This is a genomic window from Actinomycetes bacterium, assembly GCA_035506535.1.
Lineage (GTDB): Bacteria > Actinomycetota > Actinomycetes > DATJPE01 > DATJPE01 > DATJPE01.
In genome coordinates this window covers 57,672-115,217 of record DATJPE010000083.1, presented here as the reverse complement: position 1 = coordinate 115,217, position 57,546 = coordinate 57,672, and the positions used below count along the sequence as shown (strand labels likewise).

Here is a 57,546-nt window from a genome sequence, read left to right as displayed (position 1 = left end):
GCGAGCTCGCACGAATGCGAGCCGAGGTCAGCTGACGCGGAAGGATTCGAACCTTCACTGCCCGGAGTAACAGTCGGTGCCCTGCCTGTTGGGCCACGCGTCATCGATGTCCTGCGACATCACAGCAGTGCGCCGCCGGGGACTCGAACCCGCACGGCCCTCGGGCCACCGGAGTCTGAGTCCGGCGCGTCTACCAAGTTCCACCACCTGGGCGTGGCCGTCGACGTTGTCGGCGCGACGGATCGAGGACCGCTGGGAGTCGAACCTGCGCAGTCCTTTCGTTGCGTACCCCGGACCGGACTCGAACCGGCGTCTTCACCTTGAGGGGGTGGTGTCCTCGCCGTTGGACGACCGGGGCAAGGAGCAGGCGGCGGGAGTCGAACCCGCTCCTCCTGGGTGGAAGCCAGGCACCCATCCGGATGGGCCTCGCCTGCGTGAGACGTACGTCGATCAGCACGAGCCAGAGGATTCGAACCCCCACTCGCTGCGTTGGAAACAGCTGTCCTGGCCGTTACACCAGGCTCGCTCGTTGTGGCTGCGCCCCGAGAGTCTCTCCGACGAGAGTCGAACTCGGGTCTCGAGCTTCGGATGCTCGCGTCGTGTCCCCTTGACTACGGAGAGAGGTGCCGTGCGTGGGTCAGGGCGAGGTGTTCGCGCTCCCCTGCCAGGATTCGAACCCAAGTGACTTCTCGGTTCAGAGCCGAGCGTGCTGCCGTTACACCACAGGGGAATGACTGGCGGTCCTCCCGAAACGCTCGAGGACGCTCCGGGAGGACCGCCGGGCGGTGCACGGGCGGGCGTACGCCTAGCCCTTGACCACCATGACCTGTCGTAGCCGGGCGACGATCTCGACCAGGTCGGCCTGGTTCGCCATGACCTGGTCGATGTCCTTGTAGGCGGCGGGGAGCTCGTCGAGCACCCCGGCGTCCTTGCGGGACTCGATACCGGCGGTCTGCGCCTCGAGGTCGGCGACGGTGAAGCGCCGCCGGGCCTCGTTGCGGCTCATCCGGCGGCCGGCGCCGTGCGACGCGGATTCGAAGGACTCGGGGTTCCCGAGCCCCCGGACGATGAAGCTCGAGGTCCCCATCGAGCCCGGGATGATGCCGAGGTCCCCGACACCGGCCCGGATGGCGCCCTTGCGGGTCACCAGTACGTCGGTGCCGTAGTGGTGCTCCTGCGCCACGTAGTTGTGATGACAGGAGATCGGCTCGTCGAACACGACCTGAGGCAGGTGCCGGCGGACGACGTCCATGTAGAGCCGCAGCATCGTGGCCCGGTTGAGCCGCGCGTACTCCTGCGCCCACATGAGGTCGTTGCGGTAGGCAGTCATCTCCGGGGTGTTCGCCACGAAGACCGCCAGGTCGCGGTCGGGCAGGTCCGCGTTGTGCGGCAGCTGCTTGGCGATGCCGATGTGCACCTCAGCCAGCTCCTTCCCGATGTTCCGGGAGCCGGAGTGCAGCATGATCCACACACGGTCCTCGCCGTCCAGGCACAGCTCGATGAAGTGGTTGCCTCCACCAAGCGATCCCATCTGCCGCATCGCCTTGCCGAGCCGGTCCTGCACCTTCGGGCTCAGCCCGGCGAAGCCGCCCCACAGCCCGTAGCCGTCGACCTCACGGCTGATGTCCTCGTGCTGCGCGAAGCCCACGGGGATGGCTGCCTCGACGTCCGTACGGAGTCCCTTGAGGTCCTCCGGCAGGTCTGCCGCGGTGAGGTTGGTCGCCACCGCGGCCATGCCGCAGCCGATGTCCACGCCGACCGCGGACGGCGAGAGGGCATCCCGCATCGCGATGACCGACCCGACCGTGGCGCCCTTGCCGAGGTGGACGTCGGGCATGACCGCGATGTGGCTGAACGTCCACGGCAGGGCCGCGATCCGCTTCAGCTGGTCGAGCGCCGCGGGCTCGACCTCCTCGGGGCGTGCCCACATGGTGATGGGCACGTTCGCGCCCTGGAGCGTTGCGAGAGCCATGACGTGCCTCCTCTCTTCGGGTTCGTCAAGCGGCGGAGCCGCCTCGATAGGACCGACCGAGACCCTTCAGCGGTTGGGCCGGCCGGCGTGGGTGTTGCTGGGTGGGCAGGCGGTCCCAGGGGACGTTCCGGTCCCGGGTCTGGTTCGGCGCCCCGACGCTCGGCACGCGTCGGTCCGCCCACCCGCACGCAGGTGGGCGCTGCTCGTTCCTCTGTTCAGGTGCCAGCGCCTGGCCTCAGGGGCGACGTTCATGTGACCTGCCGTGTCCCCCGGCCGCCCCGGGAACGGGCGGGCCGGGCTCTTCCCCAGCAGCGACTGGCTATGTATCAAGGCGTGTTTCAGTAACTCAGGAACAATGCCGTTCCCGAATTGCCGGAATTCACTCATTCAGTGGATCTGCTCGCTTTGGTCGATGGGTCTCAGGTGGCTTCCCCCAGTGGTCGGTGTGCCGTGCGGTCGGTCGTGAGCGGTTGGTGTCGAGCTACCGGGCCTCGCAGCGATCTAGGCTTCTGCGGTGAGCCCTCACAGCGGCTGCGGTCGGCCCAAAGCAGAAGGGCCGCTCCCCTCGCTCGGGAGCGGCCCTTCGTCGAAGGCCTGTGTTCTCAACAGGTTCTACGACGAAGGCGCCCCCAGGAGATTCGGGGACAGCGCCCCTTCGACACCACGCGCGTCGAGGTGCGACGGCACGGCGACGCCGCGCTGGGTCGGCTTGCTCGGCCAGCTCTGGACGGAGCCGTCCAGCGCTGACAGCAAGCCGAGGCAGCGCTCTTGGCGCTTCGTCGACGTACCGGCGGTGCTCACGGACTGACTCCTTCTTCAGTACCAGGCAGTTCCTGGCCCGACCGAGAACTGTACCTTGGTCGCGCAATATTTCAAGGCTTTTTCCCGGCTGGATGTTTCCGGAATTTCTCGCAACGGTGGCCTCGTCGACCGTACCGACCTGACATGCTGGCGGCCTGGTCATGCGCAACGAGGGATGCGGAGGCAGACGTGAAAGAGAGCTTCGACCGTGCCATGACACCAGTCACGTGGCCCGCGCACGACCCGCAGACCTGGCGCAACGTTCCAGCGTCCTCGGCGCCGCTCGACGAGGAGCGGGTGAAGTCCCTGTTGGCGGCGGAGTGGGAGCGCTTCGAGCAGGTGACGCCCGGCTCAGGAGCCCACCACGCCCGCGCGCTCGGCAGCCTGCCGTTGGGGGTGCCGTCGTCGTTCCAGCACTGGGACCCGTACCCGGTCGCCATCACCTCGGCGAAGGGTGCGTGGCTCACCGACGTCGACGGCCGGAGGGTCCTGGACCTGTCCATGGGCTTCGGCGCCATGCTCGCCGGGCACCTGAACCCGACAGTCATCGCGGCGGTCTCGCGCGCACTCGAGACCGGGACGCTCTTCGTGACGCCATCGCCGATGGCAACCGAGGCGGCCGAACGCTTCCAGCGGCGCTTCTCCCTCGACCGGCTGCGTTTCGCCAACTCCGGGACCGAGGCGACGATGTACGCCTTGCGTACCGCCCGTGCCTTCACCAACCGCAAGGCGATCATCAAGATCGAGGGCGGATACCACGGCGGCTACGACGCACTCCAGGTGTCGGTGAAGCCGGGCGTCGCGGAGGCGGGACCGGAGGAGGCGCCGACGCCGGTGACCCCGTTCGAGGTCGAGGCCGGCACGGTGTACGTCGTCCCGTACAACGACCTCGACCGGCTCGAGCAGATCTTCGACGAGCACGGCACCGAGGTGGCGTGCGTGTTCATGGAACCGGTCCTCGAGAACATCGGCATCGTCGTGCCCGACGACGGCTACCTCGCCGGCGTCCGCGAACTGTGCGACTCGCACGGCGCGCTGTTGGTGTTCGACGAGGTGAAGACCGGCCTCACGGCTGGTCCGGCGGGCGCGTCGCAGCGACTCGGAGTCATCCCCGACCTCATCTCCCTGGCCAAGAGCATCGGGGGCGGTCTGCCGCTCGCGGCGTTCGGTGGACGCGAGGAGGTCATGGCGTGCGTCACGGACGGCCGGATGGCGCACTTCGGCACGTACAACGGGAACCCGCTCGTCGTCGCCGCCGCCATCGCCGTGGACGAGATCGCCACGCCGGAGGCGCTCGCGACCGCCGAGGCGCTCAACGACCAGGCGCTCGCCGCGATGGACGCGATCATCGACGAGCACGCCCTGCCGGCGCACACGGTCGGGTTCGGGGTCAAGGGTGCGGTCACCTGGTCGGCGACGCCCGTACGCAACTACCGCGACTACAAGCGCACCGACTTCACCGCAGCCGAGCTCTCCTGGCTGTGGGGCGTCAACCGCGGCATCCTCACCCCGCCCGGGCTGGACGAGCAGTGGCTGGTGTCGTTGGCGCACACCGCCGGCGACATGAACCTGCTCGTCGAGGAGTTCCGCGACCTCGCCGAAGCCCTGCGGGGGTGATCGGCCAGTCCGACCCGCGATCTTGAGAGATGCCGGGCGACACGCCGACCGCGACCCTGCATCTCTCAAGATCGGCGGCGATCGCGACACCTCCGCAGCCGCTCACCCGTCCAACCGGAGCCACATGACCTGCCGGCGTGAGCCAGCCATCCCGACGTGCTCGAACCCTGCAGCTTCGAAAGCGGGCGCCGGCGCCGGGTCATGCCGGCCGCAACCGATAGTGCAAGCGACGTTCTAGGTTGGCCTCTTCCGCATCACGGACCCATCGCCGGGCAGGGTCCCTTCGGCAAGGGCCCTCTGCAGCTCGGCATGGTCGAGGGCATTGCGATCGGCGTACGTGCGCGCGAAGCGCGTCATCGCATCGGTGAAGCTGTCGTTGCGGCCGAGATAGGCGCTGATGGCGACGGGGTCACCTGAGCGCGCATGGGCCTTGGCCAGGGCGACTCCGCAGGCGGCGGCGAACTCCGCGAGGACCCCACGGATTGCGACGGTGTCCGGGATGACCTTCATGTCCCGCAGCTGACGTACGTAGAAGTCGCGGTCGTCGCAGTGGGTCCAGCCCGCGAAGATGTCGGTTGCGCTCTGGATGAGGAACTGCCCGTTCACCACGCGTTGCGCGTGGTTCGGGTAGTGGCTGGGCGCGAGGTGCTCCTCGTACACCGATGCGCCGGACTGCTTCACCTGGAGGAACAGTGGTTCGGCGCGCGGGCCGAGGAGCAGGACGAGGTGGACGAGCATGCCGACGCTGCCGACGCCGACGACCTGACGGACGACGTCGGCGACCTGGAAGCGCTCGAGCAGGACGCGGCGGTCGTCTCGCAGGCTCGAGCGGTATCTGTCGAGCACCTGGCGCGTGACCGCCAGCCGGCGCTCCTCGTCGAGGTGGGTGACCGCGGGCGGGTTCTCGCGGATCCGCGGACCGTCATCGGTGAGCTCGACGAGCCGGGCGAAGGCGCCCTCGTTGCCGCGCCTGCGGGCACGCTTGGTGATGCGGCGCCGGACCGCGTCGCGTGCCTCGACCTCGTCGAGGTGGGACAGCAGCTCCTCGACGTGGATCGCGTCGTACCAGATCGCGAGCTGATCCATGTCGGCGTAGCGGCGCACCCGTTCGCGGTAGGCGCGTACGCAGGACCGCACGGCGTCGAGCCCAACTCCGTCTGGGAGCTGGTTCTCGCGACTGACGACGACGAGGCTGGTGACCAGTCGCTTGACGTCCCACTCGAACGGTCCGGGCAGCGTCTCGTCGAAGTCGCGCAGGGCGAACGTGAGCGAACGCTCGGGGGTCGCCCACAGCCCGAAGTTCAGGACGTGCGCGTCGCCGCACAGCTGCACCATCAGCCCGGAATGCGGGCTGTTCGCGAGGTCAGCCGCCATCACGGCGGCTGCGCCCCGCAGGAACGTCCACGGGCTCGCGGCCATCCGCTCGTAACGCAGCGGGAGGAGGTCCGGGACCCGGATCGCCTCCTGCGCCCGCAGCCGGTCCAGCGGGTCGATGCCCTCCGGGCGCGTCCACGCCGCCTGGTCCGAGCGGGAGACCCGTTCCCGCGCCGCGCGCCCGTACGCCTGCCGCTCGTGGATCGCCTCGCTCACGCCGGCCATTCTCTCTGGCCCACCGTGAACTGACCCAGCCACCGTCGTCGCCCCGTGCCCAGGAGGGCTACGGGGCGGCGACGGGACCGAGGGAAGTATCAGCTGCAGCCGCTGGTGCTGCCGCAGCCCTCGCAGACGTAGCAGGAACCGGCGGGGCGCATCTTGACGCCACACGTCATGCAGATCGGGGCGTCGGCAGACGTACCGAGCATCGTCTCCATGAGCTCCGCCGAGGAGTGCACCTGCGCCGGGGCCGGCTTGGCGACCGCCGTCGTCGCGCCCAGGTCCGGAGCCGCGGTGTCCACGTGCTCCTCGAGGTCCTCACCGTGGACGACGACCGGACGCTCGTCGGTCGGCACGCCCTGGGCCAGCCCCTCGAGGTCGGGCTCGGCCGCCACTGGCTCGTACGATCCGGTCTCCAGCGCGCGCGCCCGCTCCGCCGCGGTGTAGATCCCCAGCGCCGAGCGCTCCTCGAAGGACAGGTAGTCCAGCGCGAGGCGGCGGAAGATGTAGTCCATCACCGACTGCGCCATCCGGATGTCCGGGTCGTCGGTCATGCCGGCCGGCTCGAAGCGCATGTTGACGAACTTGCGGACGTAGGTCTCCAGCGGCACACCGTGCTGCAGCGCGATCGAGATCGCGATCGAGAAGGCGTCCATCACGCCAGCCAGCGTCGAGCCCTGCTTGCCGAGCTTGAGGAACACCTCGCCGAGGCCGTCGTCCGGGTAGGAGCCGGCGGTCATGTACCCCTCGGCCCCGGCGACCGAGAACGACGTCGTCACGCTCGGACGCGACTTGGGCAGCCGCTTGCGGATCGGGCGCTGCTCGGGCCCGCCGGTCGGCGCTGGCGTCTCCTCGGTCACGGCAGCAGTCTTCGCCTTCGCGTCCGAGAGCGGCTGGCCGACCTTGCAGTTGTCGCGGTAGATGGCCAGCGCCTTCAGGCCCAGCTTCCAGCCTTCGTAGTAGATCTCCTCGACGTCCTCGACGCTCGCCGACTCCGGCATGTTCACGGTGTTGTGGTTCACGATGCCGTTGGCGACGAAGGCGTGGGTCGTCGGCACCGAGATGTCGAACACCTCGCGCGCCCCGGCATCCTCCACCCACGCCACCGGCGAGAAGTGGAGGTTGTCCTGGAGCACCGACCGCAACCACTGCGGCAGCTGCACGCCGGGAACGGCCGCGACACGCTCGAGCGAGCGCCGTGACACATGCTGAGTCCGCGCGTCCAGCAGGAAGCTGAACCTCGCCCGCCCAAGCCCCTGCCCGCGGGTCGACGCCCCCTTGGGCAGCAGGCTGTAGAGCTCACGCCCAGTGATCCCTGGGATGACGTCAGCCGTGCTCTGTGCCCGCGTCGAGTAGCTCGCGAGGAACTGGGCGGCGCGCTCAGCCTTGTCCGACTCCAGGAACGGCGCTAGCTCCAGCAGTCTGGCCGCATGCTCGCCGCACGCGTACACCTCGTCGAAGGCCTTCTCGTACTCAGGGTTGAACTTCGTGATCCGGCTGTGGACGACGCCGAGGTTGGTCAGCACGGCCTGCAGGTCGTCCAGCATCTCCACGCTGTCGAGGCAGATCCCCCACTTCGCTGTCGGGCCGTTGTGGATATAGGCGTCGAGAGCGAGGCCCTGCAAGAACGCAAGGACCATGTGCCGCGGCGAGCGAAGGACGGCGTCCGGGATGCGCTTGTCACGAGCGCGCGCTCCGCTCCCGAGGGCCTCCAGGAACTCGACCACGGTCTTGCTCGCCACGATCACGCCAGGGCACTTGCCCGGCTCTTCGATGATCCGCGCCTCGAGACCGAAGACGGTCATCCATGCGTCGCGGACCTTCTCGAGCACGTCGCGCTGCGAGTTGGTGATGATGACGGTCCACGTGCTGCGGGTCGTGTGCCCTTCGGATGCGTAAGCCCCGAGCAGGAACGCCAGGTCTTCGCCCATCTCCTGCGGGAGCACGACGGGCTTCTGGCTCCCGTATGGCGCGGAGACCCGGATGTGACGAAGGCTCGCCGGGGTGTCGGACCAAAGATCGGCGCCATAGCTGGTCGCCACGTAGTCACCGGGCTCGATGTCGTCAAGACTGCGCCAGTCGAGTCCACCGTCCATGGCCACCAGCAGTCGGTGGTTCGGCGTGCCGGTCACGGTGTGCCCGGAGCGGAGCACGACGCGACGCGTCGGGCGCAGCCCGCCGTAGTAGAAGGCGTCGGACTTGGTGGGGCCGCCGAGAGAGGCCACCTCGACGACATGGTCGCGGAAGGAGTCAGCGGCCTCGTTCTCGTGCAAGGAGCCGATCCGGACGAGACCGTCGGCCGTTGCAACCAGAGTCTCCCCCGTCACGCACTTCGAGATTGCCCCGGACAGGAACGGCTGCACGGAGGCCATCATCCGGACGTGTCCCATGGGCGCGATCGAGCGCTCCCCCACGGCGCAGTCGAAGATCTCGTAGTGCTCGAGCCGCAGGCCGGGCGCGTCGACGACGTGGCCGTGCTCGGCGATGTACTCCACGATCGCCTCGATGGTCTCCTCGGGGTAGCCGAGCTTGCGCAGCGCCCGCGGGATCGTCTGGTTGACGATCTGCATCGACCCGCCACCAACCAGCTTCTTGAACTTCACCAAGGAGAAGTCCGGCTCGATGCCCGTGGTGTCGCAGTCCATCATGAAGCCGATGGTCCCGGTGGGGGCGAGCAGGCTGGCCTGCGCGTTGCGCCAGCCGTTGACCTCGCCGATCTTGTTGCCCTCGGCCCACGCCTTGGTCGCCAGCCGGAGCACATCGCCGTCGAGGCTGGTGATGCTGCGCAGGTTGTCGTTGGCCGCGGCGTGCTTGCGCATGACGCGTGCGTGCGCCTCGGCGTTGCGGGCGAAGCCCTCGTACGGACCCACGATCCCGGCCAGCTCGGCCGAGCGCTTGTACGCCGTCCCGGTCATCAGCGACGTGATCGCCGCCGCCAGAGCGCGCCCGCCCTCGGAGTCGTACGCCAGCCCGCTCGCCATGAGCAGTGCGCCCAAATTGGCGTAGCCGATCCCGAGCTGACGATAGGCCCGCGTCGTTTCGGCGATCTTCTCGGTCGGGAAGTCGGCGAAGGAGATCGAGATGTCCATCGCGGTGATGACCAGCTCGACGACCTTGGCGAAGGTCTCCCCGTCGAAGGTGTCGTCCTCGCGCAGGAACTTCAGCAAGTTCAACGAAGCCAGATTGCACGACGAGTTGTCGAGCGACATGTACTCACTACATGGGTTAGATGCAGTAATTCGTCCAGTTTCTGGATTGGTGTGCCAGTCGTTGATGGTCCCGTCGTACTGCACGCCCGGGTCGGCGCAGGCCCACGCCGCCTCGGCGATGGTCCGCCACAGCTGGCGTGCGTCGACGGTCTCGATGACCTCGCCGGTGGTGCGGGCGCGAAGCCCGTACGTCGTGCCGTCCTCCACCGCGTGCATGAACTCGTCGTTCACGCGCACCGAGTTGTTGGCGTTCTGGTACTGCACGGACGTGATGTCCTTGCCACCCAGGTCCATGTCGTAGCCGGCGTCACGCAGCGCGCGGATCTTGTCCTCCTCGCGCCACTTCGTCTCGACGAACTCCGCGATGTCCGGGTGGTCGACGTCGAGGACGACCATCTTCGCCGCGCGCCGGGTCGCCCCGCCGGACTTGATGGTGCCCGCGCTGGCGTCCGCGCCGCGCATGAACGAGACCGGGCCGGAGGCCGTACCGCCGCTGGACAGCAGCTCCTTGCTGGACCGGATCCGCGACAGGTTGAGGCCGGCGCCGGAGCCGCCCTTGAAGATCAGCCCCTCCTCGCGATACCAGTTGAGGATCGAGTCCATGGTGTCGTCGACGGACAGGATGAAACAGGCGCTGACCTGCTGGGACGAGGCCGTCCCGACGTTGAACCAGACGGGGGAGTTGAAGCTGAACACCTGGTGCAGCAGGGCCCAGGTGAGCTCGTGCTCGAAGACCTCGGCGTCGAGGTCGGTGGCGAAGTAGCCGTACTGCCGGCCCGCCTGCGTGTAGGTCAGGACCACCCGGTCGATCAGCTGCTTGAGGCTGCGCTCGCGCTGCTCGGTGCCGAGCGCGCCGCGGAAGTACTTCGTCGTGACGATCGTCGAGGCGTTGACGCTCCAGAAGTCGGGGAACTCCACGCCGCGCTGCTCGAAGACCGTCTCGCCGGTCTTCCAGTTCGTCTGGACGACGTCGCGCAGCTCCCAGGTGACCTCGTCGTAGGGGTGCACCCCCGGCGTGGTGTAGATCCGCTCGATGGTCAGCCCGCTGCGGTGCACCGACGGCCGGTCGCTGCCGACGCTGCCGACGCTGCCGCTCGGGGCGCCGTGCGCGCCGCCGTTCGTGCTACCCGTGCCGCCCGCGTCGTACGCCGACTCGTTGCTGATCTCGGTCATCCGTCCTCCATGCCTCTACGTCAACGTCTCGCGGCGCTGCGGGCTTCCGGTCAAGTCTGGTTCAGGGGTCCGACAGTTCTGGGTGCTCGTTGGTGCGGTCGTGCGGGTCGTGCTGGCGCTCTCTTTGGGGTGTCGTCAGGTCAGTACGTGCTCCGCCCGCAGCAGCGCGATCTCGGCCTCGAAGTCCTCGAGGGAGTCGTAGCTGCGGTAGACGGAGGCGAAGCGCAGGTAGGCCACCTCGTCGAGCTGGCGCAGCGGGGTGAGCACCGCGAGCCCGACCTCGTGGGCGTCGATCTCGGCCTGCCCGGTGGCCCGGACGGCCTCCTCGACGCGCTGGGTCAGCAGGGCGAGCTGGTCCTCGGTGACCGGCCGGCCCTGGCAGGCCTTGCGGACCCCGGCGAGGACCTTCTCCCGGCTGAACGGCTCGCTCGCCCCGGACCGCTTGGTCACGGTGAGGCTGGCGGTCTCCGTCGTGGTGAACCGCCGGTCGCAGGCCGGGCACTGCCGGCGACGGCGTACCGACGTCCCGTCCTCGGCCGTCCGGGAGTCCACGACGCGGCTGTCGGGGTGGCGGCAGTACGGGCAGTGCACCCTCGGCCTCCCTCGACGAGCCGCGCCTGTGGACGTCCCTGGGGGTCACCGGTGGGTAACCGGTGCACAACCCGGGGACAACCTGGGCACTACATGTGGATGAATCACAGCGATGTAAGTACTACATGTGGGGGGAGAACGTACGTCGTCTCGAGGCCCGACGGCAAGGGTTTGCGTGCAACCCGCGTGCCCCCGGCGTGTCGCGCATCACACCGCCCGGCGAGACCACCCTGGTGGTGGTTCACCTACCCGCCGGCGGCGTGAGCAACCGCCACCAGGGTGGTCCCGCGCTCTTCGGCGGGCGGTCTCACACCTGGCGGCCGCCACCCCGGGGACGCCGATAGCCTCCCGAGCGTGGCGAACCCGGGCAGCGGCCAGCCCGAGCCCGGCAGTGGCCGGGCCGGGCCGGTTGGTGCCGAGCCCAGTGGCGGGCCCGGCGGCCAGCGCGAGCCCGCTGGGCAGCGGCGTAACGGGCGGCGAAAGCCCGTACGTGCGCTCCTGCACGGCGTCCACTACGGGGTCCGCAGCCTGTGGCAGATCCTCGGGTCGCTGATCGTCGGCACGCTTGCCCTCGGGATCGTCATCGCGCTGATGCCGGGCATCGGCGCCGACAGCGGCTGGGCGGTGCTCGGCGCGGTCGTCCTGGTCTCGATCACCGGTGCGCTGCTGCTGCCGGTGCTCGCCGTCCTGGCCGACGCGCTGGGCTGGTTCGGGGTCTTCGTCATCGGGCTGCTCAGCCAGGGCATCGTCGTCTACATCGGGCTCATGCTGGCGCGCGGGATCCACGTCGACGGCTTCTGGCCGGCGTTCTGGGCCTCGTGGGCGTACGCGCTCATCGCCGCGATCCTGTCCTGGCTCCTGCTCGTCGACGACGACGAGGCGTTCCTCTCCCACGTCATGCGGCAGGCCACCCGCGGGCATCGCAGCCAGACGATCGCCGACCCCGACGTCGAGGGTGTCGTCATGGTGCAGATCGACGGGCTGCCGTGGCCGTTGCTGCAGCTCATGGTCAGCGCGGGGAACCTGCCGACGATCTCACGCTGGGTGCGTTCCGGCAGCCACGTCATGCGCGAGTGGACCGCTCGCGTGCCGTGCACCACGCCGGTCTCGCAGGCCGGGATCCTGCACGGGTCGACCGAGGGGATGCCCGCGTTTCGCTGGTACGAGAAGGATTCCGGCAAGCTGCTCGTCGCCAACCGCCCGGCCGACGCGGCGGTGATCCAGGCTCGCTTGAGCGACGGGTGCGGACTGCTGGCCGACGATGGCGCGAGCATCAGCAACCTGTTCTCCGGCGACGCGACCGTGTCGCTGCTGTCGATGAGCGGGATGGCCGCGGGGACGCCTGGCCTCGGCCCGTCGAAGAGCTACTCGAGCTTCTTCATGCACCCGTACGGCTTCCCGCGCGCCCTCTTCCTCACCATCGGCGAGATCCTCAAGGAGCGCCACCAGGCGCGCGCCCAGGTGCGCGCGGGCATCGAGCCGCGCATCGACCGCCATGGGTCGTACCAGCTGCTGCGCGGCGTCACGAACGTGCTGCTGCGCGACCTCAACCTGGCACTGATCGCCGAGCAGATGGTGATCGGGCGCAAGGCGATCTACGTGGACTTCGTGGACTACGACGAGATCGCGCACCACGCGGGGCCGGTGCGCCCGGAGTCGCTGCGCTCGCTGACCGGGCTCGACGAGGTGCTGGCCCAGCTCGAGCGGATCGCCGAGCAGGTGCAGCGCCGCTACCACCTCGTGGTGGTCTCCGACCACGGGCAGAGCCAGGGCTCGACGTTTCGCCAGCGCTATGGCGTGGGGCTCGAGGACGTCGTGCGCGAGCTCATGGGCGGCGGCGACCTCGCGGCGGTGACGTCCTCCGTCGAGGACTGGGGGCCGGTGAACACGTTCCTGTCGCAGATGGGTGCCCAGGGGTCGGTGTCCGGCGGGATGCTGCGGCGGGCGTTGCGCCGGCGTACCGATGCCGAGGGCTCGGTCGCGTTGGGCCCCTCGTCTGGGGACGCGGCCGCGGTCGGGGGGCATGACCTGGTGGTCGTGGGCTCGGGCAACCTCGGGCTGGTGTGGTTCGCGCACGTGCCGGGGCGGCTGACGCTGGAGGCGCTGGAGGCGCTGCACCCGGGCCTGGTCGGTGCGCTGGCCAACCACCCGGGAGTGGGCTGGGTACTCGTGCAGACCGACGCGGACGACCCCGTCGTGCTCGGCCGGCAGGGGTTGCGCCGCCTGGCCTCGGGTGAGGTCGAGGGCCTCGACCCGCTGCACGCGTTCCCTCAGGAGGCCGCCGCCGACCTGCTGCGGGTGGCTCGCTTCGCCAACGCGCCCGACGTGTACGTCGGCTCGCTGTACGAACCCTCGACGCTGGACGTCGCCGCCTTCGAGGAGCTCGTCGGCAGCCACGGCGGGTTGGGCGGGTGGCAGACGGAGGCCGTCCTCGTCCACCCCGCCGGCTGGCCGCTGGACGTCCTCGAGGATTCGGCCGTGGCCGGGCTGCCCGATTCCGCGCAATCGGCGGGGTCAGGCCACCCCGGCACCCCCGATTCCGCGCAATCGGCTGCCGTCGAGGGGGCAGCCAGCTTGGCGGGCGCAGCCGGGACGCCGTACGTCGCCATCGCGACGACGTACGGCCGGACCCCGGCGGACCTGGCCGCCGAACGCCAGGCCGAGGTCGTCCTCCACGGCGCTGAGATGGTCCACCGCCAGCTGGTGCGCTGGCTCGAGGCACTCGGCCACCGTCGCAACATCCCCACGCACTCACGGTCGGCCGATTGAGCGGAATCCGGCGGCCGGAGGCAATCGCGGATCGCCGCCCGTCCGGGGCCATCCCGGCACCGCCGGCGGGTCGACGACGATCCTCGGCGATCAGCTGGCTCGGTGGAGGCGCCCGATTCCGCACAATCGGCGGGGTCTGGCCCGCCACAACCCCCGATTCCGCGCAATCGGCATGATCCAGCCCGGTCCACCGGCCCGATTCCGAGCATTCCGCGGGAGTGTCCATCGGCCGGTCGGCCACTCGTCGCGGCGAGCGATCAAGATCGCCAGACGATAGGGTCAGCCACGCAGCGTGTCGTCACGCGGGCGGCGCGCTGGTGGACCCGTACGACCGAGAGGAAGCAGCCATGTCCTTCGGGGACGTCCTGTGGTCGATCATCGTGGCGGCGGCGTTCGTCGGCTACCTGATCATCGTCTTCTTCATCATCACGGACCTGATCCGCGACCCGGACACCAGTGGCTGGGCCAAGGCCGCGTGGGCGATCTTCCTGTTCATCTTCCCGCTGCTCACGGCACTCGTGTACTTCATCGCCCGCGGCAGCGGGATGGCCGAGCGCGCCCACCGGGCCGACCGCGCCGAGGCCATGCAGGTCGCGCAGCTGTCCCAGCTCAGCAGCGGGGCCGGGGCCAGCGCAGCGGAACAGATCGTGCATGCCAAGAGCCTGCTCGACTCCGGGGCGATCACGCAGCAGGAGTACGACACCCTCAAGGCGAAGGCCCTCGCCTCCTAGGCTCTCGCCTCCTCGATCGACACCGCCATCTGACCCACACCGCCTGCTCTCCCATCCACACCGCCTCCTCGATCCACCCAGGGTCGGGCGGGTCAGACCGCCCCATGGACGCGCAGTGGGGTCCGGCGGGGGTCAGCGGCTGGGGACGTACAGGCGCTCGCCAGCCGGGACGGCGGCGCTGGTGAGGTTGTTCAGCTCCTCGATGCGGTGCACGGTGACCCGGGGGTCGGTCTGCGGCGCGACGCGACGCGCGATCTGCCACAGCGTCTCCCCCGGGTGCACGACCACGCTGGCTCGCGGCGTGACATCGGTCGGGCGGTCGCTTGCCTGGGTCGGCGCGCCGTGCAGCAGCCCCGCGACGCCGGTCGCGACGAGCGCGAGCACGACGACGATCACGACCCGCCCACGCCGGGTCAGGCGCAACGGCTCGCGCCCGCCGTACGTCCGCTCGAAGCCCCCCGGCCCGCGATCGGCGTACGTTCGTTCTGAGTGGGCCCGCGTATCCGCCGCGCGACCCCGCGGCTGCCGACCACCCACGGAACGCTCCGCGCGCCGAACCTCCGAGCTGCTCACCGTCATCGTGGCCATCGCCGCCTCCTCCTGCGCCGTACACGCGTTCGATCGAACGCACGTACGGTTCTATCACCGCGCTCCGACAGCGGTCCCCGACACGCCGACACGCGATCGAACAGGTGTTTGAGGATCGTCGGGCCGAGCGCCTATCGTCAGGGGTGTCGATCACCGGGCACCGGTGGTCCGAGCCCCGAGGAGGCGACCGAGCATGGCCGAGACCCACGAGCCCGACGCTCAGACGGTCCACGAGCTGCCCGACGGCCCGCCCGACGGCGCCGGCCTGACCGCCCGCCAGCGGATGATGCTCGAGGCGATCCGCGACTCGGTGAACAAGCGGGGCTATCCCCCCTCGGTGCGCGAGCTCGGCGAGCTGGTCGGGCTGGCCTCGCCGTCGAGCGTGGCGCACCAGTTGCGCCAGCTGGAGAAGCGCGGCTACATCCGCCGCGACCCGCGCCTGGGCCGCGCGATCGACATCCGGATGCCCGAGGTGCCCGGGGTCGGCGGCTCGCTGGAGGACGAGGCGGTGCTGGCGGACGCGGCGGCGTCGGGAGCGGGAGTACCGAGGCCGGCGTACGTCCCTGTCGTCGGACGCATCGCGGCGGGCGGGCCGATCCTGGCCGAGCAGGCGGTCGAGGACGTGTTCCCGCTCCCCCGTCAGATCGTGGGCGACCCGGAAGAGTCGGGGCGGCCGCTGTACCTGCTCGAGGTCCACGGCGACTCGATGGTCGACGCCGCGATCTGTGACGGCGACTGGGTCGTGGTGCGCCAGACGCCGACGGCGGAGAACGGCGAGATCGTCGCGGCGATGATCGACGGCGAGGCGACCGTGAAGACGTTCAAGCGCAAGGACGGGCATGTCTGGCTGATGCCGCACAACTCGGCGTACGAGCCGATCGACGGCGACCAGGCCCAGATCCTCGGCCGCGTGGTCGCCGTCCTCCGCAAGCTCTGACGGCGCCGCCTCGTACCGTCTCTTTTCTTGGCTCTTGTCTTGGCGATGAACGTGGCGTTCATCGCAACGGGATTGGAATGAACGCGGCGTTCAGTCGGACCTATTGGAAGAACGCCGCGTTCATTCGGAGCACAAGGCGGGGTCAGGCTCGGGGCAGCAGGACGCGGAAGGTTGCGCCGTGGCCTGGCGCTCCCTCGACCTCGACGCGGCCGCGGTGGGCCTCGACCACCTCGCGCACCAGGGCGAGCCCGAGCCCGAATCGGCGCTTCGATCCGTCGACCTGGGTGTCGCTGGCCCCTCGGGCGAAGCGGGCGAACAGCCGCTCCGCCTGCGCCGGGTCCAGGCCCGCGCCGTCGTCGGCGACGGACAGCTCCACCCAGTCCGACCCGCGCGGCGCGACGCCCACGGCGACATGCCCGCCCTTCGGGGTGTGCCCGAGCGCGTTGTCCACCAACGCGTCGACGACCCGGCGCAACGGGCGCTCGGCACCCGGTACGACCGCCGGGGCGGCGTCCTCGGGCGGCCCCGCCAGGTCGACGCCGAGCTGGCCGGCGTGTGGCGCCATCGCACGTACCGACGTACGGGCCAGAGCCACCAGGTCGATGTCCTCCCGCGTCGAGGGCCGGGCCTCGAGGGAGGCGGAGACCAGCAGGTCGTCGACGACGTCGGCCATCCGCTTGGCGTCGGACACCAGCGCCTGCGCCTCGGCGTGCGTGATGGTCTCGGTCTCGTTCGGGCGCAGGGCGCGTTCGAGCATCTGGGCCCGGGTGGTGAGCACCGTGAGCGGCGTACGCAGCTCGTGCGAGGCGTCGGCCACGAACCGGCGCTGCCGCTCCATCGCCTGCCCGAGCGGGGCGATGGCCCGGCGGGCGACGAACCAGCCGACCACCACGGCGGCCAGCAGGCCGAGGATCTCGGCGATGGCCAGCGCCGAGAGGAGCCGCTCGCGCTCGTCGCTCTCGTCCTCGCGGGACACCACCGCCTGGACCACGCGGTCGCCCTGCACCTCGGTGAGCACCCGCAGCTGGGTACGACCAAGGGTCACGTTGCGTTCGTCGCTGCCCTTGACCCGCGCGGCCGCGATCCCGGCCTGCACGGGCAGCCCGGCCGGTGAGTCGGGCGAGACCTGGGTACCGCTCGGGGTGACGACGGCGACCTTGACGTCGTCGGAGTACGCCGAGGACACCCGCGGCCCGAACTCCACCGCCGACTGCAGCGCCGCGTGCAGGTCGTGGTCCTGCTCGCGGCTGACGTAGAACAGCGCCACCCCGCCCACCGCCATGAGGACGACCGTGATCGCCGCCCAGGTGAGAAGGGTCAGCTGCAGCCGGGCGCGTCGAAGCAGGCGGTCCTCGCTGCGCGTCATCCCCTGCCCAGCCGGTATCCGGTGCCGCGGACGGTGAGGACGACGTCAGGGCCGAGCTTGCGACGCACGTACGACACGTAAGTGTCCACGATCGACTCGCCCTTCGCGCCGTCGAAGACCTTCTCGAGCAGCTCCCCCCGGCTGAAGACCCGCTGCGGCAGGCGAGCCAGGGTCAGCAGCAGGTCGCACTCACGGGCGGACAGCGGGACCTCCTCGCCGTCGGGCTGGACGACGGTGCGCGAGGAGAGGACCAGCCGCCGCGACCCGACGGCGACCACGTCGGCGCCGACGTCGAGCTCGTCGGGGCGGCGCAGCAGGGCACGTACCCGGGCCAGGAACTCGTCGATGTCGAACGGCTTGGTCAGGTAGTCCTGCGCGCCCGCGTCCAGCCCCTCGACGCGATCGGCGACCGCCGAGCGCGCGGTCAGCATCATCGCGGGCGCCCGTACGCCCTTGCGGCGCAGCCGGCCCAGCAGGTCGAGCCCCTCGATCGCCGGCAGCCCGCGGTCGATGATCAGCCCGTCGTAGGCGCGCGTCAGCCCGAGGTGCAGGCCGGCCTGCCCGTCCGGGGCGATGTCGACGTCGTAGCCCTCAGAGGTCAGCAGCCGGTGCAGCATCGACGCCAGGTCGCGCTCGTCCTCGACGAGCAGCAGCCTCCCGCCCACGTCCACCTCGTCCCACCCCGGGGGCTCGTCCATCACCGCGCTCATGCGACGAGGGACCCCGAGACACGCACCGCACCGGCTCCCGAGCGAGCGGTGCGCCTGCGATCAACGGTACGCGCAGCCACATCGAGCCGACGAACCACGGGCCGGGTGGAGCGGGTGACGCTGGCCAGCATCCGCAAAGGATCGGCCCCCGCCGTAAGAGCTTTCTGAGAGCCCCCCCCCCGCCCCCTCACCCGCCTCCCCCTCCGTCCCCCTGCTTCGAATGAACGCGACATTCCTCCAATAGGTCCGAAGCAACGTCGCGTTCATTCGAAAGGGACGGGCGGGACGAGGGTTGACGGGACGGCGCGGCCCGGGTCACGCCCCGGCCTCTTCGACAGCGCACTTGTGGCGGGCTACACGTCACTCGCAGCCCGGGTAGTGACGGAGAACCCGCCACAAGACGGGGGAAGTGGTCAGGTCCAGGCGTTGAAGGAGCGGGGTTCGACGGTACGGGCGCCGGCGTGGGGCGAGGCCAGCACGAGCTGGTCGGCGGTGGTGGCGGTGAGGGTCGAGGACAGGGTGAGGTCGCTGCTGCTGATCTGGTCGGTCCCGCTCATCACGACGGCCAGCAGGACGATCGCGGTCGACAGGGCCGAGAAGTCGACGGAGAAGGTGACGGCGACGGGACGACGTACGTCGATGTCGGCGACCGGGCTCTGCCACAGCGCCGACGACGCCGAAGTCCAGCCGTCGGGCAGCGTCACCGGCGGCGTGCCCGAGCCGGCCGCGCTCACCAGGACCGGCCAGAGCGCTGAGATCGGGACGACGCCGTCGTCCGGCAGGTCGTGGCGCAGCAGCGCGACCCGAACCTGCCCGGCGGCGACAGCCGACCCCGCCCGGTGGTGGACCAGCACGTGCACGGCCGCCGTGTCCCCGGGGACCTCGACGCTGGCGCGAGCCCCGCGCTCACCCGGGCTGGGCAGCATCCCGAGCAGCGCCGCCTCCGACGGCGGGGCGGACCACGTCGTGCCCGAGGTGTCCACCACGACGTCGGGGCTCTCGTCCCAGTGCGCCGAGCCGGGCTCGCCGCTCAGCAGGTCCCCGTTGACCACGCTCGGCAGCACGCGACGGGTGTCCGAGGGATACAGCCGCAGGTACGTCAGCGGCACCGCCGGCCCGCTCAGGTCCAGCTCGTAGATACCGCGCGCCTGCAGCGCCGCCCGCAGCAGGCGCACCCCACCGGAGGCGAACACCGACAGGTCCTGCACCGCGCACTCGGGCAGGCCGTTGGTGATCCGCTCCCAGGCCCATGAGTACGTCGGGTTCCCGCCGCTCGACCCGATCGTGAGCCGCCCGCGCAGCACGCCGACGCTGGTGCCGACATAGACCGTCGAGCTGTCCGTGGGGTCGACCTCGACGGCCAGCGCCGGCGCGCTCGACGGCGAGCCCGTCCACGACGTACGGCCGGCGATCACCCTCGTCACCCCGCAGGCCCACCACGTGCCGTCGCCGTCGAAGAACCACAACGTGTCGTGCGCGGCGTCGGCGCCCCCGGTCGTCGCCACATAGCAGGAGCCGAGCGCCCCGCGCCCGGCGTCGTGCACGGCGAGGTCGCTCACCCCGTTGCCCGGCGGCAGCGACGTCAGCGGGCCACCGGCCGCCATCGCGGCGGCGTCGGCCGCCGCCGGCTCGCGGAACACCTGCTGGATCAGCGGCGTGGACGGAGAGGGCTTGGCCCACGAGAACGCACCCGTCGCCGATGTCGCCCGTGTCCCCGTGTACCAGCCCAGCCCCTGGGGATAGAGCGCCAGCACCCGCAGCGTGTGCGTCCCGCCGCTGTCCGGCGGCGTCGCGAACCGCACCGCCAGCAGGCCGGTCCCGGTGTAGGCGTCGCCGGTGTACGTGCTGCTGCACGAGTCGGTCGATCCGACGGTGTCGGCGTACGTCGGCGCCGGGGCCTTGTTGGCGTCCAACGGGACGCTGGGGTTGTACACGTCCTGCTTGAGGTCCGGGCGGTCGTGGGCCCGTGGGTCGGTCGCGCTCGGCAGCGTCACCCACGACCCGCCCCAGTCGGTGGTGTACCAGACCCGGTCGGTACCCATCGCGAAGTGGGTGAGACCACCGTGAACGACGCTGTCCGCGCCCGAGTAGAACTGCGACGCCCCGTCCTCCAGCGACTCCGACGTCACCAGCGTGGACCCCGTCTTCGTCCACGCGCCGCGGCGCAGCACCGGGGCGACCGCGCCCTTCGTGCTGCTGCTCCAGTCGGCGTGGATGTACTGCCGCATGTAGCGAGTGCCGGCCGGGTCCCACGTGACGCCGCCGCCGTCGCCGCGGAACGTCTGCCGCCACACAGTGTCGCCCACCCGCAGCGCGGTGCCGTTGTCCTGGAAGCCCGCCACGACGATGCCCGGGTTGGTCGGGTGGCTCGCCACGAATCCCGGCTCCAGCACGGCCAGCCCGTCGTTGACCGCGGTGAAGGAGTCCGCGTCGCCGTCGGCGTCGGAGCGGAACAGCCCGCCGTCGCACCCGACCCAGACCGAGCGCTTCGTGCCGGGCGTCACCACCTCGCCGAGGCGGATCGCGTGCACGTCGGCGTGGACGCCGGACCCGATACGCGTCGGCGTCGCCGTGGTTCCGGAGATCTCGCAGCGATACAGCGCGGCGTTCCACTGCCCCGAGTACGTCGCGCCCGACCCGCCGACGTACACCCGGCTGGCCTCGTCCGGGTGCACGGCGATCGCCATGTCATAGCCGGACTGGTCCCCGTCGCGGCTGGCCCCGAACAGGTCGCTCGGCAACCCGGACACAGCGGTCGCCGCGCTCCCCAGCTTGTCCGTCGCCGCCGTCGCGTCCACCGACCACAGCTGCGCGGGGTCCATCTTGTCGGCGTCCTTGCCGGTACGTGCGAAGCGCCGCGCGAGCACGTACAGCACCTTCCCGTCCGCCGACGCGGCGAGCTGGACGTTGCCGAGCGGGATGGTCTGCCCGGCGGAGGTGCCGGTGGGCGCGGGGGTCGGCCCGGGCAGCGGGACCGGCGTGAACGTCAGCGACCCGCTGATCGGCGTCCCAGGGGCGCCGGAGAACTCCGCGACATAGAGGCCACCCGCCACCGCGACCCAGATCCGCAGGGTGTTCGCGCTCGCCCGGGTGAGGACCACGTCGAGCGGCGTGCCCGCGGTCCAGCCGGCCTGCTGGGTCCAGGAACCACCGGCCGGCAGGACGTACAGGCCGTTGCTGGTCGCCGCCGCCAGCTGCAGCGGCTTGCTCAGGTCGGAGTTCGCCGGGTCGCCGCTGATCCGCAGGATCACTTGGCCGCTCAACGGGTTCGGCGAGATGTCGACGACGCCGTCGAGGACGTGCGTCCAGGCCGAACCGGTCGCGGGTCCGGTCGCGGGTCCGGTCGCGTGCAGGAAGCCGATACCGCGGACCTCGCCGCCCGGCAGCGCGCCGCCGTTGTTCGGGTACAAGGCCGACGGCCTGCCGTCTCGCCAGAGGCCTCCCTCGCCGGTGCCGACCCACACCTCGTCGGCACTGCCGTCGGCCGCCGCGCCGAAACGCACGTAGAGCGCGCCGGTGGCCATCGCGTTGGCGAGCCGGCCCGTGACGCCGGTCGAGGTCGCCCACTCGTCCAGCGGCCGCCACGACGCGCCCGCGTCGCCGGTGAACCACACGCCGCCCGACCCGCTGCCGGCGTACGCCCGCAGGCCGTGGCCGGGCTCCACCGCGAGGTCGCGGATGCGGCCGGCGACGTTGGGGTCGCCGCTGGCCTGCCCCCGCACCATCACCGACGGCCCGATCGGCAGCCAGAGGTCGGTCGTGCCGGCGGGGGCGAGACCGGCCGGGCCGACCGACGCGGCTCCCGCGGCCGGCGGCGGAGCGGGCGGTGCGGTCCGGGTCGGGTCGGCGGACGGGAGGAACCGCGAGGTGAAACGCGCCCGGCCGGCCTGGTCGTCGCGGCTCCTGGGCGGCGCCGGCCAGTCGTAGCGGCTCATCGGCCTGCCCTCTCGTCGTTCGGTCCGGCCGGCGAAGCCCATCCATCACATCGACTCGCTCCGCACGCGTCGCTCATGAGCCGCTCCCCTGCGCGGGCGGGTTCGGGTCGATGCGCACCCAGCCCTCCTGCACGACCGGCTCCTGGTCGGGCAGCAGCGCGTTCTGGGTGGCGGCGAGGATCGGGTCGTCCTTCCACGTCGTCGGGGTGTCCCGACGGGTGAACAGCTGCGCGACCGGGAAGGACGCGACCTTCGGCAGCCGGACCTTGTCCGCGTCGATGAGCAGCGGCCCGACCCGCAGCGACGGGGCGAGGACCGACAGGCCGGGGTTGACCCAGTCGCGCGCGAGCGCCTTCGCGGTGCGCGGCAGGATCCCGGTGGTGAGGTAGACCTTCCCGCCCGGGTGCATGAGCAGGGTGAGCCGCACGGTCTGCCCCGGGTGGACCACGATCGAGCCGGTCGGGTCGACGTAGGGGTGGGTGATCGGGTCGGCAGCGGTCGGGTCCGGGTCGGCGAGGTCGAGCACGCCGCGGCAGCGCCCGCTCGCCAGCGCCTCCTCGGCGACCACCCGGTCGACCAGGTGGAAGCGGCTGAAGTCGTCGTCGACGAAGTAGCCGAGCAGGGAGTCGTCGGCGCGGGTGACGTCGCCGAGCTTGACCTGGATCGCCAGCTGCGCCAACGCGTCGTACGCCGCCTGGCGGTCCTGGGCCGTCACGCCGTCGACATAGACCAGCTCGTCGACGTCGGAGTGGACGTCGAGGGCCAGGCGCGCGGTGACCACCGCGATCGGGCGCCCGACGAGGCCGGCGATGTGCTCGGTGCCCAGCGAGCCGAACGGGTCGACGGTCCACAGCGTCGTGTCGATCGCGCGCAGCATCGCCGACAGCGCGGACTCGGTCTCCGGCCGGTCGGGCGTCCCCTGCCGCTCGGCGGCGTCGGCGGCGACGAGCCCGGCGGCGATCCAGCCGACCCGGTGGTGGGTGGCGTCGGGGTCGTCGGTCGGTCCGGCGCCGGGGGCGACGTCCTCGCGCCCCGGCGCGATCTCCCACTGCACCGCGTCGGAGAACGGGTCGTGCGACAGCTCGCCGAGCGGCTTGCCGTCACCGGAGAACACCTCGAGCGACTCGTCCATGTGGTCGGGCAGCAGGTAGCCGGCGATCGGGCTCACCTGGCGCGAGGCGTCGGCCTGGTCCACGCAGGCCAGCGCGGCGTCCACCGACGTCGAGGTCGCGTCGACGAGGTCGAAGCGCCAGCGGGCGGGCGCGGTCAGCCGCGGCCGCAGCCGCATCTCGCCCAGCGCGTCCTCGCTCACCCGGGCGGGCACCAGCAGAGCGTCGAGCGGGAGGTCGAGGGTACGTCCGAAGGCGTCGACCAGGCGTGCGGAGCTCAGCGTCAGCCGGCCGGCCTCGAGCAGGCGCGGGAGCGCGACCGCGCTCGCCCGGCGGGTCCCGTCGTCGGAGGTGTCGCTGTCGAGACGGACCAGGCCCCGGTCGTAGGCCAGCCCGAGCAGCTGCTCGCGGATCCCGTCCATCGCGACGGAGAGGAGGTCGAGATGGGCCAGGGTGTCCGAGAGCGCCGCGAGCGCGGCCTCGGTCTGCGGGTCGGCGAGGCCGTGGCCGCCGAGGTCGCGGGCCCGCTCGTCGTCCAGCCAGCGGTTGATCCCGTTGGCGAGGGTGCCGGCGGCGCCGGTGACGAGCGGGCTGCGCCCGCAGAAGACCACGGTGTCGGGGGTGGTCGGCGACGGGTCCCCGGTCGGGTCGTTGTCGGTGCCGACCAGCTGCCAGCCGGTCAGTCCCCCGAGGTCGAGGCGGGCCTCCCAGTCGCAGAAGAGCGGTCGCCACGGCTGGCCCCAGAGGCTGACCCCCTCGGGGTGGGCCCAGGTCCCGTCCGAGAGCGACAGGCGAAGCAGCCCCTCGGTCGCCCGCTGGCGGGCGTACGCCGAGGAGACGGGGGCACCGCTCCAGCGCTGCAGGCGGGCGTCGTCCGCGGCGTAGTAGGCGTAGGAGACCGCCGCCTCGGCGACGAAGCGCGACCGGGCCAGGCCCGACGCGAACCCCTTGCCGGCGGCGAGCCTGGCCCGCCACGCGGACAGGTACGGGTCCTCGGCCAGCGCCTCACGGGCAAGGTCGAGCACCTCCGGGGGGACGGCGGCGCTGCCGATGGTGGCGAGCAGCTCCTGCGCCGCGAGCACGCCGAGGTGGCCCTTGGAGGTCTGGTCGGCGAGGCGGCACACGAGGGCCCCGTCGGCTTCCTCGCGCTCCACCGCCGAGAGCGTGCGCCCGCCCCCGGCGACGCCGAGCACCGGCGAGGCGGGGTAGCTCCACCGGGGGGCGGGCCGCACGACCTCGCGCACCTGCGCCGGAGCAGGCGGCGGGACCGAGCCGAGCCGCCCGTCGAGGGAGGGTGCGCGCCGGGCGTCGACGAGGGAGGACGTCGCCGGGCGCTGGGTCGCGCTCCAGAGCACGCTGGACTCGGGCACGAAGACCCGACGCGCGCGCACCGCGTCACCCTCGGGTGCGGGCGCCGTACCGGCCCGGAAGCCCGACCCCGGGTCGACCGGCGGGCCCGCCTTGTCGACGTAGCGGTCGACGCCCTCCGTGCCGCCAGGCAGCGACCCGAAGCCGTGCGCGTGCTCGTAGTCGTCGATGTCCGCCCACACCGTGCTGTCGCCGAGGTTCATCAGCTGACCGGCGGCGAAGGCCTCGAGCAGACGCTCGGCCGCGCGCCGGGCGTCCTCGTCGGCCCCGCCCAGGCCCGCGCCGGCGACCGACAGCACCGCGGCCAGATCCGGCGTGGTGGAGCCGAGCACCACGCGCAGGCCCTGCGCGGCCGGCCGGCTGTCCGGCGCCACGGCACCGGACAGCGGCACGCCGTGCAGGCGGCCGTGCAGCAGCGTCTGGCGGGTGGGCGCCGACGGGAAGGACGCGGCCGTGACGGCGTCGTGCAGGAAGCCGCTGAACTCCGGCCGTACGGCGCGCGCGGCGGGCGCGACGTAGCCCGAGCCAGTACCCGGCGCGACGCCCGCCTGACCGGCCGCCGCCCCGGCCGGGGCCGGCTCCGCCGCCGGCTGGGTGAAGCGGGTGGCGTCGGTGTAGCCGAAGGCGCGGGCGGCGCGGTGGCGTTCAGCCGCATCCGCGACCTGCGCGGCGTTCGTGCTGGGGTGGTCGGGGTCGGCCCAGCCGAGCGAGGCGAGGCGCGCGACGTACGCCGCCTCGGTGCCGACCCCGTCCAGCGGGTCGGCGGCGCTGGCCGACCACCAGCCGGCGACGACGTAGCTGATCGCGTCGCCCTCGAGGCTGACCCCGGCCAGGTCGTCGAGCGGGTCGTGCAGGGACAGCCGCCCGGCGGCCGCGTCGTAGCACTGCGCCCAGCCGGTGCCGCCGGTGTGGGCGGTCAGCTGGGCGGGGTCGACGGCCGTGCCGAGGCTGACCGTGCTGGTCGTGACGCTGGGCCAGTCCGCGAGCGGGGTGACGGTGGCGGCGTCGGCCTCGACGACCCACCCACGGACCAGCGGGTCCCCGGCGCCGGCGGGGACCGCCAGGCGCAGCACCACCCACCTGTCCGGCAGCGCCGGGAGCACCAGGCGCCGGCGCGTGGCGTCACCCGGCGCGGCGGGGTCGTCCTCCAGGGTGCCCTGGCCGAGCGCGGACGGCACCGACCAGAGCAGGTGGACGCCGGCCTCGCGCGGGAGCCCCGCGTCGTGCACGTCCAGTGGCGGGAAGGAGTCGGCGTCGTCGCGGAAGGGCAGGCGCAGCATCGGGTCCTGGTCGTTGACACCTGCGCGCACGACGAGCGCCTGGACGTCGACCGGGACGAGCAGCCGCGGCTCGCGGACCAGCCCCGGGTCGAAGTTCGCCAGGTCGGCGGAGCCGCCGCCGATCTGGGACAGGGCGGCCCAGCGCGGGGTCAGGGCGGCCTTGAGGATCTGGTCGCTGGTCACGTCCACGGCGGCCTCACTCCCCCAGCACGCGGTCGGCGAGGTCGAAACGCCGGCGCAGCTGCGTGACGTCGAGGGTGGGGGTGAAGGCGTCCGAGCCTGGTGCGACCGCGGTGTCGCCGAAGACCTGGCGCAACGGGAAGCGCAGCATCTCGATCGCGAACTCGGCCGCGTCCACCGTCGCGCCCATGTGGGCGGTCGGGATCGCAACCAGGGCGTCGTTGAGCGCCCGCATGTTGATGACACCCGGGGATCCGGCGCGGAACGGCACCGGCACCGTCTGGGCCGGGGGCGGGTTGTTGGGAGCGGTGACGTCGCGCACGGTCACGACGGCGGTCTGCTGGGTCGGGTCAGTGAGCTCGACGAGCCGGACGCCGAACTGGATGCCCGAGCGCGGCTCCTCGATGTGCACGACGGCGGGCACCCCGTCGAAGAGCACGAGCAGCACGGCGGGGGCGAGCCGCTCCATCCGCAGCAGCCGTACCCGGTCCGGACTGGTGTCCATGTCCGGGGTGGTCTCGTCGTCGGGCCGGGTGTCGGTGGAGTACGCGCGTACGTGCAGGCCGGGCCAGCCCGAGACCAGGCGCGAGCGCAGCAGGAAGCCGGTGATCAGGCCGCCGGCGCCGATCGGGCGGCCGAGCGCGTCGACCTCGGGGGCGTCGGAGTCCTTCATCCGGACCAGGCGCTCGGCGGCGTCCACCTCGTCGCGGACGACCGCGTACAGCTCGGCCAGCTGCGCCCGGTCGGCGGCGTTGACCGTCCCGACGCTGAGCGCTCCCTCGACGAGGGCGTCGGTGGCGTTGCGGTCGAGGTAGAAGAAGCGAATGGTCTCGGTCGGCAGCAGCTCGGCGTCCGGGACGAGGTAGGAGAACGGCAGCCCCTCGAGCAGGCGCAGGTGGGCGAGCGCCCGCACGATGTCCGCCGGCACGACGCCGTCCGGGCGCACGTGGTCCTCGACGCCGCCGTCGGGCGGCAGCTGACCGATGGTCTGCACGAGCGTGCCCGCGCTGGCGCGCAGGGCCTGGAAGTAGACCTCCGCCTGGATCTCCATCACGCCTCCCGGCGGGCCGCGGCCGCGGCGACGAGCCGGTCCAAGGTGTCGCGCCGCCGGCTGGGCGGCCGCTGCCCGGCGGGGTCGAGCTTGAGCGCGTCGACGGTCAGCTGCTGGACCCGGTCGACCAGCGCGCGCTGCAGCGACGCCATGGCTCGCTGGTCCTGCGACACCGCAACCGTGGGCACCTGGGTGACGGGAACGCCGACGCCGCCGAGCCCCTCGGCGCCGTACGTCCTCGTCGCCAGCAACGTCTGCTTGGGGTCGGCGCCGAGGCCGGTGAGGACGGCGGCCGCCTGGAGCTGGGCGAGCTCCTCCGGCACCCGCGGAGCCGTCACGTCGAGCGCGCGCGGTGCGAGCTGCGGCGCCTGGGCGAGGGCGTCGACAACGTGGGTGCGGATCAGCCCCTCGAGGCTGGCCCGGCCGCCCACCGCCTGCACGCCGACCGTCGCGACGACGCTGCCCGCCAGGAGGTCGGCGAGCTCGCGCGCCCGCGCGGCGCCGAACAGCTCGCTGCGCCACGCCATGAGGGCCGCGACGAGGGTGGGCTTGGAGAGGGTGAGCAGCCGGCCGATCTCGAAGAGCGCGGCGCGGGAGAGGTCCTCGCGCCCGTCGGGGACGACCGTGCGCAGCTGGTCGCCGACGTGGGCGAGCGGCAGGACGCCGTCGGTGGGCATGACCCGCTGGGTCGGCTGCGGGCTGAACGGGCCGCGGTACCACGCCCGGTCGGGCTCGCCGCGGCGCGAGACGTGGTCGAGGCCGACGTGGCCGGTGGGGGCGACCTCGGGCAGCGGCGCGGGCTGGTCGGGGTCGAGCGTGCCGAGCAGGCCGACCGTCAGCGCGTTCATCAGCCGCTCGAAGCCGCCGGTCGCTGTGCACGTGAACTCCCACGAGACCAGCACCGGATAGCGGTACGTCGGGTCGAGCAGGGTGACGTTGCGGTAGGCGTCGCCGGACTTGATCGACACGGCGACCTCGAGGTCGGAGGAGCGCTGGACGCCCTTGGCGGTTGGCCCGGTGGCCCAGGAGGACGCGGCGACCTCGAGGCCGCGGGCGGTGGCGTACGGCGCCAGCGACGTGCCCGTCTCCGGTCGCTCGACCCGCTCCGCCCGCGCGGTCGCCTCGAAGGACACCGGCTGCGACATCTCCTGCGCCGGGCCCAGGCCCATCGCGATCTGGTCGACGGTGGCCTCGGGGGCCGGCGGCTGCAGCGCGGTCTCGACGTAGGACAGGACCTGGGTGCGGTCGAAGGAGGGGGCAGGCGTGGGCTCGGTGGGCAGCAGGGTGTCCAGCTGGTGCTCGAGGTTGACCAGGCAGGCGGTGTACTTCACCGGGACCCAGTCGTCGCCCTGCTTGGCCGGCAAGCCCGGCTGCGGGAGCCGGCTGGAGAGCACGACGGCCAGGTACCCGTCGTCGTCGCCGAGCGCGAGCTCGGTGTCGCTGAGGTCGACCTTGCGGACGTGGCAGAGCAGGTCCAGCTCGTCGCGGCAGGGGAACACCGCGTGCACCACGCTCTGCCGGACCTCGAGGTAGACGCCCTGAGCCGCGTCGGCGTCGTCGCCGAGGTCGACCCCCGGGGTCACGCACTGCGCGACGTCGACGGGCTGGCTCAGCTGCGCCTCGCCGTCAGCGAGCACGACGAGGGCGAGCCACGGCGGTGCGGTCGCGGGGTCCGCGCTCGGGTCGGGGTTGCGCTCCCAGGGCAGCGTGCGGCGCTTGAGCACGATCTGCGGCAGCCGCTCGCGCCAGTCGCCGGCCGAGGTGGCCGGCGGGAACGTCGAGAGGATCTCCTCGGGCGGCATGACGTAGCGCGGGGAGACGAGGTGGACGAAGAACTGCGTGTCGTCGACGGGGATGGCCACCTGCGTGCTGTGCGGCGGCGTGGCCTCGAGGTCGGAGTGGCTCGAGGCGGCGTACAGCCCCGCGGGCAGCGGCGGCCGCGCGGCCGGGTAGATCTCGAAGTAGCCGGGAGTGCTCACCGTGACCTCCTCGCGGTACGCCGGCGCGCACGGGGGACCGCCGTCCGGGGCGTGGCGTCCTCGACCGGTCCGTCGCCGAGGACGACGCCGACCTGGCGCTGCCCGGGGCCGCCGACGAGCGGCTGGCGCACCGCCGCCTCCACGCCGGTGACCGCGAGCAGCGCGGCGAGGGCGGCGACGCCCCCGGTGTCCCCCAGCACGCCGGCCAGCTGGCCGCCCCCGCAGCCGGTGACGACGACGGCCGGTTCGGGGCCGGTCGTCTCGACGGCGTACAGCAGGATCGAGCGCACGCCGTCGACCGCGACCTGCGGCGGCAGGGGGGCGCCGCTGGCGTCGCTCGCGCGTCGGCCGTCGAGGAGCGAGACGTCGATGCGCGACGCGGCGTCGCCGCCGAGGGTGTCGTCGACGACGACCGCGACGACGTCGACCGGGTCGGTGAAGGCCGTGACGACGCGGGCGGCGCTGGCGAGCACCTCGCTGCGCACCCACCCGCCGTCGGCGCGCTCCCGGGTCCGCGGCACGCGGGTCCCCTGCGCGCTCAGGACCGCGCCGCCCGCAAGCGCGGTGCCCCACCCGACCGAGGGGAGGGACTGTCCGGCGCACCAGCCGGCCACGGACCCGCCGGCGCCGGCCTGGGTCCCCTCGGCCACGACGACGACCCGCTCGGTGACCGTGGGGAGGGCGACGCTCGCCGACGCGGCGCCGTCGGCACCGACGTAGGCGTCGGCCACCGCCCGACCGCCCGCCGCCAGGCACAGCACCCGGGTCAGGCCGCCCGCGACGACGACCTGGTCGGCGACGTCGCCCGTCGGGCGCTGCGCGATGGTGAGCACGGCGAGCTCGCCCTCGTGGAGCACCGCTCCCCCAGCGCCGGCCGCGGCGGCGGCGCCCCGGGCGCCCGGCCCGGCCGGCGTGGGTGACGCGGGGAGCAGCGCGTCGGACATCGCCGCCAGCCGGCCCGCGGCCTGCGGGACCGGCCGCGCGTTGGCGACCGCGCCCACGTTGCCGCTCGCCAGCCTGGTCAGCGGGCTGGAGCCGGTGGCGGCCAGGGTGCGCCCGGACGCGCTCGCCGAGCGCGGGATGACCGTGAGGCTCGCCTGGGTCGAGCTCGCGTTCGCCGCCCGGACGTCGGACAGGGTCGGGACGACGCGCGAGACGGCGGACCCCGAGTCGGCCACGGTCGTCGCAGCCGGCGCGGCCACGGAGTACGACAGCGGCTGGCCGAGCACTGCCTTGACGAGGGGGTTGTAGCGCTGGGGCGGCAGCGGCGAGCGGTCGACCACCACGGGGGTGGTCGCCGTGGCCACCGCGTCCGGGCTGTCCACCAGGTCGTCGGCGAGCGAGCCGAAGGTGGGGGCCGAGGCCCGCGCGCCGCGCAGGGAGGCGACCGTGGTCAGGCCGCTGCCCCCGGCCGCGAGGACGAGCGCGGCGCGGCTGAACCGCTCGGCGGTGTCCGGGTCGCCCGCGTCCAGCACCTGCGCGGCCGCCTTGAGGGCCAGCGCGGCGGCGACCCGCGCATCGGTGTTGCCGCGGTTGGTGATGAACGGCAGCGGCTTGCGCCCCGCCAGCGGCAGCTCGATCTGGTGGTAGTCGATCGGTGGGGCGCCGGTGAAGACGCTGTCCGGGATGACCGTGTCGATGGTCAGCCCGTCGCTCGCCTGGATGGTCTCCCCCGCGGGGACGGTCGGGGACCCCGAGTTCGGCGGCTGGCCCCAGACCCCCTTGGGGAAGGAGGACGCGAGGCGGGCCGACAGGCCGACGTCGGTGAGGTCGAAGGTCTGCGGCGTCTGGTCGGCGGAGGTCAGCGTCAGGGTCAGCGTCGTGCCGAGGGTCGCGCTGTACATCGGGGCGACGCCCAGCTCGGGCGCGGGCGAGGACACGGACTTGGTGGCGCCGCCCCCCTCGAGGACCAGGGTGGTCGTCGGGGCGGTCGACACGAAGGTGAGCTGGAACTCCGGGGCGACCCGGAACGGCCGGTCGGGGCTGCCGTCCGGCGGCTTCGCGACGCCGCCCGACCCCGGGTCGCTGGACTTGCCGGCGACCTGCGCCCCGGCGAGCACCGCGGCCTGGACGACCTGCGCGTCGCTGCCGGCGCGCAGGTACTTCTGCGCGAACGTCGGGGCGTCGAGGGCGTTGTCCGCCGGGTCGCCCTGGTCGCCGAACTCGAAGGGCACGGCGAACCCGCAGACGCTGAAGTGCCCGGTGACGTAGATCGGCGGGCCGCTGACCTCGACGTCGACCCCGAAGGACATCTCGACGTCGATGGTGCCGAACAGCACGTCGATCCTGATCCCGACGTCGACCTCGGCGTAGGCGTCGACGGAGAACCAGAACGGGTCGAAGAAGACGATCGCGTCGCCGCCGAAGGCGAGCCGGGCGTGGGCCGGGCCGAAGTGCGCGGCCACCTCCATCGCGGCGCCGGCCATGATCGCCTCGGAGCAGAGGGCGAAGTACACCCCGCCGGTGACGCTGATGTTGTCGATCGGCGACCAGTTCAGCCCCACCCGCGGCACCACCGGGTAGCCGTCGTGGTGGAAGCGCGGGTGGTAGCCGCCCACGGTGACGACGAACTGGCCGGCGTTCGGGCCCTTCCACCACGTCTCGAACGCGAAGCCCCCGGTCAGGTGGACCGACTTGTCCAGCAGCCAGGAGTTCTCGGTCAGCTGGGCCTGGACGAGGAGAAGGCCCTCCTTGCTGGAGAAGCGGGCCAGCAGGGCGAGCTCGATGGAGACCAGGGTGAGGACCGGGGTCGGCAGCTGCGCGCGGGCCAGGCCGAGGACCGCGATGTCCAGCCCGTCGCCGAACTGGACGGTGACGAGCACCTCGCCGGTGATGAGCACGAAGCTGGTGAACGAGATCCCGGCGGCGACCCAGTAGTCCCCCTGCGCCGGCGGGACCTCCAGGCGCATGTCCTGCAGCTGCTGCATCGGGTCCGGCGTCGGGCCGAGGGCCCGCAGCGCGAGCATGAACGGGTTGGTGTCCAGGGTCGCGACGTCGGGTGGGGCGAGCTCGCGGTTGATGCCGAAGCCGATCCCGATGCCGGTGATGAAGAAGGCGGGCGGCCCGCCGATCGGCGCGTGCAGGACGCCGAAGGCGAAGAACGAGGCGAACTGGGCTCCCGACGGTGTGGTCGGGTGGGCGTACCCGCCGAACAGCGCGATGCCGTAGCTGCCGTACCCGACCTTGAGCATGCCGAGGTACTCGACCCCCGACAGCGGGGCGTCGAGCGTGAACTTCCGCAGCCCACCGGCGAGGGTGAGGCCGGCGACGTTGCTCGCGATCGCGAAGCCGTCGACATCGACCTCCCACGAGCCGGCGTCGAAGAAGGGCCGCGTCACGTGATAGGTCAGGCGCAGCTTGTCGACGCTCGCGGAAAGCCCGAGCAGCGAGACCGAGCCGTCGAGGTAGAGGCTGATCAGCTCGAGCTGGCGGGGGCTGACCCCTTGCTGGTAGTCGACGCCCAGGCCGACCTGCTCGAGGTAGACCGGGCCGAACGCCCGCTGGATCGGCATGAACCACGGCCCGTCTCCCGACCCCGCGGCCAGGGAGACCTCGATCCCGCTGCCGTGGTCCTGGACGGCCAGGCTCGGGCTGAACGCCGGCCGCGGCGGTGCGCCGGACCCGCCGGCGTCGTGGACGATGCCCTGGGCGACGGCGTTGTCGCCGCCACCACCACCGAGCGGTACGGCGAGCCCGCCCAGCTCGACCTGCAGGCCGCCGCCGAACTGCGGGTGGTCGCCGGTGCCGAGCTGCACGCTGCCGAAGAGGTGGACGGCGACCGAGTCGAGGATCAGGCCGGCGTCGATGAGGTGGTCGCTCGACTTGTGCAGCCGGACCCCGACCCCGCTCACGATCAGTCCCGGCGCCGGCACGAGGTTGCCCCCGTCGAGCCGCAGCAGGTTGAGGGTCACGCCCGGCGACTCCGACGAGTCGATCCAGGTGGCGTCGACCTCGAGGGTCACGATCGTGTCGCTGCCGGGGTTGAGGTCGATGCCGTCGGCGGTCAACGGGGTCAGCGTGACACCGAGGAAGCCGACGTTGTCGGCGAGCCCGATCGTGAACGGCCCGACCGTGACCGACGGCCCCGCCCCGGCCACCTTGCCGGCGAGGACGAGCAGCTTCCCCGGCCAGCCGTCCAGCGGGTCGCTGACCAGCCGGGGGGCGTTGACCGGCGCCGCGGGATCGAGGATCGATCCCTGCAGCAGCTCCTCGACGGTCTGACCCTTCACCTCCGTCTGCAGCTGGGTCTTGACCTCGTCGACGCCGAGCACCCAGGTGCCGACGAGCTCGAGGACGGCGTCCACGGCGGCGGCCGCGACCCCCTCTGGGCTGGTGTCCTCGGTGGCGCTGCCACCGCTGTCCTCGGTCGCGACGATGGTTAGGGCCGCGTCGGCGGAGCGCCAGCGGGCCAGCAGCTCGCGGTGGCCGTCGGCGCCGGGGGCGAGGCCGTCGAGGCCGAGGCCGAGCTGGACCTCCCAGCCCGAGGACGCCGACCAGCTGCCGCGCAGCACCGGGCGCACGACGGGTCCGCCGAGGTCGATCGTGGCCGGCCCGACCGCGAAGGACCAGCCGGCCGGGCCGCCCTGGTCCGCGTCCAGGCTGAGGCCCACGGCGTCGATGACCGGCAGCCCCGTGGCGCTCGCGGCGGCGTGGACGGCGAGCGGGCTGGGGTGGAGCGCGACGTCGACGGTGCGGAAGTCGACGCTCAGCACACCGGCGCCCGACAGCGTCGCCACGTGCTGCGTCGGCGCGAGGGACAGCAGGCTCTGCAGCAGCGGGTCGAGCGCGGCCACGGCCTGGGTGAGCAGTCCGGCGAGCTGGGCGCGAAGCCAACCGACCGGGTCGGCGGCCAGGCTCTTGAGAGCGGTCGCGTCGAACACCGCCGGGGTGCCGCTCGCCACGGCGAGCCCCCGCCCGACCGAGCCGACCAGCTCGGCGATCGCGGTGCGGGTGGCGTCGCCGTCCATGCCGGCGACCTCGTCGAGGACCTTGGGCAGCAGCTGGGTGACGTTGTCGAGGAGCGCGCCGAGGCCGGACAGGGTGGGGAACACCTCGACGTCCGACCCGGATGCCGGGCGCAGCAGCACCCGGATCCCGGAGGCGTCGACGACGAGGTGGGCGGCGCTTCGGTGCTGCGGGGTCGACGTCCCGTCCGGCCCGTCGGGGACGCCCAGCCAGGCGTCGACGCTCGGCCGCGGCGCTGCGCTGGGGGCCAGCTCCAGGCCGAGGCTCGCCCCCGCGCTGAAGGGCGCGCGCCCGGCGGCACCGGCGAGCCAGGTCGTCGCGTCGACCGCGAGGGAGACCGTGGGACCGAGCGACCCGGACGCCACGAGCACCGAGACGCCATCGGTGACCGGCCAGCTCCCGCGCGGGGTCCCGGCCAGCCCGACGAAGGGCTTCAGCCCCTCGAGCAGGTCGACCAGCCGCCCGGTGTCGTACGGCCCGCCGTCGACGAGCGAGAGCACGCTGCCGCGCATCCAGCGCACGGGGTCGGCGAAGAGCAGGTAGGGCGCGCGGACCCTTCGCCAGCCATCCCCGTCCGGGGCGCTCAGCAGGCCCAGCGCGGCCATGAGGTCGTCGAGGGCGCCGCCGAGCTGGTTGTCGATGCTGCGCAGCCCTTCGAGCACCACGCGCAGGGCCTCGGCGGGGACGGCGGAGACGGCCACCTGGGCCAGCCCGTCGACGTCGGGATCCGGCCAGAGCGGGACCGGCGAGGCGCCGGCGCGCAGCAGCTGCGCGCCGGACGTACCCAGCCGCAGGGCCAGGGCGTCGGCCGCTGGGTCGCCGACCGTGACGGCGACGCTCGGTGCCGCCGTCGGACTCAGGGCCACGTCGGCCTGCCAGTGCAGCAGGCCGTCGGTGCCGGTGGCGGTCGCGGTGACGGCACCGACGGCCGCGTCCGCGTGAAGGGCGAGCGGGCCAGCCGAGACGGCCACGGTGTCGCCGTCGACCGTGACCGCATCGGTGAGCCGGGCCAGCGCGGCGAGCAGGGCGCCGCGCGTGGCGGGGTCGCCGACGAGCGCGCGCAGGTGGGCCGCCGGGTCGTTGACGAGATGGGTGAGGGCGTCAGGGACGACCGCGCCGTCGCTGCGGCTGACCCCCGCCGCGCGCAACAGGTCGAGCAGCACGCCGGCCGGGCTGGCGTCGACGACGGACGTGAGCCGGTCGACCAGCGCCACGAGCAGCGCCTGCGCCTCGGGCAGCAGCGGGGTGGCCTCGATCGCGCCGCTCACCGCGGCGGGGGTGATGACCGGCAGGGCGGGCCAGTCCGCGCCGAGCGCGGAGCCCTCCTGCAGGGTGATCTCGGTGCTGGCCGCTCCGCCGCGCAGGTCGGCCTCGACCCGTACGTCGAGGCGGCGCAGCTCGAGCGGGAGGGCGCCCGCGACCGGAGTCGTGCCCGGGCCGCCGACGAGCCAGCCGTCGGTGTCGGCGACGGCCAGGTCGAGGCGCAGGGCCGGAGTGGCGTGCACGCTCGGCCCGCTCGCGCTGGCGGTGGCGAGGGTGAGCAGGAGCAGCCCGGACACCGTCGTGCCGTGACCGCCCGGCGGGGTCAGCAGCGCGAAGGGCAGGCGCAGGCCGACGTACGCCGTGTCCGGCGGCGCGAACGCCGCGGCGGCCCGGGCCTGGGCGCGGGCCGACAGGCCCGCGGCCACGACCGCGGTGACCGCGCGTGCGATGGCCGCCGGGTCGAGGGCGCCGAAGACCGCGACCGCGGTGAGCCCGTCGCGGACCGGCGTCGTCGGTCGGGGCGCCTCGAGGTCGGCGATGGCGGGCTGGCCACGTACCGCCCCCATCGCCGAGGAGACCAGGCTGCGCCCGAGGGCCAGGTCGGGGTCGTCGGGCTCCTCCGGGTCGACCGCGGGCAGGAGGACGCGCAGCAGCCGCAGGGCGTCCGCGGAGGCTCCGGTGCGGAAGGTGTCGAAGGCCACCGCGCTCCACGGCGTCCCCAGCGTGACGAGGTACGTCACCCCGGCGACGGAGTCCGCGGCGAGGCGGGCGGCGTGCCCCGCGCCGCCCAGCGCGACCAGCACGACCGGGCCGGCGGCGGCGAGCGGGCCGAGGACCTGCTGCAGCCGTGCGGACTGGCCGAGGACCCCCGAGGGGTCGCTCGCACCCAGCGTCGCGTCGGCGCGCGGCGCGAGCGCCACGACCCACTCCCCGCTCGCGGGGGTCGCGACGCTGAAGGAGCCGGGTGCAAGCCCGGGGGGCGTGAGGTCGATGAGGCGCCCGACGTCGGCGGTCCACGGGGACGACGCCACCGGGCCGACTGCGACCCGCACGACCACGGCGCCCGCGGGCAGCCCGCCGGGCACGAGGGAGGCGAGGTCCAGGGCGGCGAGCCCGGCGGCGTCGACGCCGAGGCGGGTCAGGGTGCGCAGGCCGGTGATCGCGGTCGGTGGCGCGGCGACGAGCCCGTCGGTCCCGGCCCACCGGTCCGCGAGGGTCTGCAGCCCGGTGCCGAGCTGGTCGCGCCCGGCGGCGAGGGCGGCGACGTCCGGGCCGGCGTACGCCTCGTCGGCGAGCACCTGGGCGAGGCCGGGCCCGTCGAGGCCGGGCGTGCCCGGCCGCCAGCCGGCGAGGGAGTCGCCGGCCATGGTGGCCGCGCGGACCGGTCCGTCCGGGCCGAGCCAGACCGCGAGCCCGGGCAGGGCGAGGGAGGTACCGAGGGAGGCGACCCACGGGTCGTCGCGCGTCCCCGACCCGGTGAACGCGCCGGCCAGGCCGTCCGGGCTGCCACCGGTCAGGTGGGCCACCGCGCTGGTGAGCGTGCCGACCAGGTCGCCGTCGCTGAGCAGGGCGGCGAGCCAGCCGGTGAGCGCCGTCCCGGGATCGGCGACCAGGTCGGCGAGGGAGAGCAGCGGGTCGTCGGTGCCCCACCCGGTGAGGTCGACGAGGTCGGCCGGCCAGCCGCGCGGCCCGATCGAGGCGAGCACCGCGACGAGGCGTTCCACCGACGCCCAGGCCGCGGTCGGTACGTCTACGTGGCCGTGCGCGTCGACGCTCGGCAGCACGAGCGGGACCTGCTCGGACCCGAGGTCGAGGGCGAGGTTCGGCGCAAGGAAGGCCACGTCCAGCCCGGCGGCCGGGGTCCAGCCCGCGTGCGCCCCGAGGAAGTCGGCGACGATCGCGACCGGGCCGAGGGACAGGCGCGCCTGGGTCCCGCCCCGGGCCCGCAGGCGCGCGGTGAGGTCGACGCCGCCCAGGAACTGCGCGTGCCCCGCGGCGAGGTCGATGCTCGCGAGCTGCACGGTGATGGACGTGAGGACGACGGTGCAGCCACCGGCCAGGTCGTCGACGCGAAGGGACAGCGCGGGGGCGACGAGGAGCCGGTCGCCGTCCAGCCAGCAGGTCAGCGTCAGGCGGTTGATGACCGGGACGACCCAGGGGTCGTCGGCGGTCCCGGTCCCGGTCACGGCCTGGAGCACCTGGGTCGGCCCGGCGACGAGGTCGCGCAGGTGCGCGAGGACGTCGGGGACCGCGGTGGGGTGCTGGGTGAGCAGGTCGTGCCACCAGCCGGCCACCGTCCCGAGCGGGTCCGCGAGCAGGTGCGCGCCGTCGAGGGCGCTGACCCCCGCCGGCGGGTCCAGCCCGAGCAGCCCCTTCAGCGCCGTGCCGGCGTCGCCGAGGGCGTCGAGCGCCGCGGCGAGCAGGTCGTCGGCGAGGTGGCCGGCGGCGGCCGCCACGGCGTCGGGGCTGGACAGGTCGAGCACGTCCTGGTGCTGGCCCTCGACGTCGACGTCGAGCAGCTCGATGAGCGCCTGCGCGTGGCCGGCGTTCAGGGCGAGCCCGAGCCGCAGCGAGGCGACGTCGACGGTTCCGGTGTGCAGCAGCTTCGCGGCGTCACCGGCCCCGGTGCCGGTGGCGGTGACGACGAGGTCGGCGTACGGCAGCGCCTGCAGCCCGCCGGTGCCGACGTCGATGGTCAGCAGGTCGGCGGTGGCCTCGGCGCCCAGACGTACGGCGCCGGCCACGTCCGCGTGCAGCGAAAGGCCGAGCCGCGGCGTCACCTGCAGGTGCCCGCCAGGCCCCTGGGCGGCCTGCAATCCGACCGTCGCGGTGACGCCGCCGCCGCCGACGGGCACGGCGAGGACGCCGTCGCTCACCGTCCCGCCGAGCACGTCGCCGAGCGCGGCGAGCCACGCGTCGCGCGCGGCGGGCGTACCGACGACGTCGACGGCCCACGCGCGCAGCGCGGCTACGCCGTCGGCGAGCACCTGCTCCACCGGCAGCGCGGGGATGTCGGTGGCGGTGCCCATCCCGAGCAGGTCGAGCAGCGCGCCCACCTCGTCGGCGGCCGATCCGGAGAGCCCCTCGACGCCCTGGCGGACCAGGCCAAGGACGAGGGAGAGGAGGGTCTGGTCGAGCGACTGCCCGCCGCCGCCGATGGCCAGGTCGCCGGTCTCCTGCGCGCCTGGCAGGTGCAGCCCCTTGAGGGTGAGCGCGAAGACCGGGTCGGGCCCGCCGGACAGGGCGACCGCGACCGATGCGGAGACGCCGGCCAGGCCGAACTCCTCCACCGGGACGGGATCGGGGGCGAGGGTGAGCTCGGTCGAGAGCGTGACGATGCCGCCGCCGAGCAGCGCGAAGGGCTGGGCGACGGACTTTCCGGTCTTCGCCGCGCGGTAGATCGGGATCTCGACCTGGGTGACGCTGGCCGGTGACGTCGTCGTGAGCGTCGCGGCCAGGCCCACCTCGACCCAGTCGCTGGGAGTGGCGTCGAGCGTCGCGAGGACGACGATGTCGGGAAGGCTGGTGTCGTTCGCGAGCGCCCGGATGTCGAGGAGGGGTATCCGCGAGCGGCCGTTCGTGCCGGTGTCCTGCCCACCCGACCCCAGGACGGCGTCGGCGAAGCGGACCAGGGCGTCGCGGCGGCCGTCGTCGGCGAGGGTGCCCGACAGGCGTCCCCCCGGGTCGTCGAACCAGGTGCTGTCGAGCTCGACGCCGCTGTCGGAGGGGCTGAGGAGCCCGATCGCCAGGCCGAGGTCGGCGATCTCCGGGTCGAGCGTCGGCAGGCCGCTCATGGGCCGACCGGTGTCTGGACGAAGGCGTGCCGCCCGATCGGCACGACGGTGAGTCCGTTGGGCGCGAAGGTGACGGCCGCGGGCACGAGCGCCCGGCCGGAGGTGTCCACCCCGACGGCTCCGGAAAGGGCGCTCGTGGCCCCGACCAGGGTGGCCCAGGCGAAGGCGACCAGAGGCTCGGGCCAGCGCTCGACGACGACCTCCGGTCCGCGCGGGTGGTCCTCGGTGGTCATGACCCCGCCGGCGGGCCGCGCGGCGGAGCCGCCGACGAAGGTGACGGTGACCTCGGTGGGTCCGGTCTGGTCGCAGGTGACGGGGATGACGATGTCGACGTACCCGTCGCCGAGCCGGGCACGTACGCCGGCGACCTGGACGAGCAGGGCGCTGCCGTCCTGCTCCCAGAGCACCGGGGGCGGGGGGCTCGGCGTGCGCGCCGGGCCCAGGCCGGCGGCGGCGATGGCAGCCGCCGGGACGAGCCGTTCGAGGTCGTCCGGGCCGATGGTCATCGGCGCCGCGGTGGCGCCCGCCTTGACCGCGACCGCCGGCAGGACGGCCTGCAGCTGCTTTTGGACCAGCGCGCGCTCGCGCGGATCCTTGATCGCGGACAGGTCCAGTGACTGCGCACGGAGCTGACCGGCGATCGACCCCCCGCCTTGGATCAGGCTGATACTCGGCGTGACGGGTCGCTCGGCCACGAGCGGCCTACCGGAGCCTTGTTCTCATCGTCATGGCTCCTCCCCGTGATCGTCTGGGAGCCGAGAGTCAACCTAGCGACGTCCATCCCGCCCTGCCAATGGTCCGGTCAGGTGACACCCGCGCACCGCTCGCCGCCCCCGCCGCTCCCCGCCGCTTGTGTCGCCCCGCTCTCGACTTGTGGCGGGTTGTCCGTCGCTACGACGACGTCGAGCGACGGACAACCCGCCACAAGAGGGCCTGAGTCAGCCGGGCGGGGTCAGGCCCGGGCGGCGGGTGCGACGGCCAGGCGGCGCAGGGCGGCTCGGGCCACCTCGCCGTCGGTGGTCCGCCAGAACGGGGGGAGCGAGCGGGTCAGGAAGTCCCCGTAGCGGGCCGTCACCAGCCTGGGGTCCAGCACGGCGACGACCCCGCGGTCGGTCTGGGAGCGGATGAGCCGCCCCGCGCCCTGGGCCAGCAGCAGCGCCGCGGTCGTGGCCGACACCGCCAGGAAGCCGTTGCCCCCGGCCTTGGCCACTGCCCGTGCCCGCGCCGACGCGAGCGGGTCGTCCGGGCGCGGGAAGGGGATCCGGTCGATGACGACCAGCGTGCACGCCTCGCCCGGGACGTCGACGCCCTGCCAGAGCGACAACGTCCCGACCAGGCAGGTGGCGGGGTCCTCCGCGAAGTCGCGGACCAGTTGCGCGGTCGCGTCGTCGCCCTGGCACAGGACCGGTACGTCGACGCGCTCCCGCAGGTACTCCGCCGCACGCTCCGCCCCCCGCATGGAGGAGAACAAGCCCAACGTCCGTCCGCCGGCGGCCTCGACGAGCGAGGCCAGCTCGGCCATCGCCTCCTCGGGCAGGCCGTCTCGTCCGGGGGGCGGGAGGTGCCGGGCGACGTACAGGATCCCCTGCCGCGCGTAGTCGAACGGCGAGCCGACGTCGAGGCCCTCCCACGCGGGCGCGTCCGCACCGAGCAGGCCGAGCCCGCCGGCGACCGGTTCGAAGGACCCGCCGAGGGTCAGCGTCGCGGAGGTGAGCACGGCGGTACGTTCGCTGAACAGCGACTCGCGCAGCAGGCCGGCGACCGTCAGAGGCGCGCGCCACAGGGCCGGGCCGCGCCGCTCCGAGCGGGTGACCCACACGACGTCGAGCTCGGTCGCGGCGACGACCCGGCCGGCCATCTCGTGGACCTCGTCGACGAGGGCCTTGGCGCGTACCTTCGCCGCCTGCTCGCCATCGCCCGACTGCTCGGACGCACCGTCCAGGGTCAGCTCGCGAGCCGCGGAGGAGGCCTTGCCGAAGCCCGACAGCGCGGCGTGGCAGGCGTCGCGCACAGCCACGAGCGCGTCGAACAGCGCGCCGCCCAGCTGCTCCACGCGCCCCTCGGGGGCCTGGTCGAGGGCGTCCTCGAGGTAGCCGGCCGCGGTGAGGAGCAGGTCGTGCAGCTCGGCGGAGACGTACGGCTTGGCCCGGCGCGCCGCCCGCTCCGCGACCGCCGCGGTCAATTCGTCGGTGATCGCGTCGGTCACCCGGTCGAGCAGCTCGTGGCCCTCGTCGACGACGACGACCTCGTGCTCGGGCAGCAGGGGGATCCCGCTGACCGCGTCGATGGCGAGCATGGCGTGGTTGGTCACCACGACGTCGGCGCGGCGGGCGTGCTCGCGCGCCAGCTCGGAGAAGCACTCGTCGGAGTAGCGGCACCGCGCCGCGCCCAGGCACTCGTGCGAGGTCACCGACAGGGCGCGCCAGGCCCGTTCCGCCGGCGCGGGGACGAGCTCGTCCCGGTCTCCCGTCTCGGTCCTCTCGGCCCAGGCGCGGATGCGTCGTACGTCCTTGCCGAGGGGCGTCGACGGCGCCGGGTCGAACAGCGTGTCGTTGTCGTCGTCGGGCTGCGGACCCTCCTCGAGGCGGTGCCGGCACAGGTAGTGGTGGCGGCCCTTGAGGATCGCGTACGTCGGCGGCCGGCGGGTCAGCGGCGCCAACGCCGCGGCGACCACCGGCAGGTCCCGCTCGACGAGTTGGCGCTGCAGCGCGATGGTGGCCGTGGCCACGATGACGTGGTCGCCCGTGCGCAGGGCGTGCAGCACCGCGGGCACGAGGTAGGCCAGGGACTTGCCGGTGCCGGTCCCGGCCTGGACCAGCAGGTGGGTTCCTGCCCGCCGCCCGTCGTCGCTGCCGCCGTCGCGCTCGGACCGCGGCGGCTCAGGTACGTCTGCCGGCCCCCGCTCGCCGCCGTCCAGGCGCCAGCCGTCTTCGGGGCTGGCCGACGGCCCGTGGTCGCCTACGTCGGACGGTTCGTCGCCGGCCGGCACTGTCGGCTCGTCGCCGGCCGGCTCTGTCGGCTCGCCATCGTCGTGGTCGGCCGGCGTGTGGTCGCTCGCGCGCGCCGGACCCGGGCGTGGGGCGCCGGGTGACCCAGCGACACGCCCACCGTCCCCCTCGCTGGAGGACATCGCGCGCGCCACGGCCTCGGCCATCCGGACCTGACCCTCTCGCGTCGATCCGCCGATCGCCGCGACCGCCGCCGCGAGGGCCTCACGAAGCGTTGGCTCAGCCACGCCGTCCATCCTCACGAAGCGCCGGCTCAGCCACGCCGTCCATCCTCACGAAGCGCCGGCTCGGCCACGGCGTCCATCCTCACGAAGCGCTCGGCTCGGCCACGGCGTCCATCCTCACGAAGCGTCGGCTCGGGCACGGCGTCCATCCTCGCTCACCCGGTGGCACGCGACGTCCTCGCAAACCGCCCTGTGGACCTCCCCGGCCGACGTACCCGGGCCGACGTACCCCGCCCTCCGCCTTCTCACCGCTCTTTGGAATGAACGCGGCGTTCAGTCACACCTATTGGAACAACGCCGCGTTCATTCGAGAAAAGAGAGGGGTCACGGCCGGGGTCAGGGGGCCGGGGTCAGGGGGCCGGGGTCAGGGGGCGGGGGTGGGGGTGGGGGTGGGCCTAGGCATGGGGGTGGCGGCGTAGGGGGCCAGGTCGGCAGCCAGGCGGGGGCCGACGCGGGCGCGCAGCGACGTACCGTCGGCCGTGTGCTCCTCGGCGAGCACCTCGCCCTCGTCGTGGACGCGGGCCACGAGGCGGCCCTGGGCGTAGGGCACCAGCACGTCGACCTCGACCCGCGGCCGGGGCAGGTCGTGCTCGATCGCGGCCAGCAGGTCCTCGACGCCGGCTCCGGTCCGCGCGGACACCGTCACGCTGTGCGGCTCGCGGCGACGCAGCCGGGCCAGGGTCTCCGTCGGGGCCACGTCGGCCTTGTTGAGCACGACGAGCTCGGGTACGTGCGCCGCGCCGATCTCGGCCAGCACCTCGCGTACCGCCGCGATCTGCGACTCCGGGTCGGCGTCACTGGCGTCGACGACGTGCAGGACGAGGTCGGCTTGCGCCACCTCCTCCAGGGTCGAGCGGAACGCGTCGACCAGCGTGTGCGGCAGGTGGCGGACGAAACCGACGGTGTCGGTCAGCGTGAACGTCCGCCCGTCGGGGGTCTCCGCGCGCCGCACCGTCGGGTCCAGCGTCGCGAACAGCGCGTTCTCGACGAGCACGTTCGCGCCAGTGATCCGGTTGAGCAGGCTGGACTTGCCGGCGTTGGTGTAGCCGGTGATCGCGACCGACGGTACGTCGTTGCGGCGACGCTCGGCCCGCTGCGTCTGACGCGCCTTGCCCATCTCCTTGATCTCGCGGCGCACCCTCGCCATGGACGTACGGATCCGCCGACGGTCCGTCTCGATCTTGGTCTCGCCGGGTCCTCGGCCGCCGATCCCGGCGCCGCCGGCGACGCGACCGCCCGCCTGCCGGGACATCGACTCACCCCAGCCGCGCAGCCGCGGGAGCATGTACTCCATCTGCGCCAGGCTGACCTGCGCCTTGCCCTCCCGGCTGCGCGCGTGCTGGGCGAAGATGTCGAGGATCAGCGCCGTCCGGTCGACGACCTTGACCTTGACGATGTTCTCCAGGTGGTTGAGCTGGCCCGGGGTCAGCTCGCCGTCGCAGATCACCGTGTCGGCGCCGGTCGCGACGACGACGTCGCGCAACTGCTTGGCCTTGCCGGAGCCGATGTAGGTCGCCGCGTCCGGCTTGTCCCGGCGCTGGACCAGCCCCTCGAGGACCTCCGAGCCGGCCGTCTCGGCCAGGGCCGCCAGCTCGCGCAGGCTGTTCTCGGCGTCCGCCGGCGTGCCCTCGGTCCACACACCGACGAGCACGACTCGCTCGAGACGTACCTGGCGGTACTCGACCTCGGTGATGTCCTCGAGCTCGGTCGACAGACCCGCGACCCGGCGAAGCGCCTGGCGCTCCTCGAGCTCGAAGGATCCGTCGTCGTCCGGGTCCATGAGGTCGGCCCGGTCCAGGGCGTGCTCGGGTGCGGCGTCAGTCATCGTCCCTCCAGGGTCGCACGCCGCCGCGGCGGGCAGCGACCCAGTTGCGCCGACGCCCGTCCGCCCCGCACTCGTGGCCCGGGTTTCGCACCGTGACCACCCCGGTGGCGGTTCACCGCCCTGGCTCCGGGTGGTCAACCACCACCAGGGTGGTCTCGGGGCGGGTCGGGGCGGCAGCGGTCAGCCGAGGGCGTCGAGGTCCAGGGAGCCGCGGGCGACGAGTACGGCCGGCCCGGCCAGCTCGACCGAGCCGCCGAGGTCGCGCTCCGTCGAGAACTCGAACCATCCCGCCTCGCCCGCGTGCTCAGGCCGCTCCCGCCTCGCGGAGCCGGGCTCACCGCGCTGGGTCACCCGCAGCACGCCGCCCGGCACGCTGACCTGCCACTGCTCCGGGGCCCCCGCGCCGAGGCGGTCTCGAGCGGCGACGACCGCGGCGCACGCGCCCGTACCGCAGGACCTCGTCTCACCGACCCCGCGCTCGAAGACGCGCATCGCCAGGTGACCGGGCTCGTCGATGCGCACGAACTCGACATTGACGCCATCAGGGAACAGGCGGCCCGGGATGTGGACGCCCGGGTAGGGGTCGCCGGGGCGCGCCTCGGCCGCTGCCAGCAGCGCCCCCGCTTCGGCGAGGTCGTCGACGACGACGACCGCGTGCGGATTGGGGATGTCGAGGGCGGTGGCGGCCCACGACGTCTCACCGATGCGCACCTCGGTCAGGCCTCCCCGACGCGCCACCGGCGCGCCCATGTCGACGGCGATGGTGGAGTCTGGCTCGACGCGGGCACGCCGTACGCCGCCTCGGGTCGCCACCGGAATGCTCGAGCCGGACGCCCAGCCCTCGTCGAGCAGGAACCGGATGAAGACGCGTACGCCGTTGCCGCACATCTCCGACAGCGAGCCGTCGGCGTTGCGGTAGTCCATGAACCACTCCGCCTCGTCGGCCAGCGGCTCGACGTCGGGCTCGAGCGACTTCGCCGTCCGGACGACGCGCAGCACACCGTCGGCGCCGATGCCGCGGTGCCGGTCGCAGATCGCCCGGACCTGCTCCGCGGTGAGCACGAGCGTGCCGTCGGGGTCGGGCAGCAGCACGAAGTCGTTCTCCGTTCCGTGCCCCTTGACGAACTCGACGGCGTCCCCCCTGACGACCTCCACGCCGTGCCCCTCGACGGGCTCCCCGCCGTGCCCCTCGACGACCTCGGCCACGCCACCAGCCTAGGTCCGCCCGCCGACCGCCGTCCCGGCCGCTCCGACAGGGCACTTGCGGCGGGTTACACGTCACTCGCAGCCCGCGCAGTGACGTACCAGCCGCCACCGGACGGGGGAACGGGCGGCGTCGACCGGGCCGCGTGACGCATCGTCCCCGCTGCCGCGGGCTCGGCGCACCCCCCGCCGCGCCCCGATGGCGCGGAATCGCGCAGCGCACCGCACGCCCACCCCCCGATTGCGCGGAATCAGCGCGGGTGGCAGGCCCGGCCCGGCTAGGAGACCTTGACGGTGTCGGTCGCGCTGGTCGCGGCAGCGACGTACGTCGACCCGGTGTAGACGGCCCGGAAGCTGTACGTGCCCTTCTTGGACGGCTTGTACGTCGTCGCCGCGACCCCCGTCGAGGAGGTCTTGACCTTCTTCAGCGTGTGCCAGGTCCGCGACCCTGGGGACTTGTACTGGATGCTGACGTACGTCGACGCGAGCGCGGCGTACGCCGACGTCCGGATCTTCTTCAGGGTCGCCTTGACGCTCAGCGTCTTGCCGACCTTGCCCGGCTCCGGCGCCGCGTCGGCCGTCAGGTAGGTCGAGGCGACGACCGCGACCTTGGTGGCCTTGGCCGGCGTGAGGGACTTGTAGTCGGAGTCGCTCACCTGGTCGTCCTGCGGCGTGTAGCTGATGACCGCGCCCGACGTCGCGTCGTAGACCAGGCTGGTGAAGCCGGAGAGCACCAGCACGTGGGAGATGCTGATGCTCCCCGCGTCGGTGCCGTACAGGGGGACGTCGGCGTTCCACGTGTCGACGATCGCCGTCGACGTCACCGTCGAGGACACGTAGTTGGTGTCGAGGTAGCTCGTCTGGTGGGTGGTCGCGTTGCGCAGCTCGAGGATGACGTCGCGTGACCCCGCGCAGTCGTCGGAGAGCTTGACCGTCACCCGGACCGTGGTCTTGGGCTTGACCGTCACGCGCGAGTGCGCCCAGGCGACGCTGGTCAGGGTCGGCGTGGTGGAGTCCGTCAGCGTGTTCTGGCCAGCCTGCGGGGTGTCCGCGCTCAGCGTGCAGTTCGGCCCGACGGCGAGCGTCAGCGGCGAGGTGTCGGTCGCCGCATGGGCGCTCCCGACACCGAGGGTGGTGGCCGCCAGCGCCGCGAGGGCAGCCCCGACCGCGACCCGGCGGCCCAGGTAGCGGCGACGAGCGGACAACGCACGACGAGCAGACACCGACAGTCCTCCACGGGTAGTTGCCCTGACGGCGGCATCGACGCGCACAGCCGCGGCATCGATGCGCCGAACGGGCGCACCTGGTCGGCCGGAGCCGCGCTCAGAGGGCGGCGAGGGCCTGGTCGAGCAGGTCCGCCGCATCGGAGGGGAGCCAGCGGACCCGCCCGTCGCGCCCGAACCAGCTCAGCTGGCGGCGGGCGAAGCGACGGGTCGCGCGTACGGTCTCCGCCCGGGCGGCCTCCTCGTCGAGCTCGCCGTCGATCAGCCGGAGGGCCTGGGCGTAGCCGAGCGCCCGCGAGGCGGTCCGCCCCTCCCGCAGCCCGGCCTCCTCGGCGAGCCGGCGTACCTCGGCCACCAGCCCGGCAGCCCACATGTGCGCGACCCGGGCCTCGATCCGCTCGTCGAGCGCGTGCCGCGCGACGTCCAGTCCGAGGATCACGGTCGGCTCGTGCGCGCGCGGCGCGGGCAGCCGCGCGTCGAAGCGTCCGCGAAGGGCCACCACCTCGAGCGCACGCACGATGCGCCGCCCGTTCGAGGGCAGGATCGCCGCGGCCGCCTCGGGGTCGAGGGCCGCGAGACGTACGTGCATCGCCTCCGGGCCGACCTCGGCGAGCTCGGCCTCGAGCTCGGCCCGCAGCGCCGGGTCGGTGCCGGGGAAGACGAGGTCGTCGAGCACCGCGCTGACGTACAGCCCGGACCCGCCGACGACGACCGGCGTCCGCCCGCGCGCCCGGACCTGTTCGATCGCGGCCCGAGCGAGGCCCTGGTAGGTCGCCACGTCCGCCGTCGTCCGCACGTCCCACACGTCGAGCAGGTGGTGCGGCACGCCCTCGCGCTCGGCGACGGACAGCTTCGCGGTCCCGATGTCCATGCCGACGTAGAGCTGCATGGAGTCGGCGTTGACCACCTCGCCGTCCAGCGCGTGCGCGAGGCGTACGCCGAGCCCGGACTTGCCGGCCGCCGTCGGTCCCACGACCGCGACGAGGGGCCGGCGGGCTCGGGAGGACACGTCCCGCATCCTCCCCTAGCCCTGCTCGCGCGGCCGGCTCTCCCGCGGCGTTGCCACCGATGCGTTCGACGGCTGAGGCTCAACGGCTCCACACGGCGACGAGATAGCCGACGCCGAAGGGCGCACTGTCCGCGAGGACCTCGGCACGGTAGGTCCGCCCGTCCAGGAGGCGGGCCGCCTCGTGCCAGGCGGGAACGCCCTGCGCAAGGACCGCGCGCGCGGCCTCGGCCGGCAGGGCGGCGAGTCGGCCCGGATCCCCCGAGGCCAGCGCCGCGCGGACCCTCGCGTCGAAGGCCTCGCCGGCCGGGTCGTAGGATCCGGGCGCCTTCGGGGTGCGCGTCGCGCTGCCGTCGGCGACCACGAGGAGGGCGGCCCCCTCCGGCAACGCGTCGAGGTCGCCGGGAGCGACGTAGGACCTCGGGCCGGTCCACCCGGCCGCGTCGAGCAGCCACGCACCGATCGAGTGCGCCAGGCCGAGGCTGGGCGCGACGCCGACCGCGCCCACCCGGACATCCACCCCCCAGGGCGCGAAGGTCCCGGCCGAGGTCTCGTCCGCCCGAGCGTGACCCCCCTGTCCCCCCGGGGGCGCCGCCGGTGCAAGGACGGCACGGTCAGCGAGGTCACCGAGGACGACCACGCCCGACGGGCCGCCATCGACGAGCCCGCCCACCGCGCGGTGGCAGGCCGCCCGGAGCGCCTCGAGCTGCGGGTCCGGCCCGGTTCCCACGTCAGGGTGGAGCAGTGGCGGGCTGGGGACGTACGCCGCTGCGACAGCGGCCATCAGGCGGGCGCCCCGACCCGGGGTAGCCCGAGCAGGACCGCGTCGGAGCGCCGGCGCTCCTGGCGGGCGGCCCACGCGTCCCCTCCGGGGGTGCGCCGCAGCGCGCGTACCGGCCCGTCCGCGACCAAGTGGTGCGGCGCGGCGTGGGTGACCTCGACCATGACGACGTCGCCCGGGCGCGGGTCGCCCTGGGGCACGAAGTGGACCAGCCGGTTGTCACGCGCTCGTCCGCTCATCCGCCGGGTGGCGTCGTCCTTGCGCCCCTCGCCCTCGGCGACGAGCACCTCGACCGTGCGTCCGAGCTGGGTCCTGTTCTCCGCCCACGCGATGTCGTCCTGCGCCGCGACCAGTCGCTCGTAGCGCTCCTGGACGACCGCCTTGGGGACCTGCCCGTCCATCGAGGCGGCCGGCGTGCCCGGCCTCGGGGAGTACTGGAAGGTGAACGCACCGGCGAAGCGCGCCGCCCGCACGACGTCCAACGTCGCCTCGAAGTCGGCGTCGGTCTCGCCGGGGAAGCCGACGATGATGTCCGTCGTCACGGCGGCCTCGGGGATCGCCGCGCGGACGCGGTCGAGGATCCCCAGGAAGCGCTCCGAGCGGTACGAGCGCCGCATCCGGCGCAGCACGTCGTCGGAGCCGGACTGCAGCGGCATGTGCAGCGAGGGCATGACGTTGGGCGTCTCGGCCATCGCCTCGATGACGTCGTCGGTGAAGTCCCGCGGGTGCGGGCTGGTGAACCGTACGCGCTCCAGCCCCTCGACCTCACCGCACGCGCGCAGCAGGCTCGCGAAGGCGCCCCGCTCGCCGACCTCGACGCCGTAGGAGTTGACGTTCTGCCCCAGCAGCGTCACCTCGAGCACCCCGTCGGCGACCAGCGCCCGCACCTCGGCGAGCACGTCGCCGGGTCGTCGGTCCCGCTCGGTTCCCCGCAACGACGGGACGATGCAGAACGTGCACGTGTTGTTGCATCCCACGCTGATCGAGACCCAGGCCGAGTACGCGCTGTCGCGACGCGTCGGCAGCGTCGAGGGGAACACCTCGAGCGCCTCGACGATCTCGACCTGGGCCGCCGCGTTGTGGCGCGCGCGTTCCAGCAGGGTGGGCAGCGAGCCGATGTTGTGCGTGCCGAAGACGACGTCGACCCAGGGTGCCCGCTCGAGGATGTCGCCGCGGTCTTTCTGCGCGAGGCAGCCCCCGACCGCGATCTGCATCCCCGGCCGGGACGCCTTCACGGGGGCGAGGTGGCCCAGGTTGCCGTACAGCTTGTTGTCCGCGTTCTCGCGGACCGCGCAGGTGTTGAGGACCACGACGTCGCCGTCCTCGCCGTCGGGCGCGCGGACGTAGCCCGCCTCCTCCAGCAGCCCGGACAGCCGCTCGGAGTCGTGCACGTTCATCTGGCAGCCGTAGGTCCGCAGGCTGTAGGTGCGAGCACCGGTGTGGGCCCCTGTCACCCCCACAGCGTACGGGTGGGCGACGCTGGGGCGGTGGCCGAGACGGCCGGGGGAAGGCGCCGAGTGGCCGGTCGGCCGGCCACAGCGGGCCCAAGGCCCCTGGCCATCCCAGGGCTGCCCGTGCGAGCGTGAGCGCGAAGAGGGCCGCCTGGGCCCGTAGGGACTTCGGACTTTGAGGAGATCGACCGCCGTGGGCAAGACGTCGGGGAAGCGCCAGCAGGCGGGAAAGCCAGCCCGACCCGACGTGCGCGAGTCGACGTCCCGCGACGCTCAGGCCGAGGGCACCGCCGGCGACACGCCCAAGACGAACGAGAGGCCCAAGATGAACGACAGGCCCAAGATGAACGACAGGCCCAAGATGAAGACGAAGGAGTACGAGAAGCAGATGCGGCGCCTGCAGGGCGAGTTGGTGGCCATGCAGGAGTGGGTCAAGTCCTCCGGTGCCAAGGTGTGCATCGTCTTCGAGGGCCTGGACTCGGCGGGCAAGGGCGGCACGATCCGACGGATCACCGAGCGCACGAGCCCTCGGGTGTTCAAGCACATCGCGCTGCCCACCCCGAACGAGCGCGAGAAGTCACAGATGTACATCCAGCGCTACATCGCGCACTTCCCCTCGGCCGGGGAGGTCGCCATCTTCGACCGCAGCTGGTACAACCGCGCGGGCGTCGAGCCCGTCATGGGCTACTGCACCCTGGAACAGAGCGAGAAGTTCCTGGAGCAGGTCCCTGCGGTCGAGAAGGCGATGGTCGACAACGGGATCATCCTGATCAAGTACTGGCTCAACGTCAGCGTCGACGAGCAGACCCGACGGCTCGAGAGCCGCATCGAAGACCCACGCAAGATCTGGAAGCTCTCCCCCACGGACCTGAAGTCCTACAGCCGTCACTTCGACTACTGCCGGGCGCGGGACGCCATGCTGGCTGCCACCGACACGCCGTGGGCGCCCTGGTTCATCGCGGACAACAACGACAAGAAGCGGGGACGGCTCAACATCATCACCCACCTGCTCAGCCAGATCCCGTACAAGCCACTGGCGCCGCTCGACGTCAAGATGCCGCGCAAGCCGAGCGCCCGGGGATACGTGGAGCCGAACCTGCCTCTGCACCTCATCCCGACTCCTTTCTAGGGCGCGTACGCAGCCCGCGAGACTCCCGAGACGAAGGACTGACTGGTCATGACCGAAGCGGCCCTGGTACCCAGCAAGGACGAGACGCCGGCCGGCGGCGGCGCCGCAACGGAGAACTGGTACGCGCTCACGCCAGACGAGGTGACCCAGAAGCTCGGTGTCGACCCGGCCACCGGTCTCTCCGCAGCCAAGGCCGCCGAGCGGCTGAAGGCGAACGGGCCGAACGCCCTGCCCGCCGAGAAGCCACCGCCGGGCTGGCAACGCTTCCTGGCGCAGTACCGGTCCTACATGCAGATCATCCTCGTCGCTGCCGCCGTCGCCTCGCTCCTCATCGGCCAGGTCGCCACCGGGATCGCCGTCCTGCTGATCACTGCGCTGAACGCCCTGGGCGGCTTGCGCCAGCAGGGCAAGGCGGAGAGTGCCATGAACGCTCTGCAGTCGATGCTCAAGACATCCGCCCGGGTGCGTCGGGATGGCACCGAAGTGAAGGTCGACGCCGACCAGGTGGTCGTGGGCGACGTGGTCCTGCTGGCGGCCGGTGACGACGTGTGCGCGGACGGGCGGCTGCTCGAGGCCACCTCGCTGCAGATCGACGAGTCCGCGCTGACCGGCGAGAGCGTTCCCGCGTCCAAGAGCGTCGACGTGATCACCGATCAGAACCCGGTGCTCGGGGACCAGTCCAACATGGCGTTCATGAACACCCCGGTGACGCACGGCAGCGGCCTGATGATCGTCACGGGGACCGGCGCCGACACCGCCGTGGGCAACATCTCCGGCATGCTGAAGTCGGCTCCCACCCTCAAGACCCCGCTGACCAAGCAGCTGGACACCCTGACGTTGTGGATCGCCGCGGCGGCCGGACTGACCATCGCGATCATGTTCGCCCTCGGGATCTCCCGCGGGGACTCGACCCAGAAGATCTTCACGACGGCGATCGCGCTCGCCCTGGCCGCGGTACCGATGGCGATGCCGACTGTGCTGCAGGTCATCCTGTCCAGCGGGTCCAGGGATCTCGCCGCCCACGGCGCGGTCGTGAAGAGCCTCGACTCGGTCGAGACCCTCGGCTCGACCTCGGCCATCAACTCGGACAAGACCGGCACGCTCACCTTGAACCAGGTCACCGTCGTGGAGGTGATCGACCCCACCGACCGCTACGCGATATCCGGCATGGGGTACGGCCTCGACGGCCATGTGGAGCACACCGCGGGAAACACCCACACCATCGAGGCGGCGATCCTGCCATTCCTCATCGCCAACGACGCCAAGCTCGTGAACGGCAAGGTGGTGGGAGACCCGACGGAGGGTGCGCTGCTGGTCCTCGGGCACAAGGCACAGCTGGACATCGAGGGCAACCAGGCTGCCTTCCCGAGACTGGCCACCCTTCCCTTCGACCCCACCTACAAGCTCATGGCCGCCTTCTGCGAGGCCAAGGACGACTCGGGGAAGCCGGTCGTCCGGGCGTTCGTCAAGGGAGCCGGACCGGCGGTGATCGCGAAGGCAGCGACGGCCTTGGCCAACGGACAGAGCGTGCCGTGGGGCGATCGGGAGAACGAGCGCGCCGACCAGGAGATGCAGCGTCTCGGGGGCAAGGGTCTGCGCGTCATGGCTGCAGCCACGAGGGACATCGACCCCAAGGACTTCGACCCCGACGGTGACCTGCTGTCGATGGTCAAGGACCTGCAGATGACCGCGATCGTCGGGATGATCGACCCTCCTCGCGCCGAGTCGGTGGACGCGGTCAAGGCGGCCCAGGAGGCCAACATCCGGGTGCGAATGGTCACCGGGGACGACGTCGTCACCGGGGCGGCCATCGCCAAGCAGGTCGGCATCCCCGGAGAAGCGATACTCGGCACCGATCTGGCCGCGATGTCCGAAGCCGAACGACTCGAGCGCATCGACAGCATCGGAGTGGTCGGACGGGTGGCCCCCGAGCACAAGGTGCTCATGGTCCAAACCCTGCGCAAGAAGGGCGAGGTCGTGGCCATGACCGGCGACGGGGTCAACGATGCCCCCGCGATCAAGGCCGCTGACATCGGCATCGCGATGGGCACGGGCACTCAGGTCGCCAAGAACGCCGGGCGCATGATCCTCACCGACGACAACTTCGCCACGATCGTGCGAGCCATCTCGGAGGGACGCAAGCTCTACGACAACATGCTGAAGTACATCCGGTTCATGTTGGTGGCGCTGGTGACCTACGTGGTGACGTTCCTGCTCGCGAGCCTGCTCAACATCGCTGGCGGACAGCCCTTCTCCGCCGTGCAGATCCTGTGGATCAACTTCCTCATCACCGCGCCGGTCGGCATCGCGCTGGGACTGGACAAAGAGACCCCGGGGCTCATGCAGCGCAAACCACGTCCGCGGGACGCCTCGATCATGAGTCCCGCCGTCATGACCACCGTGGGCCTGGCCGGCCTGTTCATGTCCGTCGCGATCGACGTGGTGATCGTCGCCGGAAAGCACCAGTACGACCTCGGGATCGCCAGCACCATGGGTCTCGTCGCGTTCTCCCTGATGCTCGTGATCGCGGCTTTCGAGTCCCGCGACGAAAAGGCCACGATCCTGCGCCTGGACACCTTCGACAACAGGACACTCAACATCACGGCCATCGTGGAGATCGTTCTGGCGATCCTGATCGCGCGTGGTGCCGCGCTGACGTCGCTGCTCGGCGCATCGGCGCTCACCAGCACGCAATGGTTGTTCGGTGCCCTTCCGGCCCTCGTGCTGTTCATCGGGTGGGAGCTCGGCAAGGCGCTGGCCCGCAGGCAGTCCGGCGAGGTCGAGGACACGGTGCCTGCATCGGTGCTTCCTGCCGAGGCATGACAAGGCGCGGGCGGTGTGGTGCACTCGGTGGAGGTGCTGCTGGACGAGCGGTCGGAGCGCTGGGTTCGGCGGCAGTGGGCCGTCCTGGCCGAGGCCGGCCTGCCCAGCGCGAGCCGGCACGGCTCAGCGAGCAACCGGCCGCACCTGACGCTGGCGGCCTACCAGCGCATCCCCGTCGACCTGCACCCGGCGCTCCGGTCGGTCGCGGAGGGCCTCCCCGTGACGGTCCGGCTGGAAGGGCTGCTCGTGTTCGGCAAGGACCGCTCGCGCATCCTGGTCCGCGCCGCCGTGCGGACCGCGGAGCTCGCCGCGCTGCAGGAGCGGGTACGCGCGATCTGCGGCGAGTGCCCCCTGCCCGCGGACAAGTTCGACGACGCCGACTGGATGCCGCACGTCACCCTCGCCCGTCGGATGTCGCCGGACCAGTTGGCCGGCGCCGTCGGGGTGCTGGACACCCGCACGATCGTGGCCCAAGGAGTCGGCCTGCGGCACTGGGACGGCGAGCGACATGAGGAGCACGTCCTGCGCGCTGTCGGCGGACAGCCCTAGCGTTGTGGTCCATGTCGCGGACGTGGACGGAGGCGGACTGCCTCGATGTCCGGAAGCGGCTTGTCAGCGCCCTGGAGGCCCTGCCCGAGACGGCGCATGAGGACAGCCACGGGCACACCGGCCTGCTGTGCCGAGGCAAGCGCTTCGCCTGGCTGACCGTGGACCACCACGGCGATGGCCGACTCGCCCTGTGGGTCAAGGCGCCACCGGGGGAGCAGGCCGCGCTGGTGGGTGGCGACCCGGTCCGCTACTTCGTCCCGCCATACGTTGGACCGAGCGGCTGGGTCGGCGTGCTGCTGGACCCGGGGTCCGACCCGGACTGGGACGAGGTGGCGGCGCTGGTCGAGCAGGGCTGGCGGATGTCGGCGACCAAGCGAGCGATCGCCGCGTACGACGCCGCGCGGTGACCGCTCAGTCGCCGAAGGAGCCGGGGTCGTCGGCCGGCTGTTCGCGGCCCTGCGGGCGGCTGACCCACACGACCCTGTCGCCCTCGCTGCGCTCACCCCACCGCATGATCCCCGTGTCGAGGTCCTCCTTGAGCTCGACGTCGAGGATGCCCGCGACCTCCTCCGACGACCAGGCCGGGTCGGCCGCGAAGACGTACCCGAACGTCGTCCCGGGCTCCTCGGCCCAGGTGAAGGTGACCAGCACGTCGTAGGTCTCCGGCTCCACGCGGACGTCGACCAGGGCGAACCGCGAGTCCAGCCAGGGCCGCTCGCTGCGGTCGCCGGTGCGGGCATCGACCTGCCAGGTGGTCGCCGTGAGGGCGCCTTGGACCGCGCCGGGCAGGCGCTCCAGCGTCTGGTCGGGAGTCTCCGGCTCGACCTCGGCACGAGCCGGGCGGCGGGTCGAGGGGTATCCCGAGAGGTCCAGTACGGCCAGGTCGACCTCGCCGACGACTCCGCGCTCGGGGTCGACGAGCGAGATCGGCGACTCCTGCCGACTGCGGACGAAGCCCTGCGCCCACAAGCGACCCTCCCCCGCGGCCAGCTGCAGGACCTGGCCCTCGACCACGTGATGACGCCCGGGCGCGCCGGCGGGCAGCAGCACCTCCTGGAGGAGGGTGACCGGGTCCGGCAGATCTTGCAGGCTGGACAGGTACGAGCGCGGCGAGGCGACGCCGACCCGACCGGGCGCCTGCCGACGGTCCTCGAGGGCGGGCTCGCGCAGGGCCGTGACCCAGACCGCGTCACCGAGCGGCACGGCAGCGCCCCCCGCGCCGGAGTACAGGACCTGGCGGCGTGACCCCGAGCCGTCCACCAGCCACAGGGTCGTCGTGTCGAGGTTGCCGACACCGGTGGCGATGACGCCCTGCTCCTCGGTCCTGGTGGCGAGCACCCCGCCCGCCCAGGGCAGCAGGTGCACCCGGCCGCCGTCGAAGGGCAGCCGTACGCGCGGCTGCAAGGTCGCCGTGTCCAGACCGAGCACGGTCTCGTCCGTGCGGTCGACGACCCACAAGGTGCCCGCGGACGCGCAGGCCTCGGTGAGATGCCCGCCGACGTCGACCCGGCGCTGGGTCCCACTGCCGAGGTGGACCTCGAGGACGTCGGGAGCCGGCCAGGCCGTGGCCCACAGCCGGTCCCCGTCCGTGGTCCACGCCCGGTTCCCCGACGGGACGGCCACCGACGTCGTGGCCGCCGACCAGGGGTCCACCGCCACCAGCAGCGCGTCGCGAGCCACCCACACGCGCTCCGCCGTGACCAGCAGCTGCGCGCCCGCCTCGGGATCTGCGCCGTCAGGAGGCGGGCCCAGCTCGGCGTGGACGCGGGCCACCAGGGTCCCCGGGTCGACGGCGACGAGGACGTCGACGTCGCTGGCGTAGAGCCAGAGCCGGCCGTGGCCCTCGCACGGGGAGGCGGCGAGGAAGGGCGCCCCGGGATCGACGTGCTCCTCGACGTCGTCCTCGCTTCGGTCGGCCACAGCGACATCCTGGCGGACGTCGCAGGCGTGCCGGGCGCGGTCCCCGCGAGGAGGGGTCAGTCGGCGTCGAGAGCGTCCATCCGGTAGAGGTCCTCGTCGCTGCCCACGACGACGTGCACCTCGGTGCCCTCGTTGCGCAGCGCGTCCGCGACGACCTGGGCGCACATCCCCGGCGGGTAGCCCTTGCGCGCCAGCATGCCGGCCAGGCGCCGGAAACGGGCCTCGCGCGGGGCACCCCGGGTGCTCGGCAGCTTCTTGGCCACCAGGCGGCGCGCCGTCTCCAGCTCGCGGACACCGTCGAGGTCGCCCAACGCCTCGCTGATCGTGGGCTCGTCCACGCCGCGCTGGCGCAGCTCGCGGGCGAGGGCGCCGCGGGCCAGGCCGCGCCCCTCGTGCCGCGAGCTCACCCAGCCACGGCTGAACGCGGCATCGTCGACCAGACCCAGCTCGCCGAAGCGGTCGAGCACGTCGAGTGCGGCCTGTTCGGGTACGCCCTTGCGGGCCAGCACGCCCGCCAGCTGACCGCGGGTCCGGGGGCCCGCGGTCAGCTGCTGCAGGACGATGGTGCGGGCCACCGCCTCCGGGTCGGCGGCAGCCTGCTGCTCGACGTCCGGACGCTCGGGCTCTTCCGGGCCGGGACGACCCCTCCGTCTGCGCACCACGACCGTCGTGTCCTGTCCGCCTCGGCTGCCTACTCGTCGATCGGGACCACCGGGGCCAGCGGCGCTTCGGCGGCGGGCGCGTCGACGGTGGGGCCGATCCCCAGCTTCTCCTTGATGCGCTTCTCGATCTCGTCGGCGAGGTCGGGGTTGTCGCGCAGGAACGCGCGGGCGTTCTCCTTGCCCTGGCCGAGCTGGTCGCCGTCGTAGGTGTACCAGGCGCCGCTCTTGCGCACGATGCCGTTGTCGACGCCCATGTCGATCAGGCTGCCCTCACGGGAGATGCCCTGGCCGTAGAGGATGTCGAACTCGGCCTGCTTGAACGGCGCGGCCAGCTTGTTCTTGACGACCTTGACCCGGGTCCGGTTGCCCACCGCGTCCTGGCCGTCCTTGAGCGTCTCGATCCGCCGGACGTCCAAACGCACCGACGCGTAGAACTTCAGGGCCTTGCCACCCGTGGTCGTCTCGGGGCTGTTGTGGACCATGACGCCGTCGACGAAGTAGTTGTGGTTGCCCTCCACCTCGATGTCGAACCGATGCATCGTGCGCAACCGGGGCTTGACGTGGATGTCGAGGATCTCCGCGGGCACGAGAGTGGCCTCCGGCTCGACGAACTCCGGCGTCACCAAGAACCGGCCGCGCAACCGAGGAAGCAGCTTGTAGTCCATCGACGGGTGGACATAGGGCGCGACAATCTCGTGCAGCTTCGTCGTCTCGTCCTTCGGGAAGACGAGCACGTTCTGCTGGCGCGGACCGCGTTGGAT

32 protein-coding genes and 6 tRNA genes (1 of these 38 cut by a window edge) are annotated in these 57,546 nt (G+C 72.8%); 8 read left to right on the top strand and 30 right to left on the bottom strand.

The window, feature by feature from the left end; translation table 11 throughout:
• Positions 1–31: 31 nt before the first annotated feature.
• The 8 genes from VMI11_14035 to VMI11_14000 form a co-directional block, all read right to left on the bottom strand.
• Positions 32–103, bottom strand: a tRNA-Asn gene (locus tag VMI11_14035).
• 183 nt (positions 104–286) lie between these two features.
• Positions 287–358: transfer RNA gene (locus VMI11_14030), tRNA-Glu, on the bottom strand.
• A 4-nt stretch (positions 359–362) separates the two neighbouring features.
• A tRNA-Gly gene (locus VMI11_14025) sits at positions 363–434 on the bottom strand.
• 20 nt (positions 435–454) lie between these two features.
• Positions 455–526: transfer RNA gene (locus tag VMI11_14020), tRNA-Trp, on the bottom strand.
• Between the two features lie 23 nt (positions 527–549).
• Positions 550–621: transfer RNA gene (locus VMI11_14015), tRNA-Arg, on the bottom strand.
• Positions 622–656: 35 nt separating this feature from the next.
• Positions 657–730: transfer RNA gene (locus VMI11_14010), tRNA-Gln, on the bottom strand.
• A 75-nt stretch (positions 731–805) separates the two neighbouring features.
• Positions 806–1,972 (bottom strand): RtcB family protein, encoded by a 1,167-nt coding sequence (locus tag VMI11_14005; GenBank protein HTY73519.1) that lies wholly within the window; start codon positions 1,970–1,972, stop codon positions 806–808.
• Between the two features lie 612 nt (positions 1,973–2,584).
• Positions 2,585–2,773 carry a hypothetical protein gene (locus VMI11_14000; protein HTY73518.1) on the bottom strand — a complete coding sequence of 63 codons (189 nt, stop codon included), beginning with the start codon at positions 2,771–2,773 and terminating at the stop codon, positions 2,585–2,587.
• A gap of 213 nt (positions 2,774–2,986) precedes the next feature.
• Here VMI11_14000 and VMI11_13995 point away from each other — a divergent pair, with 213 nt between their 5' ends.
• Positions 2,987–4,390 carry an aspartate aminotransferase family protein gene (locus tag VMI11_13995; protein HTY73517.1) on the top strand — a complete coding sequence of 468 codons (1,404 nt, stop codon included), beginning with the start codon at positions 2,987–2,989 and terminating at the stop codon, positions 4,388–4,390.
• Between the two features lie 234 nt (positions 4,391–4,624).
• Here the strand turns inward: VMI11_13995 and VMI11_13990 are convergent, their stop codons facing one another.
• The 3 genes from VMI11_13990 to nrdR all read right to left on the bottom strand — a co-directional run bounded on the left by VMI11_13990 (position 4,625) and on the right by nrdR (position 10,956).
• On the bottom strand, positions 4,625–5,980 hold the full coding sequence (locus tag VMI11_13990; GenBank protein ID HTY73516.1) for a DUF2252 domain-containing protein: 1,356 nt from the start codon (positions 5,978–5,980) through the stop codon (positions 4,625–4,627).
• 98 nt (positions 5,981–6,078) lie between these two features.
• A complete protein-coding gene (locus VMI11_13985) occupies positions 6,079–10,365 on the bottom strand; it encodes a vitamin B12-dependent ribonucleotide reductase (protein HTY73515.1) in 4,287 nt (1,428 codons plus the stop codon).
• A 135-nt stretch (positions 10,366–10,500) separates the two neighbouring features.
• The gene (gene nrdR / locus VMI11_13980) at positions 10,501–10,956 is read right to left on the bottom strand and encodes a transcriptional regulator NrdR (GenBank protein HTY73514.1); all 456 of its coding nucleotides are present in this window, start codon (positions 10,954–10,956) and stop codon (positions 10,501–10,503) included.
• Between the two features lie 354 nt (positions 10,957–11,310).
• Here nrdR and VMI11_13975 point away from each other — a divergent pair, with 354 nt between their 5' ends.
• Both VMI11_13975 and VMI11_13970 read left to right on the top strand, forming a co-directional pair.
• Positions 11,311–13,725: a phage holin family protein gene (locus VMI11_13975; GenBank protein HTY73513.1), complete on the top strand. Its 2,415-nt coding sequence runs from the start codon at positions 11,311–11,313 to the stop codon at positions 13,723–13,725.
• Positions 13,726–14,072: 347 nt separating this feature from the next.
• Positions 14,073–14,456: a PLDc N-terminal domain-containing protein gene (locus VMI11_13970; protein ID HTY73512.1), complete on the top strand. Its 384-nt coding sequence runs from the start codon at positions 14,073–14,075 to the stop codon at positions 14,454–14,456.
• Between the two features lie 132 nt (positions 14,457–14,588).
• Here the strand turns inward: VMI11_13970 and VMI11_13965 are convergent, their stop codons facing one another.
• A complete protein-coding gene (locus VMI11_13965) occupies positions 14,589–15,044 on the bottom strand; it encodes a LysM peptidoglycan-binding domain-containing protein (GenBank protein ID HTY73511.1) in 456 nt (151 codons plus the stop codon).
• A gap of 193 nt (positions 15,045–15,237) precedes the next feature.
• Here VMI11_13965 and lexA point away from each other — a divergent pair, with 193 nt between their 5' ends.
• Positions 15,238–15,981 carry a transcriptional repressor LexA gene (gene lexA / locus VMI11_13960; protein HTY73510.1) on the top strand — a complete coding sequence of 248 codons (744 nt, stop codon included), beginning with the start codon at positions 15,238–15,240 and terminating at the stop codon, positions 15,979–15,981.
• A gap of 142 nt (positions 15,982–16,123) precedes the next feature.
• Here lexA and VMI11_13955 read toward each other — a convergent pair whose 3' ends face one another.
• The 15 genes from VMI11_13955 to miaB form a co-directional block, all read right to left on the bottom strand.
• Entirely contained in the window at positions 16,124–17,347 is a 1,224-nt protein-coding gene (locus tag VMI11_13955) for a HAMP domain-containing sensor histidine kinase (protein HTY73509.1), read from the bottom strand.
• Complete coding sequence (locus VMI11_13950) at positions 17,344–18,057, bottom strand: response regulator transcription factor (protein HTY73508.1); 714 nt, start codon at positions 18,055–18,057, stop codon at positions 17,344–17,346. Before VMI11_13950 ends, VMI11_13955 begins: the two co-directional genes overlap by 4 nt.
• Before the next feature lie 413 nt (positions 18,058–18,470).
• Positions 18,471–21,992: a hypothetical protein gene (locus VMI11_13945; GenBank protein ID HTY73507.1), complete on the bottom strand. Its 3,522-nt coding sequence runs from the start codon at positions 21,990–21,992 to the stop codon at positions 18,471–18,473.
• Positions 21,993–22,065: 73 nt separating this feature from the next.
• Positions 22,066–25,938: a hypothetical protein gene (locus VMI11_13940; protein ID HTY73506.1), complete on the bottom strand. Its 3,873-nt coding sequence runs from the start codon at positions 25,936–25,938 to the stop codon at positions 22,066–22,068.
• Positions 25,939–25,945: 7 nt separating this feature from the next.
• On the bottom strand, positions 25,946–26,980 hold the full coding sequence (locus VMI11_13935) for a hypothetical protein (GenBank protein HTY73505.1): 1,035 nt from the start codon (positions 26,978–26,980) through the stop codon (positions 25,946–25,948).
• Positions 26,980–28,959 (bottom strand): hypothetical protein, encoded by a 1,980-nt coding sequence (locus tag VMI11_13930; GenBank protein ID HTY73504.1) that lies wholly within the window; start codon positions 28,957–28,959, stop codon positions 26,980–26,982. Before VMI11_13930 ends, VMI11_13935 begins: the two co-directional genes overlap by 1 nt.
• Complete coding sequence (locus VMI11_13925) at positions 28,956–38,981, bottom strand: DUF6603 domain-containing protein (protein ID HTY73503.1); 10,026 nt, start codon at positions 38,979–38,981, stop codon at positions 28,956–28,958. Before VMI11_13925 ends, VMI11_13930 begins: the two co-directional genes overlap by 4 nt.
• Positions 38,978–39,676 (bottom strand): hypothetical protein, encoded by a 699-nt coding sequence (locus VMI11_13920; protein ID HTY73502.1) that lies wholly within the window; start codon positions 39,674–39,676, stop codon positions 38,978–38,980. The genes VMI11_13925 and VMI11_13920 overlap by 4 nt, the downstream gene beginning before the upstream one ends.
• Positions 39,677–39,933: 257 nt before the next feature.
• A complete protein-coding gene (locus VMI11_13915) occupies positions 39,934–42,216 on the bottom strand; it encodes a helicase C-terminal domain-containing protein (protein ID HTY73501.1) in 2,283 nt (760 codons plus the stop codon).
• Positions 42,217–42,577: 361 nt separating this feature from the next.
• Positions 42,578–43,993: a GTPase HflX gene (hflX, locus tag VMI11_13910; GenBank protein ID HTY73500.1), complete on the bottom strand. Its 1,416-nt coding sequence runs from the start codon at positions 43,991–43,993 to the stop codon at positions 42,578–42,580.
• 225 nt (positions 43,994–44,218) lie between these two features.
• Complete coding sequence (gene dapF, locus VMI11_13905) at positions 44,219–45,244, bottom strand: diaminopimelate epimerase (GenBank protein ID HTY73499.1); 1,026 nt, start codon at positions 45,242–45,244, stop codon at positions 44,219–44,221.
• A 275-nt stretch (positions 45,245–45,519) separates the two neighbouring features.
• Positions 45,520–46,464 (bottom strand): hypothetical protein, encoded by a 945-nt coding sequence (locus VMI11_13900; GenBank protein ID HTY73498.1) that lies wholly within the window; start codon positions 46,462–46,464, stop codon positions 45,520–45,522.
• 100 nt (positions 46,465–46,564) lie between these two features.
• A complete protein-coding gene (miaA, locus tag VMI11_13895) occupies positions 46,565–47,473 on the bottom strand; it encodes a tRNA (adenosine(37)-N6)-dimethylallyltransferase MiaA (protein ID HTY73497.1) in 909 nt (302 codons plus the stop codon).
• Between the two features lie 79 nt (positions 47,474–47,552).
• On the bottom strand, positions 47,553–48,254 hold the full coding sequence (locus tag VMI11_13890) for a hypothetical protein (protein ID HTY73496.1): 702 nt from the start codon (positions 48,252–48,254) through the stop codon (positions 47,553–47,555).
• Positions 48,254–49,705 (bottom strand): tRNA (N6-isopentenyl adenosine(37)-C2)-methylthiotransferase MiaB, encoded by a 1,452-nt coding sequence (gene miaB / locus VMI11_13885; GenBank protein HTY73495.1) that lies wholly within the window; start codon positions 49,703–49,705, stop codon positions 48,254–48,256. The genes VMI11_13890 and miaB overlap by 1 nt, the downstream gene beginning before the upstream one ends.
• Before the next feature lie 322 nt (positions 49,706–50,027).
• Here miaB and ppk2 point away from each other — a divergent pair, with 322 nt between their 5' ends.
• The 4 genes from ppk2 to VMI11_13865 are packed head-to-tail and all read left to right on the top strand — an operon-like array spanning position 50,028 to position 54,610.
• Positions 50,028–50,831, top strand: a complete 804-nt coding sequence (gene ppk2, locus VMI11_13880) for a polyphosphate kinase 2 (GenBank protein HTY73494.1) — start codon at positions 50,028–50,030, stop codon at positions 50,829–50,831.
• Between the two features lie 48 nt (positions 50,832–50,879).
• Entirely contained in the window at positions 50,880–53,654 is a 2,775-nt protein-coding gene (locus tag VMI11_13875) for a cation-transporting P-type ATPase (protein HTY73493.1), read from the top strand.
• A 15-nt stretch (positions 53,655–53,669) separates the two neighbouring features.
• On the top strand, positions 53,670–54,203 hold the full coding sequence (locus VMI11_13870; protein ID HTY73492.1) for a 2'-5' RNA ligase family protein: 534 nt from the start codon (positions 53,670–53,672) through the stop codon (positions 54,201–54,203).
• An 11-nt stretch (positions 54,204–54,214) separates the two neighbouring features.
• Positions 54,215–54,610: an MmcQ/YjbR family DNA-binding protein gene (locus tag VMI11_13865; GenBank protein HTY73491.1), complete on the top strand. Its 396-nt coding sequence runs from the start codon at positions 54,215–54,217 to the stop codon at positions 54,608–54,610.
• Positions 54,611–54,614: 4 nt separating this feature from the next.
• Here the strand turns inward: VMI11_13865 and VMI11_13860 are convergent, their stop codons facing one another.
• The 3 genes in view from VMI11_13860 to recA are tightly spaced (at most 56 nt apart) and all read right to left on the bottom strand, a layout consistent with a single transcriptional unit that may run on beyond the window.
• Entirely contained in the window at positions 54,615–56,123 is a 1,509-nt protein-coding gene (locus tag VMI11_13860; GenBank protein ID HTY73490.1) for a hypothetical protein, read from the bottom strand.
• A gap of 56 nt (positions 56,124–56,179) precedes the next feature.
• A complete protein-coding gene (locus VMI11_13855; GenBank protein ID HTY73489.1) occupies positions 56,180–56,785 on the bottom strand; it encodes a regulatory protein RecX in 606 nt (201 codons plus the stop codon).
• A 29-nt stretch (positions 56,786–56,814) separates the two neighbouring features.
• Positions 56,815–57,546, bottom strand: partial view of an intein-containing recombinase RecA gene (gene recA / locus VMI11_13850; GenBank protein ID HTY73488.1) — the final stretch only. Its footprint extends 1,416 nt past the window's final position; only the last 732 of its 2,148 coding nucleotides appear in the window; the start codon falls outside the window, past its right edge — the gene reads right to left on this strand; it ends in the stop codon at positions 56,815–56,817.

What these genes read in the sequence shown, in the direction of transcription:
- VMI11_14005 (HTY73519.1), bottom strand. Translation starts at nt 1,972, where the DNA reads ATGGCTCTCGCAACGCTCCAGGGCGCGAACGTGCCCATCACCATGTGG.
- VMI11_13995 (HTY73517.1), top strand. Translation starts at nt 2,987, where the DNA reads ATGACACCAGTCACGTGGCCCGCGCACGACCCGCAGACCTGGCGCAAC.
- VMI11_13985 (HTY73515.1), bottom strand. Translation starts at nt 10,365, where the DNA reads ATGACCGAGATCAGCAACGAGTCGGCGTACGACGCGGGCGGCACGGGT.
- VMI11_13970 (HTY73512.1), top strand. Translation starts at nt 14,073, where the DNA reads ATGTCCTTCGGGGACGTCCTGTGGTCGATCATCGTGGCGGCGGCGTTC.
- VMI11_13965 (HTY73511.1), bottom strand. Translation starts at nt 15,044, where the DNA reads ATGGCCACGATGACGGTGAGCAGCTCGGAGGTTCGGCGCGCGGAGCGT.
- lexA (HTY73510.1), top strand. Translation starts at nt 15,238, where the DNA reads ATGGCCGAGACCCACGAGCCCGACGCTCAGACGGTCCACGAGCTGCCC.
- VMI11_13955 (HTY73509.1), bottom strand. Translation starts at nt 17,347, where the DNA reads ATGACGCGCAGCGAGGACCGCCTGCTTCGACGCGCCCGGCTGCAGCTG.
- VMI11_13950 (HTY73508.1), bottom strand. Translation starts at nt 18,057, where the DNA reads ATGAGCGCGGTGATGGACGAGCCCCCGGGGTGGGACGAGGTGGACGTG.
- VMI11_13945 (HTY73507.1), bottom strand. Translation starts at nt 21,992, where the DNA reads ATGAGCCGCTACGACTGGCCGGCGCCGCCCAGGAGCCGCGACGACCAG.
- VMI11_13935 (HTY73505.1), bottom strand. Translation starts at nt 26,980, where the DNA reads ATGGAGATCCAGGCGGAGGTCTACTTCCAGGCCCTGCGCGCCAGCGCG.
- VMI11_13925 (HTY73503.1), bottom strand. Translation starts at nt 38,981, where the DNA reads ATGAGCGGCCTGCCGACGCTCGACCCGGAGATCGCCGACCTCGGCCTG.
- hflX (HTY73500.1), bottom strand. Translation starts at nt 43,993, where the DNA reads ATGGACCCGGACGACGACGGATCCTTCGAGCTCGAGGAGCGCCAGGCG.
- VMI11_13890 (HTY73496.1), bottom strand. Translation starts at nt 48,254, where the DNA reads ATGGCCGCTGTCGCAGCGGCGTACGTCCCCAGCCCGCCACTGCTCCAC.
- ppk2 (HTY73494.1), top strand. Translation starts at nt 50,028, where the DNA reads ATGAACGACAGGCCCAAGATGAACGACAGGCCCAAGATGAAGACGAAG.
- VMI11_13875 (HTY73493.1), top strand. Translation starts at nt 50,880, where the DNA reads ATGACCGAAGCGGCCCTGGTACCCAGCAAGGACGAGACGCCGGCCGGC.
- VMI11_13865 (HTY73491.1), top strand. Translation starts at nt 54,215, where the DNA reads ATGTCGCGGACGTGGACGGAGGCGGACTGCCTCGATGTCCGGAAGCGG.